At 49.2% G+C, this 53,827-nt stretch carries 46 protein-coding genes; 12 read left to right on the top strand and 34 right to left on the bottom strand.

Annotated features, from left to right (window positions below):
- Nucleotides 1-65: 65 nt before the first annotated feature.
- The 16 genes from DXA36_RS28325 to DXA36_RS28250 form a co-directional block, all read right to left on the bottom strand.
- Nucleotides 66-908: a carbohydrate ABC transporter permease gene (locus tag DXA36_RS28325; RefSeq protein WP_118682627.1), complete on the bottom strand. Its 843-nt coding sequence runs from the start codon at nt 906-908 to the stop codon at nt 66-68.
- Nucleotides 909-943: 35 nt separating this feature from the next.
- A complete protein-coding gene (locus tag DXA36_RS28320) occupies nt 944-1,828 on the bottom strand; it encodes a carbohydrate ABC transporter permease (RefSeq protein WP_118682626.1) in 885 nt (294 codons plus the stop codon).
- 23 nt (nt 1,829-1,851) lie between these two features.
- On the bottom strand, nt 1,852-3,252 hold the full coding sequence (locus tag DXA36_RS28315; RefSeq protein WP_118682625.1) for an ABC transporter substrate-binding protein: 1,401 nt from the start codon (nt 3,250-3,252) through the stop codon (nt 1,852-1,854).
- 223 nt (nt 3,253-3,475) lie between these two features.
- A complete protein-coding gene (locus DXA36_RS28310; RefSeq protein WP_118682624.1) occupies nt 3,476-5,185 on the bottom strand; it encodes an AAA family ATPase in 1,710 nt (569 codons plus the stop codon).
- Between the two features lie 197 nt (nt 5,186-5,382).
- Nucleotides 5,383-7,020 carry an amidohydrolase gene (locus DXA36_RS28305; protein WP_182479300.1) on the bottom strand — a complete coding sequence of 546 codons (1,638 nt, stop codon included), beginning with the start codon at nt 7,018-7,020 and terminating at the stop codon, nt 5,383-5,385.
- A 1-nt stretch (nt 7,021) separates the two neighbouring features.
- Nucleotides 7,022-8,161, bottom strand: a complete 1,140-nt coding sequence (locus tag DXA36_RS28300; RefSeq protein WP_118682622.1) for an aromatic amino acid transport family protein — start codon at nt 8,159-8,161, stop codon at nt 7,022-7,024.
- 376 nt (nt 8,162-8,537) lie between these two features.
- Nucleotides 8,538-9,608 carry an ABC transporter permease gene (locus tag DXA36_RS28295; RefSeq protein ID WP_118682621.1) on the bottom strand — a complete coding sequence of 357 codons (1,071 nt, stop codon included), beginning with the start codon at nt 9,606-9,608 and terminating at the stop codon, nt 8,538-8,540.
- 4 nt (nt 9,609-9,612) lie between these two features.
- Nucleotides 9,613-10,599, bottom strand: a complete 987-nt coding sequence (locus DXA36_RS28290; protein ID WP_118682620.1) for an ABC transporter permease — start codon at nt 10,597-10,599, stop codon at nt 9,613-9,615.
- A complete protein-coding gene (locus tag DXA36_RS28285) occupies nt 10,596-11,441 on the bottom strand; it encodes an ABC transporter ATP-binding protein (protein ID WP_118682619.1) in 846 nt (281 codons plus the stop codon). Before DXA36_RS28285 ends, DXA36_RS28290 begins: the two co-directional genes overlap by 4 nt.
- Nucleotides 11,428-11,586, bottom strand: coding sequence for a hypothetical protein (locus DXA36_RS33195; RefSeq protein WP_182479299.1), 159 nt, complete (start codon nt 11,584-11,586; stop codon nt 11,428-11,430). Before DXA36_RS33195 ends, DXA36_RS28285 begins: the two co-directional genes overlap by 14 nt.
- Before the next feature lie 250 nt (nt 11,587-11,836).
- Nucleotides 11,837-12,952, bottom strand: coding sequence for a sensor histidine kinase (locus tag DXA36_RS28275; RefSeq protein WP_118682617.1), 1,116 nt, complete (start codon nt 12,950-12,952; stop codon nt 11,837-11,839).
- Nucleotides 12,949-13,623: a response regulator transcription factor gene (locus tag DXA36_RS28270; protein ID WP_118682616.1), complete on the bottom strand. Its 675-nt coding sequence runs from the start codon at nt 13,621-13,623 to the stop codon at nt 12,949-12,951. Before DXA36_RS28270 ends, DXA36_RS28275 begins: the two co-directional genes overlap by 4 nt.
- A 30-nt stretch (nt 13,624-13,653) precedes the next feature.
- Nucleotides 13,654-14,862, bottom strand: coding sequence for a GGDEF domain-containing protein (locus DXA36_RS28265; protein WP_118682615.1), 1,209 nt, complete (start codon nt 14,860-14,862; stop codon nt 13,654-13,656).
- Nucleotides 14,863-15,093: 231 nt separating this feature from the next.
- Entirely contained in the window at nt 15,094-16,521 is a 1,428-nt protein-coding gene (locus tag DXA36_RS28260) for a glycoside hydrolase family 43 protein (protein ID WP_118682614.1), read from the bottom strand.
- Between the two features lie 69 nt (nt 16,522-16,590).
- Nucleotides 16,591-16,932, bottom strand: a complete 342-nt coding sequence (locus DXA36_RS28255; protein ID WP_118682613.1) for a helix-turn-helix domain-containing protein — start codon at nt 16,930-16,932, stop codon at nt 16,591-16,593.
- Between the two features lie 133 nt (nt 16,933-17,065).
- Entirely contained in the window at nt 17,066-17,404 is a 339-nt protein-coding gene (locus tag DXA36_RS28250; protein ID WP_118682612.1) for a helix-turn-helix domain-containing protein, read from the bottom strand.
- A gap of 196 nt (nt 17,405-17,600) precedes the next feature.
- Here DXA36_RS28250 and DXA36_RS28245 point away from each other — a divergent pair, with 196 nt between their 5' ends.
- The 5 genes from DXA36_RS28245 to DXA36_RS28230 all read left to right on the top strand — a co-directional run bounded on the left by DXA36_RS28245 (nt 17,601) and on the right by DXA36_RS28230 (nt 21,813).
- The gene (locus DXA36_RS28245; RefSeq protein ID WP_243114765.1) at nt 17,601-17,825 is read left to right on the top strand and encodes a DNA-binding protein; all 225 of its coding nucleotides are present in this window, start codon (nt 17,601-17,603) and stop codon (nt 17,823-17,825) included.
- 64 nt (nt 17,826-17,889) lie between these two features.
- Entirely contained in the window at nt 17,890-18,057 is a 168-nt protein-coding gene (locus DXA36_RS33190) for a hypothetical protein (protein WP_182479298.1), read from the top strand.
- Nucleotides 18,058-18,129: 72 nt separating this feature from the next.
- Nucleotides 18,130-19,872, top strand: a complete 1,743-nt coding sequence (locus DXA36_RS28240) for an extracellular solute-binding protein (RefSeq protein ID WP_118682610.1) — start codon at nt 18,130-18,132, stop codon at nt 19,870-19,872.
- Between the two features lie 46 nt (nt 19,873-19,918).
- A complete protein-coding gene (locus tag DXA36_RS28235; protein ID WP_118682609.1) occupies nt 19,919-20,875 on the top strand; it encodes an ABC transporter permease in 957 nt (318 codons plus the stop codon).
- A gap of 11 nt (nt 20,876-20,886) precedes the next feature.
- Nucleotides 20,887-21,813: a carbohydrate ABC transporter permease gene (locus DXA36_RS28230; RefSeq protein WP_118682608.1), complete on the top strand. Its 927-nt coding sequence runs from the start codon at nt 20,887-20,889 to the stop codon at nt 21,811-21,813.
- On the opposite strand, the gene hemL is transcribed toward DXA36_RS28230, so the two are convergent.
- The 7 genes from hemL to DXA36_RS28195 form a co-directional block, all read right to left on the bottom strand.
- Nucleotides 21,800-23,074 (bottom strand): glutamate-1-semialdehyde 2,1-aminomutase, encoded by a 1,275-nt coding sequence (gene hemL, locus DXA36_RS28225; protein WP_279221569.1) that lies wholly within the window; start codon nt 23,072-23,074, stop codon nt 21,800-21,802. The genes DXA36_RS28230 and hemL overlap by 14 nt on opposite strands.
- A gap of 39 nt (nt 23,075-23,113) precedes the next feature.
- Nucleotides 23,114-24,073 carry a porphobilinogen synthase gene (hemB, locus tag DXA36_RS28220; RefSeq protein ID WP_118682607.1) on the bottom strand — a complete coding sequence of 320 codons (960 nt, stop codon included), beginning with the start codon at nt 24,071-24,073 and terminating at the stop codon, nt 23,114-23,116.
- 18 nt (nt 24,074-24,091) lie between these two features.
- Nucleotides 24,092-25,732, bottom strand: a complete 1,641-nt coding sequence (gene cobA / locus DXA36_RS28215) for a uroporphyrinogen-III C-methyltransferase (protein ID WP_182479297.1) — start codon at nt 25,730-25,732, stop codon at nt 24,092-24,094.
- Nucleotides 25,732-26,655: a hydroxymethylbilane synthase gene (hemC, locus tag DXA36_RS28210; RefSeq protein WP_182479296.1), complete on the bottom strand. Its 924-nt coding sequence runs from the start codon at nt 26,653-26,655 to the stop codon at nt 25,732-25,734. Before hemC ends, cobA begins: the two co-directional genes overlap by 1 nt.
- A complete protein-coding gene (locus DXA36_RS28205; RefSeq protein WP_118682628.1) occupies nt 26,652-27,281 on the bottom strand; it encodes a precorrin-2 dehydrogenase/sirohydrochlorin ferrochelatase family protein in 630 nt (209 codons plus the stop codon). Before DXA36_RS28205 ends, hemC begins: the two co-directional genes overlap by 4 nt.
- An 81-nt stretch (nt 27,282-27,362) precedes the next feature.
- Entirely contained in the window at nt 27,363-28,502 is a 1,140-nt protein-coding gene (hemA, locus tag DXA36_RS28200) for a glutamyl-tRNA reductase (RefSeq protein WP_118682604.1), read from the bottom strand.
- 179 nt (nt 28,503-28,681) lie between these two features.
- Entirely contained in the window at nt 28,682-31,282 is a 2,601-nt protein-coding gene (locus DXA36_RS28195) for an FAD-dependent oxidoreductase (RefSeq protein ID WP_118682603.1), read from the bottom strand.
- A 272-nt stretch (nt 31,283-31,554) separates the two neighbouring features.
- Here DXA36_RS28195 and DXA36_RS28190 point away from each other — a divergent pair, with 272 nt between their 5' ends.
- Nucleotides 31,555-32,754, top strand: coding sequence for a MalY/PatB family protein (locus DXA36_RS28190; RefSeq protein ID WP_118682602.1), 1,200 nt, complete (start codon nt 31,555-31,557; stop codon nt 32,752-32,754).
- Between the two features lie 252 nt (nt 32,755-33,006).
- Entirely contained in the window at nt 33,007-33,816 is an 810-nt protein-coding gene (locus tag DXA36_RS28185; protein WP_118682601.1) for an Rpn family recombination-promoting nuclease/putative transposase, read from the top strand.
- A gap of 365 nt (nt 33,817-34,181) precedes the next feature.
- Here the strand turns inward: DXA36_RS28185 and DXA36_RS28180 are convergent, their stop codons facing one another.
- The 6 genes from DXA36_RS28180 to DXA36_RS28155 form a co-directional block, all read right to left on the bottom strand.
- Nucleotides 34,182-34,841, bottom strand: a complete 660-nt coding sequence (locus tag DXA36_RS28180) for a GntR family transcriptional regulator (protein ID WP_118682600.1) — start codon at nt 34,839-34,841, stop codon at nt 34,182-34,184.
- A 280-nt stretch (nt 34,842-35,121) separates the two neighbouring features.
- Nucleotides 35,122-35,913, bottom strand: coding sequence for a DNA-methyltransferase (locus DXA36_RS28175; protein ID WP_118682599.1), 792 nt, complete (start codon nt 35,911-35,913; stop codon nt 35,122-35,124).
- 65 nt (nt 35,914-35,978) lie between these two features.
- The gene (locus DXA36_RS28170) at nt 35,979-36,806 is read right to left on the bottom strand and encodes a DNA adenine methylase (RefSeq protein ID WP_118682598.1); all 828 of its coding nucleotides are present in this window, start codon (nt 36,804-36,806) and stop codon (nt 35,979-35,981) included.
- Nucleotides 36,807-37,084: 278 nt separating this feature from the next.
- Nucleotides 37,085-38,461, bottom strand: a complete 1,377-nt coding sequence (locus DXA36_RS28165; protein WP_118682597.1) for an MATE family efflux transporter — start codon at nt 38,459-38,461, stop codon at nt 37,085-37,087.
- Nucleotides 38,462-38,697: 236 nt separating this feature from the next.
- Nucleotides 38,698-39,201 (bottom strand): ribose 5-phosphate isomerase B, encoded by a 504-nt coding sequence (gene rpiB / locus DXA36_RS28160; protein ID WP_118682596.1) that lies wholly within the window; start codon nt 39,199-39,201, stop codon nt 38,698-38,700.
- A gap of 54 nt (nt 39,202-39,255) precedes the next feature.
- Nucleotides 39,256-41,247, bottom strand: coding sequence for an alpha/beta hydrolase family protein (locus DXA36_RS28155; protein ID WP_182479295.1), 1,992 nt, complete (start codon nt 41,245-41,247; stop codon nt 39,256-39,258).
- Nucleotides 41,248-41,946: 699 nt separating this feature from the next.
- On the opposite strand from DXA36_RS28155, the gene DXA36_RS33725 reads away from it, so the two are divergent.
- The 4 genes from DXA36_RS33725 to DXA36_RS28140 all read left to right on the top strand — a co-directional run bounded on the left by DXA36_RS33725 (nt 41,947) and on the right by DXA36_RS28140 (nt 45,211).
- Complete coding sequence (locus tag DXA36_RS33725) at nt 41,947-42,957, top strand: dihydroxyacetone kinase subunit DhaK (RefSeq protein WP_243114764.1); 1,011 nt, start codon at nt 41,947-41,949, stop codon at nt 42,955-42,957.
- Nucleotides 42,954-43,604, top strand: coding sequence for a dihydroxyacetone kinase subunit DhaL (gene dhaL / locus DXA36_RS33720; RefSeq protein ID WP_243114763.1), 651 nt, complete (start codon nt 42,954-42,956; stop codon nt 43,602-43,604). The genes DXA36_RS33725 and dhaL overlap by 4 nt, the downstream gene beginning before the upstream one ends.
- Nucleotides 43,605-43,607: 3 nt before the next feature.
- Nucleotides 43,608-44,405, top strand: a complete 798-nt coding sequence (locus tag DXA36_RS28145) for a triose-phosphate isomerase (RefSeq protein ID WP_118682594.1) — start codon at nt 43,608-43,610, stop codon at nt 44,403-44,405.
- Nucleotides 44,406-44,467: 62 nt separating this feature from the next.
- Nucleotides 44,468-45,211: a DeoR/GlpR family DNA-binding transcription regulator gene (locus DXA36_RS28140; protein ID WP_118682593.1), complete on the top strand. Its 744-nt coding sequence runs from the start codon at nt 44,468-44,470 to the stop codon at nt 45,209-45,211.
- A gap of 53 nt (nt 45,212-45,264) precedes the next feature.
- On the opposite strand, the gene DXA36_RS28135 is transcribed toward DXA36_RS28140, so the two are convergent.
- The 4 genes from DXA36_RS28135 to DXA36_RS28120 form a co-directional block, all read right to left on the bottom strand.
- Nucleotides 45,265-48,054: a glycoside hydrolase family 3 protein gene (locus DXA36_RS28135; protein ID WP_118682592.1), complete on the bottom strand. Its 2,790-nt coding sequence runs from the start codon at nt 48,052-48,054 to the stop codon at nt 45,265-45,267.
- 169 nt (nt 48,055-48,223) lie between these two features.
- A complete protein-coding gene (locus DXA36_RS28130; RefSeq protein WP_118682591.1) occupies nt 48,224-49,438 on the bottom strand; it encodes an FprA family A-type flavoprotein in 1,215 nt (404 codons plus the stop codon).
- Between the two features lie 26 nt (nt 49,439-49,464).
- Nucleotides 49,465-51,372: an acyl-CoA dehydrogenase family protein gene (locus DXA36_RS28125; RefSeq protein WP_118682590.1), complete on the bottom strand. Its 1,908-nt coding sequence runs from the start codon at nt 51,370-51,372 to the stop codon at nt 49,465-49,467.
- Between the two features lie 141 nt (nt 51,373-51,513).
- Nucleotides 51,514-51,927 carry an RrF2 family transcriptional regulator gene (locus DXA36_RS28120; protein ID WP_243114762.1) on the bottom strand — a complete coding sequence of 138 codons (414 nt, stop codon included), beginning with the start codon at nt 51,925-51,927 and terminating at the stop codon, nt 51,514-51,516.
- 196 nt (nt 51,928-52,123) lie between these two features.
- Here DXA36_RS28120 and DXA36_RS28115 point away from each other — a divergent pair, with 196 nt between their 5' ends.
- On the top strand, nt 52,124-52,333 hold the full coding sequence (locus DXA36_RS28115; protein ID WP_118682588.1) for a hypothetical protein: 210 nt from the start codon (nt 52,124-52,126) through the stop codon (nt 52,331-52,333).
- Here DXA36_RS28115 and DXA36_RS28110 read toward each other — a convergent pair.
- A complete protein-coding gene (locus DXA36_RS28110) occupies nt 52,327-53,565 on the bottom strand; it encodes a carboxypeptidase-like regulatory domain-containing protein (protein WP_330425116.1) in 1,239 nt (412 codons plus the stop codon). The two genes, DXA36_RS28115 and DXA36_RS28110, sit on opposite strands and share 7 nt — an antisense overlap.
- Nucleotides 53,566-53,827: the final 262 nt, after the last annotated feature.

The following is a 53,827-nucleotide window of genomic DNA, read 5'->3' as shown; positions in this document are numbered from 1 at the left end:
GCAGGGCAGCAGGCCGCACAGGGAAGCAGGGGCGGGGGACACCAAACTTTTTTTATCTGCCCCCATCAATTCTTCATGCCGGAATATACAAACGCATCGCTTACCTTGTTGCTGAAGAAGATATACAAAAGGATGACCGGAAAGCTGGCAATGACAAGGGACGCCCCCACTGGCCCCCAATCGGTGGAAAACTGTCCGTAAAATCCGGCAAGCCCCAGCGGCAGCGTTTTCAGTTCATTTTTGGTAATCAGAATCAGCGCAAGGCTGAATTCATTCCAATGGGACATAAACTGATAAATCACCAGCACCGAAATAGCCGACTTCATCAGCGGAAGGATAATGCTGAAATACGTTCTCATAAAACCTGCCCCCTCCAAATATGCGGATTCTTCCAGTTCCAGGGGAAGGGTGAGATAAAATCCATACAGTACCATCACACCGAACGGAAAACTCAGGGCCGTATACGGTAATATAAGCGACCATAAGGTATTGGTCAGATGAAGGTTCTTCACCATGACCACCAGAGGCGTCATAACGGCCTGTATGGGTATAAACATACCTGCCATAACCAGGGAATGCAGAGCTTTTGTCGTGCGCACCCGCACCCTGGCTACCACATAAGTAAAGGTAAGGCAGAAAAGGATCCCCAGAAACATAGCGGTGAGGGATACCACAATACTGTTCCTGAAATAAAGGGGGATATCAAACTGGGTCACCGCCTTCACATAATTGCTCCACTGGGGTACGATAGGCGGCCCGAAAGGGTTGGTGACAAAAATTTCTTCGTTATTTTTCAGGGAATAAAACCCCATCCAGATGACCGGATAGAGACAGACTACCGCATAGAGGATCATTAGCAAATAGACCGGGATCCACGCGGGCCTGAACCTTCTCTTTTTATGTTCCATTCTTACTTTCCTCCCTGCCAAACGCAGCCATCGATTCAGTATTGTCCGTCAAACCGTTCTGTGAGCTTATTGATCACCAGCATCATTCCCACGCAGATTATCACGATGACCACTGCGATTGCGCTGCCGTAGCCATATTTCTGCAGGCCGAAAAGGGCTTTATACATCATGATAGGCATAGTATAGCTGGAATTTCCGGGACCTCCGCCCGTCATCAGGAAAATCATTTCAAAAGCCCGGAAACCATAGGTGATGCACATAACCACACATACCTTTATTGTAGGAATGGTAAGCGGGAGCGTAATATGAAAAAACTGCTGCCGTTTATCCGCCCCATCAATATAGGAGGCTTCATAATAGACATCGGGCACGTTTTTCATAGCCGCATAAATAATGAGCATATGATACCCCATGCCTTTCCAGGACTCTGCCAGGACAATAGCTATCACTCCTTTTACCGGTTCATAAAGCCAGTTCTGTTCCCAGGCCAGCCCCAGATGCCTTGCCATCTGGTTGATAAGCCCGAAATCCCCGTGATACACGGAAATCCACAATTGTGCCACCACCGACACGGACAGCAGCACCGGGAAGAAGTAAACATCTTTAAAAAAACGTCTGCCCTTTATATTAAAATTCGCCAGAAAATAAGCGAATAAGGTTCCCAGCCCTATCTGGTATACGGTGAGCACCCCGGAATACAGCAGACTGTTACGGATGGAAACCTTCAGATCTCTCGATGTAAAAAGCCGTTTGAAATTATCCAGTCCCGTAAATACGGCCTCATTCACCCCATCCCATTCCGTAAAGCTCATTGCCGCCGATTCCGCCAGCGGTATAACGATAATCAGACAAAACAGGATAATTACCGGAGCCGTAAACAGGCACATCGCCGCTTTCTTTTTTCGAAATAACGGATTCATCTCTTCCCCCTTTCTTCCTTCTATTATTGGCCTAACGCTTCCGCGATCTGTTCCTCCAGATCCGCTATAAAATCCTCAGGGGTAATCAGTCCTGTTAAAAGAAGTTCGCAGGTATCCTCCAGTGCCACAATCAGCTCCTGATTGTTCAGCGACCATTCAAATTTTGTGGTTGACTGGATTTTATCCAGGTTATCCGCATAGTGCTGGTAGCTTTGCGCCCGTGCTTCCACAGGATCCACCTTTTCCTTCAGCACGCTTAAGGATCCGAGTTCCGCATTGGCAATGTCTCTCGCTTCCAGAAAGCTTAAAAGAACCTTTTTGGAGTATTCCGCATATTTTCCTTTGGCGCTTACCGCATAGCCGCCCATGGAACCGGTGCCGCCGGATTCCGTCCAGTGTGTATCCTCCTCTTTGCCGGCCACGGTAAACGGATTATATTCAAAGTATCCGATATTGTCACCGTAACCGCCTACCGCCGCGTCGTTAAAAAACCAGCTGCCGTTTATCAGCATGCCCGCCTGTCCGGTTTCCACCAGTTCAAAAGCCTGGCTGGCATTGGTATTCAGGGCGCCTTTGCCGATTAGACCCATAGAAGTCAGTTCACTCAGCTTTTTGGCTGCTTCCAGATATTCCGGATCCGTAATTTTGGTGCTTCCGTCCTCCAGCCCTGTAAGCCCCAGAGGCTGTCCTTCCCCTACCACAGCCATATCGAACATCTGCAGCCCCGGCCATTTCTGTTGGGCAAACAACGCCAGCGGGATAATACCGTCCGCATTCAACGCTTCCACCACGGCCTTGAATTCTTCATAATTTTGAGGTGCCGACAAGCCAAGCCTTTCAAACACTTCCTTATTGTAAAATACTTCACAGCACTCCGGTACCGTGGAGCTGATAGCATAGAAATGGCCGTCCGCCGATTTTTTTACATCAAAGTTCCCTTCCAGATATTTGTCAAAAAACCCCGTTTCTTCAATTACAGAATCCAGTTCCGCCAGATCCCCCGATTTAATCAGGATATCGGTCAGCTGTCCGGTACATTCAAAGATATCCGGCAGTTCCCCCACTGCCGCCCTTGTCTTAAGAACGCTGCCGTCGGAATCGGTCCTGTGTTCGATGTTGATCTTCAGATCCGGATATGTCTCCTTCATAATTTCCAGTGCCCTGTCCACCTGTGCAATGGCGCTGTCCGCATAATAAGTATAGATGGTCAGTTCCCCGGGAACCTCTCCCGTATCCGCCTGGGCTGTTGTCTTTGCCGGCCCGGATTCTGCACTATCGGTTTCCCCGCTCCGTGCTTCTTCTCCCGCCTCCTGGGACTGGGCCGCTTTGGATTCTCCGCCGTCCGCCGCCCCGCCGCAGCCTGCCAGTATTGTTGAAACAGCCAATGCTGCCGCCAGAATAGATGCTGTCAGTTTTCTTTTCATACCTTCTCCCTTCTGCACGCATGTACCGTGCCTGCCGGAGTGTAAAGCTGCTCCGGCGCGCTGTTCTGTATGGCTTTATTTTAGCAAAATACATAGATACAGGACATGGATTCAACGTGTCTGGAATGGAATATTTGCGCTTTTCCATTTCCTCTGATATTGACACAAAGAAGCCGGCCATATCCCTTTTCAGGCAAATGGCCGGCTTCTTTTCCAGACAGTATTAATTTGCTGCTTCCCCCAATTTTAATACAACACATTCTTTATTACAAAATGCAATCCCATAACAAATGACAGTTCGGTAACCTTTCACAAACTCTGCGGCATATCTTCTGTCATCAATCTGCTTTACCGCATCCCGGCAGCCGGCTTCCAGCAAATCCGGAGAATCAACCCGCTTCGCTTCTATCAGCATAACCCGCCTGTTACTCCTGTCTCTGATGACAATATCTGTCCGTCCTGTTCCATGCTCTCTGTTTGATTCCACGTAATAACCTGCGCCTGTAAAAACACCGGCTATAAACGCATGATAAAAATCTTCTTTATAATCATGGTAGCTTATGGTATCGAAAAGCAAATCCGAAAGAATAACAGTAGCTTTTTTGGCATTTCCTTCCCACATGGCCCGGAACAAATCACTGCGGTCTACTGTAGCTACCTTGTCCCGAAACCATTCCACCACTGTTTTTTTAAAAATCAGCTTCACTTCTTCATTAGGAATTTTCAGCAAATATCTGCTGTTTTCCACTCCCGGGCCTTCCTGCGGATCGGATTGTTCCGCCTGTGTTAAATACCCTGTTAAATATAAAAGGCTCCATAAATTTGATTCCGAAGAATGAAGGGTATCGTATGTCAAATTTTGTTCAATGATTTCCTCTATGCATCCGCCGTACAACAGGATTTCAAACTTATCATTGACTGCCAAATCCTGACGTCCATCGCTGTTCGCAAGTTCAATAAATGTCCGAAGAATCCCATTATGGCTGGTATCCTCCCAATAACTTTTCGGCTTGGTATTCGGATTATCCTGAAGTGCATTCACATGGTTCAGAACATCCCATGGACAATATATATCAATAGACCCAAAATGATATCCGTCATACCAATGTTTGATTTCCTCCGCATGATTCTCATATCCTGTAACCTGCAGCATTTTACGGACTTCGTCCTTTGTAAAACCAAAATATTCGTTAAAACGATCTCCTGTAATTGTATCAGATACAAAATTATTGGTACCTGTAAAAATACTTTCTTTCCCAATTCTTAAACATCCCGTAATTACTGCAAATTTCAGGAAAGGATTGGTTTTCAACGTTTTTCCAAGCAATCCCCGTATAAGGTTAAGCATATCATCATAATATCCACCTTCATTTGCTTTTGCAAGCGGCACATCATATTCATCGATAAATACAATTACCTGTTTACCAAAACAGGCCTGCATCATGCGCATAAGTATATATAAGGCATTCTGGATATCAACGGAATCTGCCTTCTGATATCGGATCTTATTAAAAAGTTCCACATCCGCCGGATCAACTTTATCGCTTTCCAGCAAATACGTATGTTCTTTATATAGATCGGAAATATTTACAGCTAATTTCTTTTCCGCCTGTTCAAACGTTTTGTCGTCTACTTCCTTCAGGGATAAAAAAAGAACCGGCCAATTGTTTTGCCACTTTTCACATAATTCTTTGTTCTTTTCAATGCACAGACCGGAAAACAGTTTCCCCGTATCCTTCCGGATATCAAAAAAAACGGCCATCATATCCATCGTCAGGGTTTTTCCAAACCTTCTCGGTCTGGTAATCAAATTAACTTCAAATGTTTTTCTCAGCAATTCTGCAATAACTTCTGTTTTATCTATATAATAATATCCTTCTGTACGGATTTTTTCAAAGCTGTCTATTCCCAATGGGAATACAATATTACTCATACTGTACTCACTCCCTTTCCGTACTATGTTTTCCAGATGCAGATACGCCAATAAGGTACGATCCGGGTAACTGTGAGGGTTGATCCGTTGTAACAGTCCGGATAGACCTTAACCGTTACGATTAGTTACCTATATGGTGATAATTCGAGTTTACCATGATATCGTCGTTTTATCAAGGAGCACCGATTATCGGGGTACTATATCTTCTTCTTTCTTCGCAGCAGCAGCTTAAGAAGTTCCCGCACCGTCCCCTTCATCGGCTCATATTTTCTGCCGTCCTTCACCATATATTCCGCATGGAGTTCCCCGAATTCTTCCGGCCCGGCCTTGAAAAAATCCTGTTTCAGCACGAAGAAATCCGCCTTTTTCCCAACCGTCAGCATTCCGCTGTCTCCTTCCTCCCCAAGCATCCTGGCCGGCTCCCTGGTATAGGTACACAGCGCCTGATAATTGGTGAGGGATTGCTGCGGCAGATAAAATTCCACCATGCCAAGCATTTGTTCAAAAGGGTTCATGGACTGCACAGGCGAATCACTGGATCCGCAGAGACATACCCCGGCTTCCAGCAGCTCCTTCAGGGGGATCTGCTGCTCTGCCTTTTCCTCCGGCAGGAACTGCTCATAGCTTTTCAGGTACCTCTTATCCAGCCAGGAAAAACCGGGCTGCACGGTCAGCGCCAAAGGCAGCTTCTTGATTTTCTCCACCGCCTGGCGGGAGGGGAATTCAAAATGATCAATGCGGGAGAGGGGGCTTTCTTTTTCTGCTATTCTTCCCTTTTCTTTTTGGACCGTCTCATAACAATCCAAAATCTGGTCGATAGCCGCTTCTCCGATAGCATGGCTGGAAAGCTGGATTCCTTTCTGTGCTGCTTCCCGGACTTTGCTTAGAATCAAGTCATTCTCATAATAGCAATGGCCCTTTTCTCCGGTATCGCGGAAAGGGGTATAGAAAGCGGCGCTGTGGGAGCCTACCGAACCGTCAAGCTCCCAGCTTCCGCAGCCGCCTGCCCGTGGATGCCTCTGCAGCCTTCGATAGGGCCTGGTGCGCTCCAAATCCATATATTGGGGGAACAGGCGGACATCGATCTCCATACGGGAAGCCAGAAATGCCAACAGCCGGGTGAGGAGATCCGTTTTTACATCTTCGTTTCCGTCCATGGCACACACACGGCTTATGCCGTAACGGGCGCATAAATTGGAGAAATTGGCAATTCCCCTGGCGAGAACCGCAGGGGTAACGTTTGCCGCAATGAGATTGGTCACCTTTCCCTGCATAAATTCATGCTCTTCCCCGGAAAAACGGCCGTCATGTCCTTCACAGGGCAGTCCCAGCTTTTTCATCAGAGCCGTGGAAATAGCGCTGCTGTGTCCGTCTATATTATAGATTATCATGCTTTTACCGCCGGTCCATTCATCCAGCTCATGGCGGTCGGGCAGCCGTTTCTCCTTCATAGCGGACAGAATATACTGGTTAGCCACGATAATTTTCTGCCCCGGATGGGAACGGCAGTAATCCCTGATTTTGGCTTCCACCCCCGCCATACAGTCCGGCGCGATCCCTCCGGCGGTCACCTCACACAGAGTAAAGCTGGAGGCCGCCAGGATCATGGTATAAAGCAGATGTACATGGGAATCGGTCAGCGCAGGATAAACATGCATGCCCTCCAGGCAGATGTAACGGTCATAACCCGGCAGGGTTTCCCGGTTCCCGCTGCCCACGAATACGATCCGGCCGCCTTCTGTTCCCAGTGCCGTAAAGGTTTCCTGCTCCCCGTTTTCCTGTTCCGTTCTTTTCTCCATGGTATGGATTGTTCCGCCATAATATAATGTTTTCATCTTATATTGCCACCACATTTCCCACCGCCATAAGAAGATAAGCGATAATAATCAGAACCTGCATCCAGCCGCCGCCCCATCTTCCCAGCAAAGAACCGCCCGGTTCCCGGGAAGCCTTGCCAAAGGCAGGCACCACCATAAGGGCGATGAGGATGGCAATAAGCCCTCCGGCCAGCCGCATAAATTCCATAAATCCTCCCAGTCCCGCAAAGGTAAGCGCCAGGGACGGCAGCGTGGCTATTACCCAGCATATCCTTTTGGAAAGCTTCAGCTGTTCCTCCACGATGTCCGCAAGCGCCAGGGAAATGGACCAGTAAGTGGTCAGCATGGCAAGAATGGTAAATAAGGATCCCACGATTTCCGCCCAGCTGCCGATCCCCCTGCTCCAGCCGATCATGGCAACCTCCGTCACCTGGGCAGAGGAAAGCAGGGCGCAGACCGTAATTACGGTAATCAGGATAACATTATTCAGAAGCCCCAGGAATACGGCCTTTCGTACTTTTTTTCCATCCCCGCCCAGGCCTGCCGCCGCCTGCGGCACAGAAAAAAACGCAGAAAAAGCAAACATCGCCATTCCGAAATAGGCCAGCCCTTCCGTCAGACTCCCTGCCTTTACAGGAAGCGGATTCCGGATATGCAGCAGGGAAAAACAGGCCAGCAGGCCGACCAGAAGGAAAATAATCCCCACAGCCAGTTTTTCGCTCACCCCCACAGCCTTCAGTCCAAAAAGGACTACACTAGCCGCCGCCACGTAAAACAACAGCCGGGAAAGCCACAGGGAAATGCCCAGCAGTTCACTGATAATTTCCGCCGCGCCGGATATGTATGCGGCCAGATTGGTAAAGAGCACCAACGCCATAATCACAAAAAAAGCCAGGGTCAGCAGCTTTTTATACTTTCCCCGGAATAAATACCGGGAAAACACCTCAATAATCTGGGAACCTCCGCCGCTTTTTACCACCAGTTCCGCTATCATCACATGAAGGACGAAGCTTGCGAGAAAAGCCGCCGCCAGAATAAAAAGGCTCACAAGGACGCCGTTTCTTTGGGCCAGATAGGGCATGGCCATGACGCCTCCTCCGATTCCATAGCCTGTAATGATACAGGCGCTTTCCGCAATTGTCAGTTGTTTATTTTTCATGATTATCTTATCCTTCTCCATTCTGTCCATATTGGGAAAAATCTTTGGGCCACAGCATAGGACTCAGCCCGATTTCATTCACTTTAATTCCCGCTTTTTTCAACTCATCAGGCGAGAGTAACGCCTTGTTTGTGTAAATGGGTTTTCATGAAACGGCTGCCATGCGGAATCTTCTATATATATCACTCTGTTACCTCCCCTGTTCTCTTTTTTAACACGAATGCCTGCCGATGGAAAGCCGGGACATCATGGGAAAAGCCCCATTGCTTTCTGTTATCAATGCATTATGTTATAAATTGTAACATTACGTGCATGGAAATAACAAGATCTATTATCCTGCGGATAACAAAGGATACAAGCGTATCGTAATTTACCGTCACTCATAAGGATCCCGCCCGGTTTGTACGCGGCCATGCCGCTTGCGGCCGGCCGCTCCTTTTCTCCTCTCCCTGTTCCCATCCGTCCGCAAATACAAAGCAAGCCAAACCCCGCAGTGGATCGCTAACAGCAGGATATATTCCCCCGGAAACACCCCGCCCTCAAGGAGTTCCATGATTCCCTGAAAGGCAGGGACCGAAGGGATAAGGCAGGTCAGCCCGATCCTTCCGCCTCCGGGAGCATCCAACAGCCAGAACAAAATGGGCGGAGCGATAAAACCGATCATCACCAGCTTTAAAAGACCGATTCCCGTCATCAGGCCCTCCGCGGCTCTCCCGATAAATGCACCGGCAAGGGAGGCCAGAAACGCAGACAAAAAAATGACAGCGGCCAGCCCCGGCAACCGGCTTAAACGGACAGGCCAGATACAGATAACTGTGGTAAGCCCCGCAGACAGGACACCTCCCAGCAGGCCAACCCCTATTTTCTGAAACAGATAGGCCAGCCTGGAACAGGGCAGGATATCATTCACCAGCAGGATTCCATCCTCCTTTTCTCCCAGAATGTTCATCGCACTGAAGGTTCCTCCCATAAACATGGCTGTAACTATACTGATGGAAAGTAACAGCTTTTTCATCCCCGTATCGGCCTCCCGTACATCCAGCGTCACCTGTACCGTCTTTATTGCCGCCCGTTCTTCATAAAGCAGGGGAAGGCGATCGGCAAGCCTCCGGTACAGTTCCTGCTCATCCCCTGCCCGTATGACGGAAATCCCATCTTCCCGGGGAAGGATTCCTATTATATTGGTGGATGGTTCCAATACCGCCTCCTCCAGCGCCTCCTCCGACGGATACACCCGTACCGTACCGATTTCTTCCAGCCAGCTTTGGATATCCGCAGCAAACAGGCTTTCCTTCACCACTCCGAATTCCGGTTCCGCCAGCTCCAGTAAATCCACCTCACCCAGGAAATGCAGGGCAATCCCGGCAGCCACCGGCAGCAAAAAAGACAGAACGCACATTTTATCCCGGAAACAGCTTTTCAGCTGATATAACAGTCCCTTTCCCACCTCTTTACTCCTCCTTTTTCATTTCTGCATTCCAGGCATACAGGGCCAGGGCAAACAAACCTCCCACGGCAGACGCACTTCCCAAAAGAGAAAGCCGGCTGCCCGCCGTTCCCTCAAAATATGCCTGCTTCATACCCATAAAAAGACGGTAAACCGGATTATACGCCATCCATTTCCATTCCACTCCCGTCTGCCCCGCCAGGAATACCGGCGTACAGATAAAAACAGCCAGCACAAGGTAAAATAGGGAAAACTGTTTGAAATCCTTCAGCCAAAGAGCACACAAAAATCCCACAAGGGCCATGATCCCCGAAAGGATTCCTGCCTGTACCAGCACAGCCGGAAGTACCTGCCAGGAGGTTTTTATACCCAGATTGATTAAGGTAAACAGTGCGGCAAATAAAAGATCCGCCGCCAGACATACCGTAAGCTTTGACAGCAAAAAGGAAATACGATTCACCGGAAGAACCGCAAACAGCTTTATCACTCCCATCTTTTTTTCTTTAAAAAGCAGGGCCGCCACTCCCAGAAAACCAACGGCTGTTAGTTCAAAATACAGGAATTCACAGGTAATTTCCCTTCTTTGTTTCATTTCCTTATTGTTTTTACCTATCACCTGTGCAGGACGCGGGCATTTCCCTGCAAGCAGGGAGAGCGCATAAGCCTTCCGCACTTCATCCAGCTTCCGGCTTCCGCTGCTTTCCATATAGACTGCGGGGGTTCCTCCCCGCATATAGATTCCCACCCCATAAGCATCCCCGCATTTTTGCTTCAGTTCCTCCAAAGAAGCGGTTTCTTCTGTTCCCGCAGGAACGGCGGCAGCAGCCGGATTATAAAAATAAACGGGAAATACAGCCTGATCCGTTTTTACATACACCATCTGGATATAACAGGTGTAAAAAAGCAGCGAGATAAGTGCCAGAAGGAAAAAATGACCGGAAGCCATAAGCCGGATATCCTTCCGAAGCAAAGCCGCATATTCTTTTTTCATCCGTCAAGCCCCCTTCCCGTTGTTTTCAGGAACACCTCCTCCAGGGTCGGCTCCTGTGAATGGATGCTCACCATGCAGTCCGCCGGAAACGGAAGTCCCAGCATATCCGGCATCAGCTCCTTTTCCGTGCGCTCCCCATCCTTCTGGTATATAACCTTCACCCGCTTTTTACTATACTGCACCTTCAGCCTTTCCGGGGTATCCAGAGCCGCAATCCGGCCCTCCGCCAGAAAAGCCACCCGGTCACAGAGCAGATCCGCATCCAGCATATTATGGGTGGTCAAAAAAATAGTTGTCCCTTTTATTCGCTCCTCTTCGATAATTTCCCGGAATAAAACGGCTCCGTTAGGATCCAGCCCGCTGGTGGGTTCATCCAGAAAAAGGATTCCCGGATTTCCCAGAAGTGCCCTTGCCATGCTCACCCGCTGACGCATCCCTTTGGAATAGGAAGCCACAGGTTTTTTCAGATAATCCATTTTGAATTCCAGCCGTTCCAGAAGCGGCAGGATCTCCCGCCTCCGGCCGGGAGAATAAAAGGAGGAAAAGAACTTCAGGTTATCCAGGGCGCTCAGATTGGAATACAGATAGGGGAATTCGAACAAAACACCGATTTCCTGATAAAACACCTTCCGTTCCGCCTTATCCGGAATTTTTCCCATCAGGCGGACTTCCCCCTGATATCCGCCCAGAATCCCCGTCAATATCTTCTGGGTTGTGGATTTCCCCGAACCATTAGGACCAAGAAAACCGAAAATTTCCCCTTTCCCCACCTGAAAATCCAGTCCCTGCAATGTCCTTTTCCCTTTTCCATAAGAAAAAAACAGTTCCTTAACCTCGATCATTTTTCCTCCCCCATTCCTTTTCTTTTTTATCTGCCCTTTTTCTTTTATCCCACCACCGCATGAACCATATTTTTCCTGCAACAATCGTAAGGACCGCCGCGGCTGTCCCTGCCCATTGGATCCATTCCCATCCCTTTCCTTCCATAGTTTCCACCTTTCTGTACGAAAAACCCTTTGTAAGCTTCCGCTGAAAGTATACCTCCCGCCCCAGAAATCCCTGTGAGGGCGATGTGAAATCCGTGTGAAACCCGGAACAACGCGGATCCAAAAAGGCTTACCCTGTTCTAAAACAAGGTAAGCCAATCTCTAATTTACGCAAACATTGCAGGAGCCAAATGGCCTCCCCCGCTGTCTGCGCCGCGCATCCGGGATGGAAAAGGATTTTCTTCAGACCATCAGATCGGACATTTCGACGAGCCGAGGGCATGATGCAAAGGCGCATAAAAATAAAACTCCACACCCTCCTCCCTATTCCGTGCTCCATATTGCCAGCCATGCAGCTTGAGTATTCCGGCAGCGATAGCAAGGCCAAGCCCGGCCCCTTGTGTCCGCTTTCCTCCGATACGGTAAAACTTATCCCAGATCCTGGACAGCTCCTCTTCCCCGATGCTTTCTCCCTGGTTATACACCCCGAAACGCAGATATTCCTCTTCCTTATCCAGTGTCACGCGGATGATTCCTCCCGGGCACACATGCTTTCCGGCATTTCCGATAAGATTGTCCAGAACCTGTTCCATTTTGCCTTTATCCGCCCATACCTGGTATTCTTCTGCGGGCAGACGGTATTCCAGCACAAATTCCTTTGAGGGAAGATCCATCAGGAGCCTTCCCGCCTCCGTTTCGGTGAACTCCACAAATCCAATCAGCCCGCATGTAAGCCGGGCCGCGCCGGCCTCCATGGCGGACAGCTCCAGAAGAGAGGTTATCATACGGTTCATCCGTTCCGTTTCCCCTATGATAACCTGTATATACCGATTTCTTTTTTCCTCTTCCCCCGTATCCTGCAGCCCTTCCGCATACGCGCGGATAATGCCCAGGGGCGTTTTCATTTCATGGGAAAGATGATCCGCCAGATCCTTGTGCTCCGCCACTCTTCTTTTTTCCTGATCCACCTCCGCTTCCAGACGGCCGTTTGCCTCCTCCAGCTGGGAAAGCGCTTTCTGCAGATTATCCGCCATCGTATTCAGGTTATGGGAAAGCATACCGAACTCATCGGTACCCTTCAGCCCGCAGGGCCTGGAAAAATCCAGCTCCGCCATATGGGCCGCCGCCTCATTAAGCTCGTCCACCGGCCTGGTAATAAAGCGTCCCAACAGATAATCCACCAGCAGAATCACTCCCAGCATCAGCAGGAACCAGATCAGAAAAGCGGCACCCTGCCCTACCGGCAGGCCCGAAGTCAACAGGTAAAAAAGGACAATAACACCGCCGCACAGTTTGGAGAGGAGAAATATCCTCTTACGGATAGTCTGAAGGCCAAAATTCTTTCTGCACCACATCCAAAGCTTCATCTGCGTACCTCGAATTTATATCCCGAACGGATCAGCGTCACAATCCACCGGCCTTCACTCCCCAGCTTCTGGCGGAGCGTTTTAATGTGGGTATCCACCGTACGGCTGTTCCCTGCAAAATCATATCCCCATATCCGATCCAGTAGCTGTTCTCTGGTAAAAACCAGTCCCGGATTGCTTAAAAAGAAGAAAAGGAGTTCATATTCCAGATGGGTCAGGACTGCCTCCTGCCCATCCACATAGACCTTGCGGGCGGCCGGCATCAGGGTGATTTTACCGGCACTCAAAGCCTCTGCCTCCAGGGCTGAGGCACTGGTCCGCCGGAGAAGGGCATTCACCTTTGCCAAAAGAACCCTGGGGCTGAACGGTTTTGTCATATAATCGTCCGCGCCGTATTCATATCCTTTCAGCTTATCCTCCTCCTCTGCTTTTGCCGTGAGCAGGATAATGGGGATACCGCTTCGTTCCCTCACCAGCCTGCATACCGTAAACCCGTCCAGATGAGGCATCATCACATCCAGGATCAGCAGATCCGCATTTTCCTGCTTCAGCAGCGCCAGCGCTTCCACTCCGTCCTCCGCAGTCACGCAGCTGTGGCCGCCCCGGCGCATGTATTCCGCAAGGATATCCTGCATCTGCTTTTCATCTTCCACCACCATAATCCTTGCCATACTGCTGACTATCCTGTCCTTTCTCCCCGGTTATTTCCCGCCGCTTTCCTCCTGTCCATACCGGTAAATACAATTTCTTCCTGCCGATTTTGCATGGTATAACGCCTTATCCGCATACCGGATTGCGCTTTCTACGGAATCCAGCTCTTTCATAAGACCCTTCCAGATACCCATGCTTACCGTTACTCGTTTCCAAACCGTGTCCTCTCTGGGAATATTAGCCTGTTTTATCTGTTCCATCAGTTCCTCTTCCGGCCGGTAAGCCCCCTCACGCTGTCCGGTTATCCGCACAACAAGAAATTCTTCCCCGCCATATCGGACAGCCGCAGTCCCTTCCTTCCGGTCATATTCCTCCAGAATAGATGCGATCTTTTTCAGGCATACATCCCCTTCCAGATGTCCGTAGGTATCATTGAACTGCTTAAAAAAATCGATATCCACCATTATCATTTCCAGAAAATAATCCTTGCTTCTGAATTCCTCAAATTGCCCGAATACCTGTTCCATTAAATAGCGCCGGTTATGAAGCCCGGTCAGCTGATCCGTAAAGGCAAGCTCATGCAGCTGATCATTTGCCTTCCGTATTTTCTCATACTGCATGGCAATGATTTCCCTGTCCCGGAATTCTGTTTCCACACTCCGGTTATAGCGGATGGAAATAAAAACAGACAGGAAGGTTACAAAGGTGCCGTTGATCACATTGCTGAACAGATTTTCCGGATTCACACCCGTGACTACCAGAATAAGGACCAAAATCCCCCAATTGGTACAAAAAACCACAATGCTTTCCACCGGCTCAAGCAGCAGCAGCGCCGCAATGGTAGGTATCAGATAACAGTAAACCCCAATTGTATTACCGCCGATCTGATCCAGCACAGTAATCCCCATCCCCCAAATACACATAATACCGATATATATCCGCCTCAATATAACGATGGAATGATAATTTTCTTTTTTAAAACAGGTAAGATAGGCTGCCAGAAAGCAAACCGTTGCTGCCATCAGAAACCCGTAAAGGGAAAAATAACCGGTTCTTCTGGCTGAAAGAAAGGGGCCTCCATCACGGAAGATGAAAATCAGCATCATACACGTCTGCATGATAATAATAGCCGCGGCCATGTTACGCTCTATCCGGAACGCCTTTTTGGTGTAATACTCCTCAAACCGGGACTTCTGTTCCGGTAGCAGTATAGGCTCCATGGCCTGTTTTACTCTTTCTCTGTATTTCCCTATATTCATGCACTATTCCTCATTCCGCTGTTTCCGCCTGTCTCTGATTCCTTAACGCACTGTTAACTACATAATTATTGTTTTATCTGCAATTTAACAGATAAATATACTGCAGCATGGTCTTCCCACTTGAAAATTGCCGTATTACGATGTATAATTTTACAAATGCATACTTCTGTTATTCCTAAAATTAAGAAATGAAGTATGTATTGCCATTCCATTTACATACTTCATTCTCCGTTACTCATTTTCCGCATCATCTGCGGTATCCTGTCTGTCTTCCTTTAGCACCGTTATCTCGGAAAGCCCTACGCTTTTTATGCCTTCCCGCACATGAATGACGATCTCCATTTCTCTTACTTCAATTGTCTGAAACGACAGAATGAGAGGGATCTGATGCGCCCTATTTAATTCATATATATCAGACAGCATTTCCCCATTCACCATAAGCTTCAAGGATACCATCCCCATAAATCCGTCTTTGCCAGGGAAAACAGCAATACCGTTCATCTCCACCGGTTCCGCCGCCTTAAGGATAACCGTCACTTTCCCCTCTTCTGCCGGTAATTCCAACCCGCTGCCATCATTTCCTTCATATACACATGCAATCCCATCTGTCAGGCCCGGCATCTTCCTTCCCCCTGCTTCGGCCGAAAACCTACGGGTAACGTTTACCATTCGGGATCCGGAAGGCGCCGGCTGTAAAGAGGTCAACGGACCGTTCACATATAATTTTCCTTCTTTTGAGAAACCTGCCCGATCCATATTCACCTTCCGGTCACCGCCCCCCTGTGCCGGATCCGTATGGGAGTGATATACCACCCAAAGTTCCGTGTCATCCGGTGACCAGGTAAAGCTGTGATGTCCCGTTCCCGAAACATCCGTTCTAAAGTAAGAGCTTAGGATCGGGTTTTCCTCCGCCTTCACAAATGGACCCAGAGGATTCGTTGCGACCGCATATCCCAGCGAGTACGAACCGTCGGCAAAGCAATTGGCCGAATAAGATAGATAATAATTCCCTTTATATGCTATCATCTCCGGCCCCTCATTCCACAGAGGGTTCCCGGATACAAGCTCCCAGTCCTGCTCCGGCGTAAGAAGCCTGCTTTCCCCGCCCTCTGTTGCAAGCAGATCATCACGCAGCCGAACGCCATATATTTCACTTCTGTGAATCCCATCCGATCCCACATTTTCCGAACAATCCCTGGAATAGTACAAATACTTGGAACCATCCTTATCTATCAGGACATTGGCATCAATGGCTGCATAGCCGAAATCAAATAACGGTTCCTTTGCCCTGTCCCGAAAAGGCCCTTCGGGCACATCCGATACCGCCAACCCGATACGCAGGCTCCCTTCCCTGTTTCCGGCCGTATAAAACATATAATAGTTTCCTTCATACAGCACCACCTCCGGGGCCCAGAATCTGTCTACGCCCCAGCTGTTATCATCACGGCTATAGCACTTTTTCTTATCCGTCCAATGCACCATATCCCGTGATTTCCAGCAGAAAAAGCCATCCGGTGCCGATGTACAATACAGATAATAACAATTTCTGTCTGTTTTCAGCACAAAAGGATCCCCTATACCGGTAATCCCCAGGCTATTGGTGAAACAGCCTCCGCCCGCATGGATAAATGAAAATCTTCTCTTTCCTCTCTCTTCCATCCCGTCCTCTTCCCAATCTGTACTGCGCCCTCTGTTTTAAGAAATATCCCCGGGAATACCTGTCCCATACTATTCCTCTTTGCCCTTTGCATCAAGAAGCTTCTGCTGGGTTATCAGAAGTTCCCTGGCCATCAGCATAAGGAACTGTTGTGTTTCCGGAGCCAGGCGGCCGAATATTTCCGCAAATTCCTTCTCATAAGGGGAAGCCAGGAACATATCCCCCTCCCCATTCAGAAACCACTTTTCATTCACATTAAAAACAGAACATATTATCTTTACATATTTATCAGCTAAAGGGCGGTTGCCGTTCTCAATCATGGAATAAGCCGTCTGAGTAATCCCCAAATGTTTGGCAAAATCTGTTTGGTTAAACCCCAGCCCCTTACGGATTTCCTTTAAACGGTGAATCATAAAATACCCCCTATGTATGTTGTAACATAAAACTATCACAAACAATATAAAAAGGCAAGATGTAATATTGATCCATGCGCCCGGGATAATTACGGTTGAAACAATACAGACAGATTTTGGCTGTTTCTAACGCTCACTCCCTGTTTCCTAAAAGCTGTTCCACCTCTTTCAGGGAGTTAAGGAAGGCAAGAACCGCTTGTGCCTCCTCCTCATTCAGCCTGTCTATCTGCATAACTGCCTTCTGTTTTACTTCTGATCGTACATCAGCCGGATCCCTGTCATTAATCCAGAAGTCAAGGGATACTCCGAAAAAGCACGACAGTCTGCGTAACGATGTGAGCTTCAGCCCCTCATACCCCTTTTTATACCAGCCGTCAATGGTAGTATAGGGGATATTACATGCCTTAGACAATGTATGTTTATTCAAATGATTTTCTTCCATTAAATAATTTAACTTATCTAAAAATTCCACTGCTTTTTACCTCCGTCCTTGATGCATTCTATCATGTCATGGTAAAAATAGCAAGAACAAATTACCCTTGGTCGTAATTTTAGCTTGTAAAATTATGTCCAAGGGTATATAATTAAATAAAAATTACCCTCATGGGTAGGAAGGAGCCTTTATGTTAACTAATCTGATAACTGTACTTCAGCAAAAGGGGATATCAATGCATCAATATGCAGACTTTCTTGAAGTCAATGAAGCGACAGTCAGGAATAAGCTTAATGGGATTACCGACTTTACCTATCCGGAATTGCAAAAAACCTGCACACTGCTGCTTCCCGGATACAATGCCGATTTTTTGTTTGCCGATATCTGTCCCGGCAGTCTCGGGATAAATATACCATTTCAAGAAAATGTCTGCGCAAATATCACAGAATTAATGAAATAACTTGACGAATTATAATTTTAGTGTTATTACTTTATCACATAATTAATAAATTGAGGTGATACATATGGACACAATGATTATCAATGAAGCCATCGATATTTTCAAACGATTGTCACCTGAAAATCAGGCGTATTTCATGACTTTGGTAAGAGTCGCGGAAGCCGCGGAAAAGGGAGCGAGAAATGCTGCCGGGACACCCCTGTGCGACCCAAACGTAACTTCTCACGGATAAGGATGGAAAGAGGGGAACCGCCCTCATGACTCCATATAACAAACATATCTATTCCATTAAGGAGGAAACACTATGAAAAAGAAACTCGTAAGTCTGCTTCTTGCAGTCGGATTTGTATGTTCCGTTCTGCCCGGATGTGCAAAAGCAGACACTGTTCCGGCAGAAACAGAACCCATCGGGACAAGCGCCGGCAGCAGTCCATCCGCGAATGGACAGGAAGAGGAGAGCCTTGGCACCCTGCGCGGAAATAAGGCGCCCACGGAAGAAGAAATCCGTATGGTGAACACCACATTGAATGATTCTTATCTGGGAGATGTTTTTGAAGAGACAATCCCCAGTGATTACGCCGCGTATCCCTATAAGGAAGACGTAACCCTGGATATCTGGATGCCCAGCAATTCTATTCTGTCTTCTGTCTGCCCCGATATCAATGATCAGCGTGTATTCAAGCAGGTGGAAGAACTGACCGGTATCAAGCTTAACTTCATTGTTCCAACATTGGGTGAAGAATCCACAGACTTTAATCTCATGATCGCCAGCGGCGACCTGCCGGACATTATCATCGATGCCGGACGGTATACCGGAGGAATTACAGCCGGAATAAGCGAAGGTGCTTATCTTGACTTAACAGATCTCGCAGATAAATATATGCCTAATTACTCTGCATGGAGAAATTCTGACGAAGAACGACGTAAAACAACGGTTTCCGATGAAGGCATTATCGGGGCGGTTTATGGGATTGCGCCATACAATGAATGGTGCTGGTTTGGCCTTCTTATCAAACAGGAAGCCCTGGACAAGACCGGTCTGCCTGTTCCGGAAACCGTGGACGAGCTGCACGATTTTCTGACTGCCTGCAAGGAAGCCGGCTATTCCCAGCCGCTCAATTACGGTTCTACCTACGGGCAGATTTTCACCGGTATTATTAACGGAGCCTACGGCGTATGGGACTGGACCTTTGTGGATGAAAACGGTAAGGTAGGCTGGGGTCCTGCGCAGGAAAATGCAAAGGAATACCTTTCTACCATGCAGCAATGGTATCAGGAAGGTTTGCTGAATACGGACTGGGCTACCGCGGATTTTAACCAGCGGATGGCGGAAGCGGTTTCCGATGACTGTGCGGTTATGATGGACTCCCCCGATACCATGTGGGGCTATTGGAAAGAAGATAACGGCATCGATTTCGTAGCCGCACTTAATCCTGTGTTAAACAAAGGCGACACCTCCCGTCAGACATACCGTAATTTCAAGCGTTCCGGCTCCAATGCCGCCATAACCACGCAATGCGAAAATGTGGAAGCAGCCATGGCTTTTCTGGATTTTGCCTATACGAAAAAAGGATGGGAAATCTATAACTTCGGCTCCTACGGAGATGTCCATCTGATCGATGAAAACGGTATGCCCTATTATAATCCGGATGGCCTGATGTACAATGATCCCGATAACCAGCCGGTAAGCAACCTGATTTGGAAATATCGTATTCACGATTTTGCAGACATACGAGACGAGCATCATTCTAACCCTCTGATTACCGCAGAAGGCAGTTACTCCGGTGAAATACGGCAGTATTGGACGGAAAATATGGATTCCTCCGTTACCATGCCGCCCGTAACGCTGACTCCGGAGGAAAGCGCACGGGAAGGCGAACTGGGGACCGTACTCTCCACCATGCGTAATGAATATTTCTCGAAGATCATTATGGGCCAGCTTCCGGTAGATGCCTATGACGAATTTCTGGAAAAGGCAAAACAGCAGGGAATGGATGAATTTATAAATATCTGGCAGAACGCATTGGATCGTTACAATGCAAGATAAGAACTGATTTTTCGAACCATTAATCTTATCATGAGTTGGAGGAAATATGAAAAAAACAAAGAAACAGTCCTCCGGTTCCATTCGGCCCTTTCCCTCCGGGGCCGAATGGAAAAAGGACTTTAAGAAAAATTACTTTGCCTATCTGCTGATTCTGCCCGTTCTTATCTGGTATCTCCTATTTTGCTATGCCCCCATGTGGGGTATCCTGATAGCCTTTAAAGACTATAAACCGCTTCTGGGATTTTCCGGCAGCAAATGGGTTGGTATGAAATATTTCACAGAATTTTTAACCGGCCCCTATTTCTTCCGTACCGTAAAAAATACCTTTATGCTTAATCTATGGGGAATTGGATTCGGTTTTACCGCACCGATCCTGCTCGCCCTGCTTTTAAATGAAGTGAAGAATATGAAATTTAAAAGGCTTGTGCAAACTATAACGTATATGCCCCACTTCATTTCTCTTATTGTTATCTGCGGGCTGATACATATTTTCACACAATCCGGCGGTATACTGACACAGCTTGTAAACGTTATTACCGGAACGGAACATGCGTCACTGCTGGGATATACCCATATGTTCCGGCCGCTGTATACCTTCTCCGGAATCTGGCAGAATATCGGCTGGGACAGTATCATCTATCTGTCTGCCATGAGTTCCATCGATCCTGGCCTTTATGAAGCTGCCGATATAGACGGAGCAGGCCGCTTTCGAAAAATGTGGCATATTACCCTGCCGCAGATCGGCCCTACCATCATTATCCTGTTCATTTTTGCCGTCGGCGGATTAATGGCATCCGGCCATGAAAAAATCATTTTGCTTTATAACCCGCTCACCTATGAAACAGCCGATGTGATTGCATCCTATATTTACAGACGGGGGCTGCAGGAAGCCAGCTACAGCTTTGCAACAGCCGTGGGGCTGATTAGCTCTGTCGTCAATTTCCTGCTTTTATGGACCACAAATAAAATATCCCGGAAATATTCCGAAATCAGTATTTTTTAGGAGGTAGGGGCTTGAAAAAGAAGAAACAAAGACGTTCCGCGGGCAGATGGAACCCGGCAAATGTGATTTTCCATTTTTTAAATTATTCCTTTCTAACCTTTCTGACTATAATCTGCCTGTATCCCATGCTGCATGTTCTGTTTGCATCCGTAAGCAATCCAACGGAACTGATCGCTCACAGAGGGCTGCTCCTGAGGCCGCTGGGATTTACCCTGAGCGGCTACCAGCTTGTATTCAGGGATAACAGTATACTGATTGGATTCCGTAATACTTTCGTTTATGTGGGGCTGGGGACGCTCCTGAATATGGCTTTTACGGTGATGGGCGCTTACACGTTGTCCAGAAGAAATCTTCTCCTGAAAAAACCGGTTATGATCTTTATTACCATCACCATGTTTTTCGGCGGCGGACTGATTCCCTGGTTTTTAATGATGAAAAATCTTGGGCTGTATAATAATATGCTGGCTATGATCCTTCCAACCGCCCTCAATACCTGGAACATGATTTTGCTGAGAACCGGTTTCCAGTCTCTTCCCTATGATTTGGAAGAAGCCGCCGTCATTGACGGCGCGTCGCAAGCCAAAATATTATTCCATGTGATTCTTCCTCTTTCCAAACCGGTGCTGGCCGTCATTTTTCTCTACTATATGGTGGGGAACTGGAACTCCTGGTTCAATGCGATGGTATTGCTGAAGGACAGGAATCTGTACCCTTTACAGCTTTTATTAAAAGAAATCCTCGTCATGAACGATTCCACCATGTCATCCGTGGGAAGTGCCGGCGGCGTATCCATTAACAGTGTCCAGGGAGCCGCCGCCTATCGGGAGCTGGTAAAATATTGTATTACCGTTATTGTAACCGCTCCTATATTATGCATTTATCCTTTTCTTCAGAAATATTTCGTCAAAGGGGTATTTGTCGGTTCTATAAAAGGATAGCGTGCCTTTTCCCATATTCCCGGATCAAATCACAGGTCATCCCGATCATTTCTTCCGTATGGGCTGCCGAAACAAACATAGCCTCGAACTGGGAAGGAGCCACATAGACACCCTTTTCCAGCATCCACCCGAAATACCGGGCAAACGCACCGGTATCCGCCGTCATAACGCTGCGGTAATCCCGTACTTTTTCCCCGGTAAAGAAAGGGGAAAGAAGGGAACCCACCCGGTTCACCATAAGGCCAATTTCCCGGTAGGCTGCTTCCAGACGGGCTGCTGCTTGATCGATCTGTTCATATATTTCCTGATGGGCAATCAGCAGCTTCAGCATTTCCGTACCCGCTGTCACGGCTACAGGGTTTCCGGACAGGGTCCCGGCCTGGTAAACGGCTCCGCAGGGAGCCACACAGGACATGATATCCCGGCGTCCGCCGTAGGCCGCAAGGGGCATCCCGCCTCCCACAATCTTTCCAAAGGTGGAAAGATCCGGTGTCACACCATAATACCCCTGCGCACCGCTAAGACCCAACCGGAAGCCGGTGATAACCTCATCGAAAACAAGCAGGGCGCCATGTGCGTCCGCGGCTTCGCGCAGGGAAGCGAGAAAGCCTTCTTCCGGGGGGACCACACCCATATTGGCAGCCACCGGTTCCACCACGATACAGGCTACCTGCTCTTTATTTTCTTCCAGCAGCCTGCGTACCGAAGCTATATCGTTATATTCTGCCAGAAGAGTCGCCGCCGCATAGCCTGCGGGAACGCCGGCACTGTCTGGCACGGAACCGGTCATCAGGCCGGAACCGGCTTTAACCAGAAGGCCGTCGGAATGACCGTGATAACAGCCGGTAAACTTGATAATTTTTTCCCGTCCGGTAAAGCCCCTGGCTGCGCGGACTGCGCTCATCACGGCTTCTGTGCCGGAGTTGACAAGACGCATCATTTCCATAGACGGCACACAGGACTGTATAAGCTGCGCAAGCTCCACCTCTTTTTCCGTAGGGGCACCGAAGGTCAGGCCGTTCTCACAAGCCTTCTGTACCGCTTCCACCACAGAAGGCACCGCATGGCCCAGGATTCCGGGTCCCCAGGAACATACATAATCCAGATACCGGTTGCCGTCCGCATCGAAAAGATAGGCACCTTTTGCCCTTTCCACAAAAAAGGGGGTTCTCCCCACGGCCCGGAACGCCCTTACCGGGCTGTTCACCCCGCCGGGCATCAGCTTTCCGGCGCGTTCAAATAATTCTTCCGATTTTGTCAATGTTTTTTCCTGCCTTTCTATCAAGGAACGTAACCGTTCCTAAGCCAGCCATTTTGCCATATCCAGCGCATGGTACGTGATGATAATCTTGGCCCCGGCCCGTTTCATTGCCGTCAGGTTTTCCGTAACGATCCGTCTCTCGTCAATCCAGCCGTTTTCCGCAGCCGCCTTTACCATGGAATATTCGCCGCTCACATTATAAACCGCCAGAGGAAGACTCACCGTCATAGCCGCTTCCTTCAGCACATCCAGATAGGCCAGCCCCGGTTTCACCATAACCACATCGGCGCCTTCCTGGATATCGGAATATATCTCCCGAAGGGCTTCCTGCCCGTTGGCAAAATCCATCTGGTAACTCTTCCTGTCCCCGAAGCCCGGCGCAGAATGCGCGGCATCACGGAACGGTCCATAATAGGCAGAGGCGAATTTCGCGCTGTAGGCCATAATGGGAATGTCTGTAAATCCGTTCTGATCGAGCGCTTCCCTGATAGCCGCCACCCGTCCGTCCATCATATCGGAAGGGGCGATCATATCCGCTCCGGCTTCCGCCAGGCTGACCGACATCTTTGCAAGCAGCGGGAGTGTCTCATCATTCAATACCCTGCCGTCCTTCACCACACCGCAGTGTCCGTGGGAGGTATATTCACAAAGGCAGACATCCACAATACAATAAATATCCGGATAGTTTTCCTTAATATACGCTACCGCTCTCTGGGTAATCCCGTCCCTGGCATAAGCCTGGGTTCCCAGCTCGTCCTTGCATGCGGGAATACCGAACAAAAGCACACCGGAGATACCGCTGTTCTTCACTTCCTCCATAATTTCGCCCAGCCGGTCAATCGAGTACTGGTAAATTCCCGGCATGGAGGCCACCGGATTTTTTATGTTATCTCCCTCCATTACAAATATGGGGTAGATAAAATCCGAAGGATGCAGCCTTGTTTCCCGCATCATAGAACGGATTGTTTCATTTTTCCGAAGTCGTCTGAATCTTTGCATCCTGCTCTCCTTTTCCTGTTAAGCTTCGCTTCCACTGCATTGATGGCCGTTCGCCCTGTCTGCCACGCACCTTATCAGGCCCTCCGTGGTGAACTCCTCCGCCACAAGGATATCGCCGGAAAGGGAATTCCGTTTTTGGACTTCCCGAAGCTTCCCCGCACATTGTTCTCCGATACAGGCCAGCCTGACATGCGCCGGCAGTTCCGCCTTTTCTTCCAGAAGTCCTTCCCAAAAGGTATCCACACCGGAAGCGCTCCCAAACAGAAGATAATCCGCTTCCATGGCATTTGTAACCGCTTCCCGGCGTTTCTCCCTGTCGGCCTCCAGCTCATACAGGGGGAAATCCGTATAAGGGATCCCCGCCTGTTCCAACCGCCCTGGCAGAGAGGGGCTTCCCTTTTTCGCCCTGCACAGCAGGATGTTATCTGTTTTTTCCGTACTTTCCGCAAGTTCCATTCCCAAATGATCCGCATCATAAACCAAAGGCATGAGATCCGCATAAAAACCATAATCCGCCAGACGGCTCTTCGTCCCCGGGCCGATCACTGCCATACGCATACCCATAAGGGTACGGAGATCCCTTTTTTCCTCCCGCATTTTATGGAAAAAATGATCCACGCCATTTGGGCTGGTAAAGCAAAGCCAGGAATATCCTTTCAGCTCCGGGAGGCTCTCCCGCGTGGGAACCGCCCGCAGGAAGCTGCAGTCTATGACCTGCGCTCCCTGTTTCTCCAGCTTTTCTGCAAGCCGGGAGGAAAACCCTTCCGTACCGGTCACCGCAATGCGCAGACCGGACAAACTCCCCTGCGTTTCCCCGCTACTGTGAAAGCTCCTCTTCCACAGTCTTGATGGCCATTCGGCCCGGCTGCTTTCATGCATGGTGTTGCCCGGCGGACCGGGCATGAAGGTTCCTGTAAGGCAAAGGGCGGCCACTTCCCCGATTACAATGACTGCAGGCGGCTTCAGGCCGGCTTTCTCCACCGCATCCGCCAGAGTGGCCAGGGTGGCACGGACACTGCGCTGCCTGTCGGTCGCGCCATCCATGATAACCGCAGCGGGCGTATCCCCGTTTTTCCCGGCATCTATCAATCTGCCAGCAAGGTCCCTGAGATGATGCATGCCCATCAGCACTACCAGCGTACCCTGAAGCGCCGCCAGCGCCTTATAATCCACCGGGGTGAGTGACTCCTGCTTTCCTTGGCCGGAAATGGAAGATGCCGTGAGAATCGTGACCATTCTGCTGCACTGCCTGTGGGTGACCGGAATCCCGGCGGAGGCCGGCGCTGCAATAGCGGAGGTGATGCCCGGGATTTCTTCACAGGGGATCCCCTCCTCCTGCAGCACCAGCATCTCTTCGCCGCCTCTTCCGAATACGTAAGGATCCCCGCCTTTCAGGCGAACCACATCTTTTCCCTCGTTGGCTTTTTCCACCAAAAGCCGGTTGATTTCCTCCTGGGGCATTGCTTTTCCGGCATAACGCTTCCCCACATTGATTTTTTCACAGGCCGGAGGAACCTGATCCAGCAGCTCCTTTGCCGCAAGGCTGTCATATAGTACCACATCGCACCGGCGCAGAAGTGCAAGGCCTTTGACCGTTATCAGATCCGCTCCCCCGCAGCCTGCACCTACCAGATATACATTTCCTTTTTTCTTCTCCATCAGGGTTCTCTCCGCACTTGTGAGGAAAGGGCGTCTGCCAGGGCATACCGCTCCTTCACTCCCCATTCTCCTTTTACCTGACACCCTCCGTACATCACCGTCAGCCGGAGTTTTTCCGTTTCTTTCGTTTTTTCAATCACACTGTATGCCGCAGCGGGCTGGCTGCAGTCTGCCTGGAGAGCCTCCAGCACACGCCGCTCCGCCTCAAAGGAAAGCAGGCTCTCTCTGTGGCTGATCCGGGAAATCTCCTCTAGGTACTCCCAGTCCTTACGGCCCTCCACGGCTATAATTCCCTGGCAGGCCGCCGGCAGAAAAAGGGAAGGCTCCAGCGGCGTAAAGTGAAAACGTCCCTTTTCCCTCTCCAGGATCCCCAGCCGGTCCAGTCCGGCCTTGGCAAGAATAATCCCGTCATACAGCCCTTCTTCCAGCCTGGAAAGCCTGGTTTCCACATTGCCCCGGATCAGCTTCACCTGTGCGCCCGGACAAAGCTCCTTTACATATAGCTCCCTGCGCTTGCTTCCCGTCCCGATAACCGGATTGGCAGGGAGGCTGGCAAAGCCTTCTTGTGCACCTTCCGGATCCGAATCCTTCTTTCTCACCTGCACCAGCACATCCCTGGCATCCGCCCTTTCCGGCACAGCCAGAATTTCCAGTCCCTCCGCCAGGCTCATAGGCAGATCCTTGGCGCTGTGCACCGCCAGATCCACTTTCCTTTCCAGAAGAGCGGTCTCCAGTTCGGACACAAACAGACCTTTATCCCCGATGTCTCCCAACGGTTTATCCAGGATTTTATCTCCTTTTGTTTTGATAATTACCGTTTCAATCTGTGCATCCGGCAGGCAGGCATGCAGGGCCTGTGCCACCATGCCGGTCTGTACCAGTGCCAGACGGCTTCCTCTCGTACCGATTCTGATCGCAGTCATTGCTCTCCCTCTCCTGTCAGATATTCCTCCAGCTCCTTCTCCCCGACCCGGAAATCCCGTTCCCTGCAGTAGAGAAACAGGCGCTCCAGACATACCGCCCGTTCTTTCTGACCCGGCAGCATCTTACGGACAACTTCCCGTAACCTTCCTAATATTTCTATGGTATTCCCCAGACCCTCCGGCAATTCCTGTTCTACCGTTTTTCTTACATAGGATGCGGCCGCCGGACTTTTCCCATCCGTAGATATTCCGATGGTCAGCGGCCCTTCCTGAATTAACGCGGGGAAAAAAAAGCCGCATTTTTCCCGGTCATCCACCACATTTACCGGTATGTTCCGCTCCCTGCACCATCCGGCCGCCCAGGCGTTTACCTCTTCCTTATCCGTAGCTGCGATTACGAAGCAGGCGCCAGCCAGATCTTCCTCGCAGGCTTCCCGGTACACCAGGGTAAGCTTCTTGTCCGAACGGGACAGCTCCTGAATTTCTTCCTCTATAGACGGTGCAATACAAGTCAGGAGAGGCCCGAAAGGAAGCAGCTTCTCCACCTTTCTGGCAGCCACCTGTCCGCCGCCGAGTATGACTCCCTTTTTTCCCCCGATATCCATAAAAAACGGAAAATATCCCATGGTTTCCTCCCTGTCCGCAAAAATGCCGCCTCATATGCCGGCCCGCTGCGGGGTATTTATCTCCTGTGTATGACTGCCCTGTCACATTTCCCCTAAAGCCTTGAGAACAGCTTCAAAGGAAGCGGCATCCAGTCTGTCTCTTAAGAAAAACAGGATTTTATCCGGGCCGCAGCCGGTAAATCTTTGCTTCCAGATATCGAGCATTCCGGCTGCTTCATGAAAAGCCAGGGTTTTATATAAGGTATCCAGTTCCTTTGCCAGCAGCTCACCGGCATCCAGGATGGCCTGCTGCTTGCGGATATTGTTCCTGCTTGCCAGCCGTTCGAAATCATCTATGGATATCACCCGGCAGCCGGGAAGGGCACCGATCTCCTTATCCATATCCGCCGGCACCGCAATATCTATAAAAAGACGTTCCCTTCCGTCCTTCAGATACCCGGCCGCCTCTCCTGCTGTCAGGGTATAATGAGGGCTTTCCGTAGCGGAAATGATCACATCGGCCTGCTCCAGATACGCATAACGCTCTGCATAATCCACCACAGTCAGCGTCCCTCTGGATTGTCCGGCCACCGCATGGTTCCTTTTCGTTGCCAGCACATGGATGCTTCCATGATCCAGCAGGTTCTTGAGGATAATGCTTCCCATTTTTCCGCTTCCGCCAATAAGAAGCACCTGTAATTTCCGTTCCTCCCCGCCATGTTCTCCCCGCGGTATCCTGTTCTCCGCCTTAAATACCTCATTGGAAACCAGCGTGGCAATGGATACGGAAGATTTGGAAATCTCTGTTTCCGTCTTGATCTTTTTTGCACAGGCCAGGGCGCCCTGGAAAGCCGTATTCAGCTCATAGCCGGGTTTGCTTTCCTTACAGGAAAATAAATAGGCCTGACGCATCTGCCCCAGGATCTCATCCTCCCCCAGGACCATGGAATCCATGCCGCAGGTAACCCGGTATAAATGCTCCAGCGCTTTTTTCCCCTGAAACCGTCTGGATATCCGGCGCAGCTGCGTCTCTTCCATCCCCGCCTTCTCCGCCAGCAGCTTCTCCAGCAGGTTAAAGCAGGTTTCTTCCCCCGCCGCGTAGATCTCCGTCCGGTTGCAGGTATTCAGGACCACCGCCTGCCCTGTCCGCTCCAGGATTTTCTTTTTTTCCTCTTCGGAAAAAACAAAACATTTTCGCACATCCTCCGGTGCGGATTTGAAGCTGATGCTAATACATTCCATCTTTCCTCCGTTATACCTCACAAACAGCACATGAACCAAGGTCAAGCAACCTGAAGTTGGCTTGACCCTGGCAGCTGCCTTTTCTCTTATTATCACTGTTTTGGTATGTTCACAGTCATTGGTAAAAAGCCATTTTCAAACGGCCTGCGGCAATGAAAGAATACCCGCCGGCTTCTTATTTAACAGGTCGCTCCGCCTTTCAGGTGCAGTTTTGCACCGACGATGTTCTCTTTTCTGGAAAGAAGCTCATCCCCCAGAAGCTGCTCCTGTACGTTTTCAAATCCGATTCTGTTTACCGTATCTGCAAAACGTTCTCCCGTATTACCCTGTTCCCGGAAAAGAAGAATCGCTTTTTCCAATACGGAAAGAACTTCTTCCTCGATGGTAAATATTTTGTCCAGCGCCTGGCCGTGGGCAGTTTTCTTTCCCCAGCGTCCGCCTATGTAAACCTTGTAGCCATAGGTCCCTTCATCCGCCGCATGGAACGGGCATTTTCCGATACAGCGTCCGCAGTTATTACACGTATCCCCGTCGATTACCAGCTTTCCGTCCGTAACCTGTGCCGCTCCCATGGGACAGATATCCGCAATCTGGCATTTGCCGCAGCCACGGCAGATATCTACATTATAAGAGGGAATCCGCTGTCCGACAATACCAAAATCATTTAAATCCGGTTTTACACAGTTATTCGGACATCCGCCAACCGCAATTTTGAACTTATGAGGAAGCTTTACCTCATAATAGCCGTGATAAAAACGTTCATGTATTTTTTCAGAGAGCGCATAAGAATCCAGCTGGCCGTACTGGCAGGTCGTACCCTTGCAGGCAACTACAGGACGCACCTTGGATCCCGTCCCTCCGGTTTCCAGTCCCGCTCCGGCCAGGAAATCCCGAAGCTCGTCTATTTTATCATAAGGGACTCCCACGATTTCCATGGTGAGCCTGGTGGTCATCACCACGTCACCGCTTCCGTAAAGAGCGGCGGCATCCGCAATACACCGGTTCTCTTCCGCTGTCACCTTACCGTTTCTGGTGATGACACGGACGTTGAAATTATTGGTACCCTTGTTGTGCAGGCAGCCCAGCGCTTTCACCCGTGTGATATCCTCAGGCGATACCGTCACCTTACCCGCCGCGCTTCCGGTGCGGATCACATTGAAGAAAGAGGAACCTTCCAGAACCTTTGTGTTGGTATAGCCATAATACTTCAGCCTGTTCTGCAGAAGGTAAGCGCGCTTTCCCTTCGCGCAGACAAGAAGCAGTTTTTCTTCCTTTCCCATTCCAAAGAATCCCTGTTCCGGCATTTCCCCCTGTACTTTGTTCAAATCCACATAGGTAACCCCGGGAATAGTAGGCCCTGCCGGATTCACATCAATCACCCGGTACCCGGCCGCTGCACCATCCATATATTCTGCAGGCGTAAAGCTGTCCATCACGCCGTCCAGCTTATTCAGCAGAATCTGCACTGCCGTTACAAAGGGATGGATCGCTGTGGAAAACGGCGGCGCGTATGCCAAATCCAGGGAGGTCATCTGATCCAGCGTGCCGCCGAAGGTCACGGCCATCACACCGATATCCGTCATCTTATCCACCGCGCCAGGCCCCAATACCTGGATACCCAGCAGACGGCGGCTTTTCCTGTCCGCAATCAGCTTTGTGGCGAAGAAAGAAGAATCGGGATAATAATGTGCCTTGTCGTCGGTAACCGCCAGAACGGTTTCCACATCATACCCGGCCGCTTTTGCCGCCTCCTCGGTCAGTCCGGTACGTCCGCCGTTCAGCCCGGGAAGCTTTACCACTCCTGTACCGAGTACACCGGGATAGCTCACCGCTTCCCCTCCCAGCGCCAGAGCCAGCGTACGTCCCTCCATATTGGCGGAAGAACCCATAGGGGACCATTGCCGTTCACCGGTCATGCGGTTCGTTACCATAGCGCAGTCTCCTGCGGCATAAACGTCCGGAAGATTGGTACGCATTTTCTCATCTACGAGAATAGTCCCCTTAAACATCTCCACACCCGCATCTTTACAGAAACCCGTATTAGGACGGATACCGATAGATAAAATCACCAGCTCTGCCGGCAAAAAGCCTTTATCGGTCTTTACTCCCTCGGCCTTTTGCGCACCGGTGATTCCCTCAAGTTTGGTAGAGGTCAGTACCCGGATTCCTTTTTTTTCCAGATGGCGCCGGGCATAATCGGCCATTTCCCGGTCAAACCCCGGCATTATCTGCGGCGCCATATCCATTACCGTAACGGAAATCCCCTGACCCAGAAGGTTTTCGGCTACTTCCAGGCCGATAAAACCTCCGCCAACAACCACCGCTTTTTTTACCTGGTTACTTTTAAGGTAATCCCTTGCTTCTATGGCATCGTCCGGTGTACGCATGGTAAATACCCCCGGCAGCCTGATGCCTTCCAGCGGCGGAACCACCGAAGAAGCACCCGAAGCTATCACACAGGTATCATATTCATAGATCTCCTCCGCTCCGGTACGGAGATTCCTGGCCACCGCCTTTTTCCCCGCGCTGTCAAGACCGGTAACCTCCCTTTCCGTCTGCACGAGAACCCCTGTCAATGCGGAAAACTTGGCCGGTGTATTGACAATGAGCTGCTCCTTTCCTTCTATTACTTCCCCAATGTAATAGGGCAGACCGCAGCCCGCATAAGAAATATCCCTGCCTTTGGTTACGATTGTAACCTCCGCTTCCGGCATCACTCTCTTGCATTTCGCCGCGACTTTGGTTCCGGCTGCGACCCCGCCGATCACTAATAATTTCATGCTGATTTCTCCCTGTTTTCTGCTTTTGTGCTGTTTCCCGCAGGCCCCGGTTACGATCAGGCCAGGCTTCAGGCCGTCCTGCCCTAACTAGACGCAGTTCTTTAATAATAATCTATTTTTCAAGTAAAGTGAAATAATATATTTATTGGTATGTATAAGATATATTTATTCCCGCGCCGCTGCACCCTGCCCAAAACTCCCCATTGAATATCCTCCCCGGGAATAGTAAACTGGTTGCATAGGAAAAAACCCCATACAAAGGAGACAATACCATGAAATACGACTTTACATCCATTATTGACAGACAGGGAAAGGATTCCATCGCCGTGGATGTCATCCCCTTTGACAATGCCCAGGTAGCGGATGGTTTTACCAAAATTCCCATGTGGGTAGCGGATATGAACTATGCTACGGTTCCCACCATACAGGACGCCATCATAGAACGGGCAAAACATCCCGCCTTTGGCTATTTTGATCCCAGGGAAGAATATTACGGGAAAATTATTGAATGGCAGAATAAGCGGAATGGTGTGGAGGGCCTGACAAAGGAGGCAATCGGTTATGAAAACGGTGTTCTGGGCTGCGTATCCTCCGCCGCCCAGGCTTTCAGTGCCCCGGGCGAAGCCGTGCTCCTTCATTCCCCTACCTATATCGGTTTCACTCATGCGCTGGAAAGCATCGGACGCAAAATCATCTTAAGTGATCTTGTGCGTGATGAAGAAGGGGTATGGCGCATGGATTATGAAGATATGGACAGGAAGCTGAAGGAAAACCACATCCACTTTGCCGTATTCTGTTCCCCCCATAACCCCTGCGGAAGAGTATGGAGCCGTGAGGAAATAGAAAAAGCAATGGATGTTTATGCCAGAAACAACTGTGTGGTGGTTTCCGATGAAATCTGGTCCGACCTCACGCTGGCAGGCCATAAACACATTCCCACACAAAGTATTTCAGCCGATGCAAAGAACAGGACTATTGCAGTATATGCACCCTCCAAAACCTTTAATCTGGCAGGCCTGATTGGATCCTATCATATTATTTATAATCCTTACCTGCGTGACCGGGTAAGAAAACAGGCGGAGCTGTCCCATTACAACAGCATGAATGTCCTGTCCATGCATGCATTAATCGGCGCATATCAGCCGGAGGGCTATCAATGGGTGGATGAACTGCGCCAGGTACTTACGGAAAATGTGGAATATGCTTACCAATATATTCTTACCCATTTCTCCGGCGTAGCGCTTGCCAAACCGGAAGGGACCTACATGCTGTACCTTGACTGTGAAAAATTCTGCCGGGAACATCAGTTGTCCATGGATGAGCTTATCCGCGCCGGTATCCGGGTAGGCGTTATCTGGCAGGACGGACGGCCGTTCCACAGGCCTTATGCCATCCGCCTGAACCTCGCCCTTCCCCATTCCCTGGTAGTGGAAGCTATGGAAAGACTTAATGAATATGTCTTTCATAAATAAGGTTCGCAACAAGTCAAATACCCCGCAGCAAGCCGCTAGGTATTTAATCCCCGCGGCGGCACCAAGTGGATAATAGAACCTTCGGTTCTATACAAGTGCGTCCGTTTGACTTGTTGCCCGCGGGAATAAACGGTTGATTCATAATATTTTATAGTTTATAATTGAATCAGGAAAAGAATATTTTAGTGATGCCCCTGCTGACATACAGGATATTTCATCGGAAATATCGCGCTATGCGCAGAAGGAGCAGTCATGAAAACAAAACAGAGCTTTAAAGATCTGAATCTAAGCAATGCCTTTCTTTTCGCCCTCGCCCTGAACGATCCGGAGCTGTGCCAGATCATACTGGAACTGATTATCGGGAAACCATTAGGGCCGGTAAAAGTGGAAACGGAAAAAAGTATTTTGTTCAGTTCCGATTTCAGAAGTATCCGTCTTGATGTCTATGCCGCCGACCAGTCCCATGTCGATTATGATTTGGAAATGCAGAATGAAGGGGACAAATACAGCCTTCCCAAACGAAGCCGTTTATATCAGGCGGAAATCGATGTAAAGTCCCTGAAACCTGGAGATGATTTCAAAAGCCTGGGAAGCAGTTATATTATTTTTATCTGTACCTTTGATCCTTTTGAAAATAACCTGTACCGCTATACCTTTGAAAACAACTGTCAGGAAACGGGGAGACCGCTGGGCGATGGTACCTGCAAGATTTTTTTGAATACTAAAGGAAGCAATGGTCCGGACGTACCTGCAGTATTAATTCATTTTCTGCAGTATATTGAGAATTCGACGGACGCCGCTGTGGAGAAAATGCAGGATACTACGCTTGTACGAATCCATCAGAGGATTGGTGAACTGAAAAAGAGCCGTGAATGGGAGGCGAAGTACATGAAATTCGAAGAACTGCTGCGACGTGAGCATGAAGACGGGGAATCGACTGGTGAAAAAAAGATGGCAGATTTGATTACATTTTTACTGCGTGACGGTCTGGAAACAGAGATTCCCAACATTGCCGCGGATGAAAACTTGCGGAAAAATTATTACCAAAAATATAATCTGTAAATTATCTGTATAACTTCTGCAGGCCGGAATCAAAACACCGGCCTGTCAATTCCATTACTTGATTCTATGTAACTGTTCCGTTCTTTCAAGGTTACTGCCTAAATCGCCTTCGGCGATGGATTTTGGCACTCCTGAATCACTTTCTTACAGTCTGTGCGGTCAATGCGCAGTCCTGACTGAATAGTTACAATTCTATTTCTTATACAAAATCCATAATTGGTGCCAATGGAATACTTTGTTTATTACGGCAGGTGTATCAGAAATATTCTTTTCCCATTCTGCGCGCTGTTATCACAGTTCATTATGCAATGCAATACTAATATATTGATTTCTTATCTTTTATCTCACTGAAAGTAACAATTCTTTTAAAGCACAGAAGTAATATCACACCGCAGAAGCTCCTGTGCCTTTTCCAGGTTCTTCTCACATAAAGCCTCATAAATCCCCACATGGGGCGCCTTATCGAGCTGGTCGTCCATACTCTGTTTTTTGTTCCAGGAAAACTGGGCATAAATACGCTTCTGGATCCGGAGGCTTTCCTTCAGGAATTTAATCAGAAGCTGGTTATCCGCATAAGAAGCCAGCAGCAGATGGAAGGCTTCGTTGTCCTCCCATACCTTCCAGACATCCACAGGTTCCTGCTGCATAAGTGCCGCATTATCGATATGCCTTTTGATGTCATCCAGGTGGTACTGGACTATTGTTTCAAAGCCGTCCTTCAAGGCCTCAAGCTCCAGTATGCAGCGGATCTTTAAAATATCCCTGGCATCCTTTTCCTTCATTTTAACCACCACATACCCGTAACGGGGAATATTCTTAAGCACGCCTTCGCTGCAAAGCTTGATTAAAGCCTCCCGTATAGGGGCTTTGCTAACCCCGAATAATTCCACAAGACGTTTTTCATTCAGGACCTGCTCTTCTTCCGTCGCATTTTTTATGATAAGCTCCAGGATCTCATCGTGGATTTTCTCTGAAAGCAATTCCTTCTTCTCCGTAGTAAAGTTTACTTCTTCCGCCATCTGCATAGTATTTTCTCCTTTAATCATACCAGTAATATATTAGTTATATCTTATCTTTTTTATTACATTATTTCAAGTCTTTTCCGCTTTTTTATGACTTTCTTCTTCCCGCGGCTGCTAACGGCCGCAGGAAAGAGGTATCCGTTTGTCTTGTTACCTCCGGAATAAACAACGATTGACTCGCTCTGCCGCCATACGATTCCCAAAAAAATCCCGGACCGCTTTCTATCCTCTTTCAGGATACAGCAGCCGGGATACGGATTTTCATTTTCTAATAGGGTATGCTTTACGCCCTCTTTTTTGTTTTTTCCAGCCGTTTGCGGCTGATTTCCAAATATTCCTCTTTCCTTTCCAGGCCGATGAATCTTCTTCCAAGCCGTTTGGCCGCCACTCCCGTAGTTCCTGAGCCGCAGAAGGGATCCATTACCAGCATCCCTTCTTCCGTGGATGCCAGGATAATCCGTTCCAGCAGGTATTCCGGCTTCTGGGTGGGATGCTTTCCCTCCTTCTTTTCCGTAGCTTTGGTCAGGCTCCCTGTCCACACATCCTTCATCTGCTTCCCGCCGTTTTCCGCCTTCATCAAATCATAGTTGAAATGGTGGCGGGACTTCCTGCCGTCCTTCTGCGCCCAGAGGATCGTCTCTGTGGAATGCGTAAAGCAGCGGCATGCCAGGTTCGGCGGCGGATTCGTTTTCTGCCAGGTTATATTGTTGATGATTTTATAGCCTTCCTGCTCCAGGGCAAGGCCGATGGAATAAATATTATGGAGGGTTCCCGATATCCAGATAGAGCCGTCGGGCTTCAGGACTTTTTTACACAGCCGCAGCCACTTCCGGTTAAAGGCGTGTTTGGAATTGCAGTCCATTCCCTGATCCCAATCCCCTTTATTAACGGATACCATCTTTCCGCCCTGGCAGGTCACCCCGTCATTGCTGAGAAAATAGGGGGGATCCGCAAAAATCATATCCACGCTCTCCGGCTCCATTTTAGGAAGAAGTCGAAAGCTGTCTCCCAGATAGAGCAGCTCCTTTTCGGTTTTATAATAAGGCTTACGCCTGGTGTGCAGTATTTTATCCATATTTCTACTCCGGCAGCCGCCCATACCGCCGCAGGGCGCTGCGGGAGTATGGGCGGCTGTCTCTCCTAATAATTCGTTATGATAATTTCTTCGCCCACCCGCTTGCTGGCGTCGGAATTAATGTTACGCTTTACCACGACCACTTCTTTGGAAAATCCTTCATACAGTTCATTTATAAAATCGGTATTATGATTGGTCAGCATACAGCAGCAGCCTCTCTGTGTGAGTTCCCGGAACAATTCCGCCAGCCTCCTGTGGCTTTCCACATCAAAGCCCTCCTTGGTATATGACTCAAAAGAAGAGGGATTCAGCGGGGCATAGGGACTGTCAAAGAACACAAAATCCCCCTCTGCCGCCCCCTTGCAGGCTTCCTGAAAATCCCCTTCCAGAATTGTCACCTTCTTAAGATATGCCGATACCGCACGGATATTCTCCGGACTGCAGGAACGGGCCTTGCTGTTATTATAAGGGACGTTAAAATACCCCTTTTCATTCACCCGGTACAGACCGTTAAAGCAGTGCTTGTTCATATATAAAAACAATGCCGCCAGTTCCACATCATATTCATTCTTCTTCATCTTGCCGTTGTATATTTCCCGGCGGGCATAGTAACAGGCTTTCCTGTCCGCAGCTGCTTCTTCATCCAGACGCTCCACCAGGGCAATCATCTCTTCCGGATTTGTTTTGATCTGTCTGTATACATTGACCAGAGCCGGGTTGATATCATTAATGACAGCACGCTCGGGGCAAAGGGCGAAAACCACCGCCCCTCCCCCTACAAAAGGTTCATAATAGGTATTGTATTTGTCCGGCAGCTTTGCGCATATCTGCCCAAGCAGCTGCCTTTTACCGCCCGCCCATTTAATAAAAGGCGCGATGGGTGTGTTATTCATGCTGTATTCCTTCGTTTCTTCTGATGCCGCATGATTAGATAGAGTAACGCAATAATGCTCCTCTTTCATAATATAGCTCGCATTTACCTCTGCTTCCTTCCCGCGGCCGGACGCAGCGGGGTTATTCCCTGACGCGCTTCATGCAGCGCCTTTTTATTATAGAAGAAAGCGGGAAAAATAACAACCCATATCCGTAAGTATGTTCGAAAATTGCTATCCGCAAGATATGCGTCTAGTCTACTGCATTCTGAAATGGAATCCTATTTTACGTTTCTGTATCATTCTTCCGTTTGGAGCGCGCCTCTTCCCTGCCCGGCTGCTGCCTTAACCCTTCTGATCCAGTAAAAATAACTGAATGCCAGCAGCAAATCAGCCCCCAGCCATGCGCATACCTCCCCATAGAAAACGCCGGATTCCCCGATCAGGGACGGGAGAAGCAGTGCGCAGCCGGTACGCATCAGCAGCTGTACCATACTGGATATCATGGGAAGAAGGGAATTTCCCATTCCCTGGATGCAGGAACGGGTAACATAAAGGATGTAGAGAAACGGGAAAAAAACAGCCAGCACCAACAGGAAATGATAACCTATCCCCATCGCCGCCTCCACCACATTTGTGTCCCCGGTAATAAAACAGGACAGTATCGGCTTTCCCAAAAGGACCATGACAGCCGACATGAGAAGCGCGGTGACCGCACCTATGATATTGGCGGCCCGCAAGCCTTTTCCAATTCTGTCATACCGTCCGGCCCCCAGATTCTGTCCGGCATAGGTGGACATGGCGTAGCCGTAGGAGGAGGCGGCGGTTTCCAGCAGTCCATACAGCTTATTCGCCGCCGTATAGCCTGCAATAAACAGAACGCCGAAGCCGTTAATCACGGACTGCACGATGAGGCCGCCCATAGCCGTGATCATATTTTGAATCCCCATGGGAAGGCCCAGCCTAAGCTGTTCCTCCAGCATGGTGCGATCCGGCCGGCAGCGTTTGTCTTTCAGGGATATAAGCCCGCTTCCTTTCAGCTTTATGAAGCAGAACAGGGCTGCCAGCACCTGGGAAAGCACCGTAGCCGCCGCGGCTCCCTGAATCCCCCAACGGAACACAAAGACGAAAAGAATATCCAGAAAGATATTGCAGAAGGAAGACACCGTCATAGCCTGGAGGGGCGTCCTGCTGTTTCCCAGAGAGCGCAGGATGGCCGCCAGCAGATTATAGGCAAAGGCCGCCGGAATCCCTCCATAAAGAATCCGCAGATAAATAAGCGTCATTCCTGCAATTTCATCCGGTGTGCCAAGAAGGAGCAAAAGGGGATGAAGTATTATCTGCCCCATCACCAGAAACAGGCAGGCGGCGGCAAGGGATAAACAGATACCTCCCCCCAAGGCTTTCTTAAGCCCGCTTTCGTCCCCGGCTCCGAACCGCTGTGCAATTACCACGGAAAATCCCTGGACCAGCCCCTGGACCAGTCCGAACATGAGGAAGGTCAGCCATTCCGCCGCTCCCAGTGCCGCAAGGGCCTTGACCCCCAGCGCCTGCCCCACCACCATCGTATCCACAAAGGTATAAAACTGCTGAAAAACATTTCCCAGCATCAGCGGCAGGGCAAACTGTAAAAGCAGCCTTGCCGGGGAACCGGTTGTCATATCTTTTGTCCGCATGTTTTCTCTCCGCATTTTATAATTATTCCAGTAACTGTTCCGTACTTATACAGTCACTTATATTTTTACCAGTTTACCATATGTGTATTTGAATAGACAGTATATTTTAAAAGAACTGCCGGATCTAAATCTCCGGACGTAAAGGGCCGTCCGAACTGTTACCTCCGGGCAATAGTAAGGGCGTGCGGGATTTCTCCGCACGCCCAAAGGGGACAGGATAAGTATAAGCTGCCTGCTTATCCGATTTTCTTTTCTGTATGAGCTAATTTATCCGGCTCCACCATGGTTTCTTTTTCTATTGCCATAATGGCGTTAACCTTAGGTGTGGAGCTTCCGTCTGCAAACTCAAGGCTGATCCATGTTTCCACCATTTTTTTTGCCAGTTCTTTTCCTATCACCCGTTCTCCCATACACATTACAGAACAATTATTGCTGAGAATGGAGCGTTCCGTGGAAAATATGTCATGGCATACGGCCGCCCTGATACCGGGGAACTTGTTTGCGGATATGGCCATTCCGATTCCGGTTCCGCAGATCAGGATTCCCCTGTCCTGATAGCCGCTTTCCATGATCCTTTCGCATACCCTTCGTGCTATTTCAGGATAAACGGTTGGATCCTTCGGCGAGTCACACCCCATGTCTTCGTAAGGGACCTTATTTTTATCCAGATATGCTTTCACAACTTCCTTCAATTCAACAGCCGCATTATCACAGCCTATGATAACTGTAAAGCTTTTCATGTACACAACCGCCTTTCTTCGTAACAGTTCAGACAGTTCTGAACTGTTACCTTATCAGAACCACCAGTTATTGCATACCAGCGTCATTGTATTGGCACAGGCTATGATGGCAAACATAATGGTATTAATCAATGCTCCTGTGTATACCTTGCCTGTTTTTATATAGAAAATTCTGCTTACTATCGTACAAATACACAGGTTAATAAACAGAGGCCAACTGAGCATAACCCTGGTCCCGTTCAGTTTCAGCACACCTGTACCAATAAATACGGAATACTGGATAATCCAGATAACTGCCAGACCGGCAATATTTGCCACACAGCAAATCAGGATGTTCAGCCATTCTTTGCGTCCGGCAATCATGTTGCTCAGGTTCTGGCACAGGGCATTCGCAAAAAAGAAGATTGCGAAAAGCGGCATAAACCGTAATGCAACAAGGAAATCATCACTGGAAGGCACCTTTACGACATAGCTCATCAGCCGGAAGTCCACCTGGAAAAAATACTTAGCAAACAGCGTGATCGCATATCCCATTCCTACTGCTGCCGCAGCCAGGAGTACGGTCTTGCCAGCTCCGCCCAGGCTGATTTTCAGATTCCACTGTTCTGGTTTCACCCCATTTTTCTTTCCGATAAGCCAATATCCCAAAAGGAACAATGCCAGTCCCACAAGACCTGCGCTGGCTGTCCACATCCCCTGCTCCAAGGTCAGGCCCTGAGGCCATATTTTGGTACCGAACAGACATCTTGAGATACCCATTTCACCCAAATGCCCGCCAATCCAGGATTCCAGTTTCAGCATAAAGGAGGCCGGAACAGCCGCACCCGCTGCCAAAAGAATCCAATATAATGCCGTATTTCCGGCTCCTTTGGGAGCTGCAGGCACATATATTTCTTCCTCCTTCTTTACGGTAAGTGTTCCGAAGTATTTAGTTGTAAGCAGAATACATCCGAAGGACACCACCGCCATGAAAAATCCCGCCACTCCAAGCGTATTAAACATCCATTTAAACTGTATTGTCAGATTGGAATTCGAAATCGGGTTGGGTGCCTCAAAAGCATTCTGGAAAAAATCTACCAGGTTTGCTGTGGTCGCCAGGGAATAATGGTTGAGTATGTGTGTCTCCGTGGGTGTGTATAGAACACGGATGAATTCTTCATCGCTCCCCTGAACGGTGCCTTTATATATTTTATCAACCTCTACCGCTTCCCCTTCTCCCAGATTATAGTTATCCAGCTCATTGATCATCGTGCGGGCATTATTGGATTTGTAGAAATTCTTGGGAGCGCCGGCGTCCGGTGTGGAATAATTGTTTTCATCGTATTTACCGGCGTTAACACCATAATCCACATCATAATACAGAGGGATTTCATCCCCGCTGTCCGGGGTGTCATCCGGGTCGTAATTCAGATGATCCAGCCATACCCCATCCACGGCCAACTGCTGATTTCCCATAAGGAATACCGCCGCCACCTGATTAACGCCGCCGTAGTATTCCTGGATTTTATTGTATGCCAGACAGGCATTTGCCATTTTAGCCCCCAGGGAATGGCCCGTTATTCCTATCTGGGAATTATCAACAAAGGCCAGACTGTTATACACATAATTGACCACATCACACATACCGGAACCGGGGCTGGTGGTTATATCCTCAAAATTGCTTCCCGGATTTGCCGTTACCATAAAAAATGCATCCATGGGATTTGTTTTGTAATTTGCCGAATCCCCATGACCGTCACAATCCATGGTAATCGCTACAATCCCTCTGCGCGCCAGTTCAAGGCAGGTATAATCCTGAGTTTCCTTGCTGTCGTAGCTGCCATGGAGGGTAACTACACAGGGGGCGGGGTTGTCAGCAGTTGCCGTTTTCGGCCGGTATATCGTACATGCTATGTTATTACCGTTGCTGTCATCAATATTCAAGTCCATAACTTCTATTGATCCGAAGTTTGTATTTACCACATTTGCCCCAATCATACTGATAAGGCAGATAAGAACTGCGATTGCAAATACGCGGACATAGAGCTTTTTGTTTAATTTTGCCATTCCTATTCCCTCTCTTTTGTAAAATGTGTGTAACTGTTCCTGATATGCTCCTGTTTTGAAAAATCCCCCTCTGCCCTCCTTATCTGAATAATTATACTTTCGCACACCGCTTCCTGCCGATGTGATACACATTTGTTAACACTCACATTTTTGTTCATTTTCCAGCGCCATGGCTTTGCCTTACCTGTAAACTACCACAAAACTGTTTCCTCCGCAACTTGTGGAAATCCGTTTTTTGTTACTATCGCTAACATTTTTGTTGCTTTTGTTATTTGTATCATTATTTTTGTTACCTTCTTTACCCTTTGTCTGTTTGGTAATTTTCTATAACCCCTGTATCTAAAAGCTTCCTAATTAGAAATTAAAAACACTATTTTTAAGCATAGTGCACAGTTTGTTAGTTTTTTTAACAAAAACAGTCTCACATTTTACTTTTTGTGTTTCTTGTAATAATGAACAATTTTGTCACATATTTTTGTTTGTTTCTAACAAAAAATAACAATTTTATGGACATTTTATGTTACTGTAGTATAATAAAAGTTGAACAGTTACTCAAACTTCGCGGGCGGAAGGCCATTTGCATCTGCGAAGTTTGAGCTGTTACATAAAATCACACATTATTTTACTTTCACGGTTCATTTTCCAAACGTTTGCTCCATAAGCAATTGCCACCAAAAACAGGTACGCAGGAGGTTACATATGAAAAAAATCATGAATGCGGAATCGGATGTTGTAGAGGAAATGCTTTCCGGTTATCTGTCCGCCTATTCCCGGTATTACGAAAGTCTGCCGGAAAACCATCACGGGATTTTGTACAAAAACCGCAGAAAGGATAAGGTTTCCCTGGTAATCGGCGGAGGAAGCGGCCACGAACCTCTCTTTGCAGGATTTGTGGGTGCCGGTCTGGCAGATGCAGCAGCCTGTGGAAATATTTTTGCATCCCCCAATCCTCAGCTTATTTATGAAACGGCGCAGGCTGTACATGAAGGAAAAGGGGTCCTCTTTATCTATGGCTGTTATGCAGGAGACAATATGAACTTTGACATGGCTGAAGAACTGTGTGAAATGGATGATATTCCCACTGCCCATGTCCGGGTGTGGGATGACTGTGCATCCGCCCCTGTAGAGCGGATCGAGGACCGCCGCGGTATCGCCGGAGATGTCTTCGTTATTAAAATAGCGGGAGCCGCCTGTGACGCGGGGCTGAATCTGCAGGAGGTAACCCGTATTGCTTCCAAAGCCAGAGAGCATATCAATTCCATAGGCCTGGCGCTCTCCCCCGGCTCCATCCCCGGGCTTGATAAACCAACTTTTGAACTGGGAGATACAGAGATTGAATTTGGTATGGGCCTTCATGGGGAGCCTGGTATTGAACGAACACAAATGCAGCCCGCCGGCCTGCTTGTTGACCGGCTGTATACGGAACTGAAATCGGAAATGGGTCTGGAAAAAGGGGAAGAAATTGCCGTGCTGGTTAACGGGCTCGGATCCACAACGCTTCTGGAGCTGCAAATCGCCTATTATGAGCTGGACAAACGGCTTAAGGCAGACGGCCTGCGGGTTTATGATGCTGAGGTAAAATCCTGGTGTACCTGTCAGGAAATGGGCGGGTTTTCCATATCAATCCTCCGTCTGGATCAGGAGTTGAAAAAATATTACAGTGCTCCTTGTTTTTCACCTTATTTTGCGAGAGGAGAAATAAAAGAATGAAAGAAATTACTATCGAACAGACTACAGATATGATTCTGGCCGCCTGTCAGGCAATCATTGACAATAAACCCTTTCTTACGGAGGTAGACAGCAAAACCGGCGACGGGGATCATGGGATCGGTATGGCGGGAGGAATGGAAAAGGCAGGAAAGGCACTGCGTGAAAAACGTCCGTTTCCTGACATTAATACTGTTTTTAAAACCACCGGTATGGCTATGTTGAATTCTATGGGGGGTGCATCCGGAGTCATTTTTGGTTCTATGTTCCTTGGCGGCATAAAAGGGCTTTCCCCTTTGTCTGTTTTGGATGGCGATGGCTTTACCTGTATTATGAGGGGTTCCCTGGAAGCGATAAAAGCCAGAGGCAAAGCCAACGTAGGAGACAAAACAATGGTTGATGCTCTTGAGCCTGCTGTTATTGCCATGGAAACCTCGGATCGATCCGATCTTACGGCGCTGCTGGGAACTGCGGCGAAAGCAGCGGAAGAAGGGGTGGAAAATACCAAAAATTACATCGCCCGGTTCGGACGGGCAAAATCCCTTATGGAACGCGCCATCGGCTATCAGGACGCAGGGGCCACTTCAGTCTCCATCCTGATTACATCCATGTACCGTTATTTACAGGAATTACAGAAAACCGAGGGATAAAAAATGCCTGGAAAAAAATTATATTTTGGTACCAATCTTAAAATGTACAAAGGGATTCGTGAAACCGTCTCCTATCTGAGCCAACTGGAGCAGCTTACAGCAGATATGGATCCGGAAACCGTGCAGCTTTTCGTCATCCCTTCTTATACTTCTTTGCCGGATGCCGTACGTTCCCTCCGGCATAAACGGCTCCTATTGGGCGCCCAGAATATGTGCTGGGAAGAAAAGGGGCAGTTTACAGGAGAAATTTCCCCTCTGATGCTGCAAGAGCTGGGTATTTCCATCGTGGAGCTTGGACACTCCGAACGCCGCCATGTCTTCGGCGAAACCAACGCCATGATCAACCAAAAGGTAATTGCCGGCCTGAAATCGGGGTTCACGGTACTTTTATGCGTAGGGGAAACGGAAGAGGAAAAAAACTGGGGAATCAGTGATGAAACGTTACGTATCCAGTTAAAAACCGGCCTCAAGGACATTCCTCCGGGCCTGACCGGCCGCCTCTGGATCGCTTATGAACCGGTATGGGCTATAGGTATAAACGGGCAGCCGGCTTCTGTGGAATATGCCCGGGATAAACATGAACTAATCCGTAATACCCTTTATGAAATAGCCGGTACCGATGGGAGGGAAATCCCTCTTCTGTACGGCGGCAGCGTCAACCCCTCCAATGCGGATGCACTGATTCTCCAGCCTTCTGTCGATGGACTGTTCGTGGGAAGAAGCGCCTGGAATGCAGCTGATTTCAATGCGCTGATCCGAAGTGCCATCCATTCGGCAGCGTACAAACAACAATGCACATAACTTTACACTTTTTTTCCCGTTTGGTATAATAAGGGAAATCCAGCAAATGAGGAAAATACAGCATGAATAAAAAAGAGCGCCGCCTGAATGAAATGGTCGGACTGCTGAATGAACAGCCGAATCTGTCTGTCAGAAATCTGGCCGGCATTCTCAATGTATCTGAAATGACAATCCGAAGAGATTTGAATTTCATAAAAAGCAGCAACCGCCTGGACAATATCAATAATATAGAACACGAATACAAGCTTTCCGAAGAAAGGGCCAAATATTCCGCGGAGAAAAACCGGATCGGGAAGTTTGCCGTATCCCTTATCTCTCCCGGTGATATTTTAATTATAGACAACGGTACCACCACCGGAGAAATGTCCAAATATATTCCCGAAAATATGGGACTTACCATTCTTTGCTATAATTATTATATCTTGTCCCAGCTTGTACAGAAAAATGATGTTTCCATTATTTTCCCGGGCGGTTATTACCATCCGAAGGATCAGATGTTTGAATCACCGGAAGCCAATAACCTGATAAAAAGCCACCGGGCCACAAAACTGTTTCTTTCCGCTTCCGGAGTTCACGAAAAACTGGGAATTACCTGTGCCCATAATTACGAAGTGCTTACGAAACGTGCCGTAATCAGCTCTTCCCTGACTAAAATACTCCTGGTGGATTCCAGTAAGCTTGGCCTGATCCGCACCGCTTTTTTTGCCTCTCTCCCGGAACTGGACATAATTGTCACAGATAATGGAATTTCCGAAGAGTGGATCCATCTTATCGAAGATGCAGGAATCCAATTACATATCGTATAAAAAATACCGCCTGAGTGGTTTAAAACCACCAGGCGGCATTTTTTTGCAGCCGGTTATTTATGGAATTCCAGCCATTCCACTTCGATACCCGGCATTTTAGTAGGGGTAAGGCACAGCTCATAGCTTCCTTTTTCCAGCCTGACCTCTCCCATTTCCCGCTCTACGGAAACACCATTGGTGCCATTTAGCTGGGGTGTCAGGAAACGCACGCCGTTCAGGCTGGCATTGCAGGCGGACTGGGCACGGAAATCCGGATTGTTTGTTTTCATACAGATACGTATCCGGTAGATACCGGGGGTTTTCACGCAGAAGCGGACGGGGGTATCCATGGGTGTGGAAAGCCTGCAGGCGGTTTCCAGGACGGCTCCCCGGTCTGCGCATCGTTTCGTTCCTTCCGTTTTATCTGCCGGTATCAGTTCCGGTTCCTCTTCCGGCAGGAGAGAGCGTTCCATAGCCGGCGCATGCATCAGGAAACGGCAGATATTGGCGGCGCTGCGCTGCAGTTCTCCCAGTGTCAGTTTCCCTGTTTGTAAAGCTTCCAGCGTGTTGTCTCCCATGGGGTTCTCTTCCGCAGCCAGGTTATCCACCACCATGTAGAGATCGTTCTGGGAACGCACCATGGCCGCTGTATTTTCCCGGCTTTCTTCCCCGCCCTCCGCACAGTCGTTCATCGTAGACCACCAGTCCGTCATGACAATCCCGGTAAAGCCCCATTCTTTCCGGAGAATGGTCGTATTCAGATCATAGTTGGAGGCGCTCCAATGGCCGTTGACCGGATTATAGGCCGTCATGACGCAGCTGCCTCTGCCTTCCTTCACCGCAATCTCAAAGGCCTTCAGGTATATCTCCCGGAGAGCCCGTTCGGAAACCACGGCATCCACTTTGCTTCTCACTTTTTCCTGGCTGTTGCAGGCGTAATGCTTCATGGTGGCATGGGATCCTCCTTTTCTGATGCCCCGGATATTGGCCGCCGCCATTTTGCCGGTCAGCAGGGGATCCTCGGAGAAGTATTCAAAATTCCTGCCGTTGAGCGGATTTCTGTGGATGTTGATCCCAGGCCCCAAAAGGGTATCGATTTCATTGCGCAGAAGTTCTTTCCCTTCCATCTCATAAAGGGCTTCCACCAGCGGTGTATCAAAGGTACACGCCAGCAGGGTTCCTATCGGCACCTGGGTAGCCTGGGCCCCCACATCCATACGGATACCGGAGGGGCCGTCCGCCGCCGCTGCCACAGGGATCCCATAGGTATCATGCAGGGATTTGCCCACGCCGCCGAAGCAGGAAGCAACACCGGGCGTCACCCGGGGACTGCACATGCCTTCTCCCCGTACCATCACAGCCAGCTCTTCCGGGGTCAGCTGTGCCAAAAACGCCTCCATTGTCTCTTTTCCTTCCCGGACATCCTTCAGCCGGATGTTCCTGTTTCCGGTCACGGCAAGGGCAGGAGGCATATTTTCGTGGATTCTGTCCGCTAAAGAAACGGTTCTTTGGGGAACGGCTTCCCCACTCTTTTCATAAACACCGCCGGCCCGGCATGCCCCGGGTTTTAAACGGATAAAATCCTTCTCCGGCGCACAGGCTTCCTCCAGCCGTTTTGTTACCACCGCGGTTTCCACCTGTAAGCCTTCTGCGCCGTCTACCGTCACCTGCTCCAAATCCCGGCTGCTTGTCCCGGCATAAATCCGGTAACAGCCTTCTTCCAATACATAGCAGGATTTATTTCCGGTATATCCGCCGTCATCATAAGCCGCCATGACATCGACAGGGAACGCAAGACACAGCTCTTCCTCTTCTCCCGGAGCGAGCAGGCCGGTTTTGGCGAATGCCGCCAGTTCCCTCGCCGGACGGCCCAGCTTTCCCTGGGGTGCGCCGTAATATACCTGCACCGCTTCCCTGCCGGAGAAGCGGGAACCGGTATTTCTGACCGTCACCTTTAAGCGGATTTCTCCGTCCTGTACCCCGGCGCCGGAAGCTTTTACCGCAAAAGTGGTATACGACAGGCCAAAACCAAACGGATACCGCACTTTTTCCGGGGCAAAGGTTTCAAAATAACGGTAACCCACGTAAATATCTTCCTGGTAGATGTTTTCCAGTTCTCCTCCATGGTTTGCCGTGGAAGGATAATCTTCCAGATGAAAAGCGATAGTGTCCGCCAGTTTCCCGCAGGGCGTTGCCCTGCCTGTGATTACATCCGCTGCGGCATTGCCGCCCTCCTGGCCGCCGTGCCATACATAAAGCACAGCCGTTATGGGATTTTCACAGGGTTCCTGCAGAAAGTCCATATCAATTACACAGGTCACGTTGAGGATCACTGCTGTTTTCTTAAAATACCGGGTTACCAGACGGAGCAGTTCTTTTTCCCGGCTGTTAAGACGGTAGCCGTCCTCCCGGTCTTCGTAATCCTTGGCTTCTCCTGCCGTTCTTCCGATAACCACCAGGGCTTTGTCGGAATGGGAAGCCGCGTTCTTTACCAGATCCTCCGTTACCGGCATTTCCTTCTGGTTCCAGGGCTCCGCCGCCCATCCGCCGCCGCCGTCATCAAACGGATTTTCCTGTATCCAGTTTTCGTAAATACCTGCCAGCTCTTCATTGACTTTCACCTGTTCACACTGTCTGAGGCTGTCCAGCAGATTTGTGGTGTAGGGTACGTTTACCGCTCCCCCTGAACCGGTTCCGCTTCGGTAATAGTCCTTTTGGATACGGCCGAAAACAGAAACGCATTCCCCGTCAGTTACCGGTAAGGTATTGTCATCATTTTTCAGCAGCACCGCACCCTGGGCCGCCGCTTCCCGGCACAGCTGCGCAAATCCCTCCAGCGGGATACCCGTCATTTTTTTACTCATATCGTATATACCTGCCTTTTTGAATTTTCAGATACGCTTAGTATAGCATAGGTGCGGCGGGATTGAATACGGAAAAAATCAGGGGAAGGATATATTAAAATTAAGGTGAGCACCAGTAAGGAATGCCCACCTTTTCTTTTTAAGGATCGGTATCTTTTTCCTGCCGGAATTATTCCTCTCCGTTTATGGAAGCGATAATCCCGTCTGCCAGCGCTTCCAGTTCGGAAACCTTATCGGGGTTCAGCGTGGATGCCATGGAGAGTCGTTCATTGAGAACCGTCATATTTTTCATCTCTTCATCAATGAATTTCTGCATCAGGTCTCCTGATTTGCAGGCCCAGGAACCGTTTTCGATAATGGCAAAGGTGCGATTCTGCAGGTTCAGCGCTTTCATATCGGAAAGGAAGCTGTGCATAACCGGATAAATTCCCAGATTGTAGGTCACAGAAGCCAGGACGATATGGCTTAAACGGAACGCTTCGGAAATCAGCTGGGAAACATGTGTATTGGAAACGTCATATACAGCCACATTGGTCATTCCCTTATCACACAGCCTGGCGGCAAGGGCCTGTGCAGCCGCTTCCGTATTGCCGTACATGGAGGCGTAGGCGATCATTACCCCTTTTTCCTCCGGCTCGTAACGGCTCCAGAGGTCGTACTTTTCGATAAAATAACCGATATTGGAACGCCATACGGGGCCGTGGAGGGGGCAGATCAATTTAATATCCAGCCCGGAGGCTTTTTTCAGGAGGGCCTGTACGGGAGCGCCGTATTTTCCAACAATATTGGTGAAATAACGTCTGGCATCGTCAATCCAGTCTCTCTCAAAATCCACTTCATCATTAAACAGTTTGCCGTCTAAGGCTCCGAAGGAACCGAAGGCGTCAGCGGAGAACAGGATGCCGTCCGTGGTATCAAAGGTCACCATTGCCTCGGGCCAGTGTACCATGGGGGCATTCACGAAAGTAACCGTGTGTCGGCCGAAGCTCTGGGTATCGCCTTCGTTTACTTCCAGCTGTGTATAGTTATCGATATCAAAGCCGAACTGGCGCATGAGCATAAAGGCTTTGGGGGTGCTTATGATGGTAACCTTGGGGAAACGCAGCAGGATCTCTTCAATGGAAGCCCCGTGATCCGGTTCCATATGGTTAATCACCAGATAGTCCAGTTCCCTTCCCTGCAGCAGATAATCCATATTTTCCAGAAGCTGTCTGCACGCAGACCAGTCCACAGTATCAAAAAGGACTGTCTTTTCATCAAGCAGCAGATATGCATTATAGGAAACTCCCCTGGGAATGGGATGAATATTTTCAAACAGGGTCAGCCTGTGATCATTGGCCCCCACCCAGTATAAATCTTCCGTTACATTTCTGACACAATACATTACTAATTCCTCCTTCCGGCCGCAGCCTACATAAACATATCTTTACTTTCCGCACATTCCGGGCATACCCAGTCCTGCGGCAGCTTTTCAAACAAGGTCCCCGGAGCGATATCCGCGTCCGCATCCCCTACAGCAGGATTGTATTCATAACCGCAGCCTCCGCAGGTATAAATCCTTCCAACCGGCGCGGGCTTGGGAGGCAGCGGCCGTTTCATTTTTACCATGGGCGGGGCCGGCTTTTTGGCTTCCCCATTATCCAGGGCAGCCGTAAGCAGCGGCAGGATCTCCATCAGATCTCCCACGATGCCATAGTCACAGTTTTTAAAAATAGGGGCGTTGGCATTTTTATTGATCGCCACAATGGTGGAGGCATCCCGGATACCCTTCAGATGCTGTACGGCTCCGGATATTCCGCAGGCAATATACAGGTTGCCGGTGAACTTCTGCCCGGACATTCCCACATACCGGTTCAGAGGCACATATTTCAGGGTTTCCGCAACGGGCCTGGAAGAACCTACCGCAGCGCCGGCCTGGAAAGCCAGGTCTTCAATCAGCTTCATGTTTTCCCGGCTGCCGATGCCTTTTCCTGCCGAAACCACTCTTTCCGCCTGGGGAATAGGCGTATCGGCCGGAATTCCCACCGTGAAATCATAGCCTTCCTTTTGCAGGGCTGCTACCAGGGCTTCCACCCGTTCTTTGGCGCTGCCTTCCTTAAGAATCATTTTCTTGCGGTAGCCTGTTACGGGAGCCGCTTTTTTCATAAGCTTCGGCGCACCGCCTGCATCCTTCGGCATTTTGCCGATGAGATGGGAGGCGATGACCACTCTCTGGATTTCATTGGTGCCTTCGTATATTGTGGTAATTTTGGCATCCCGGTATGCCCGCTCCACTTCCATTCCCTTCAAGTAACCGCTTCCACCGAAAATCTGAAGGGCATCGTTGGTGACCTCCAGGGCAATATCGGATGCATACTGCTTGGCCATAGCGGCTTCCATCCCATAAGGCTCGTGATTTTCCTTCAGTTCCGCGGCACTGTATATCAGGAACCGTGCACAGCGCAGTTTGGTCGCCATATCGGCAAGCTTAAAGGATACCGCCTGCTGCTGACAAATGGGTTTTCCAAATTGTACTCTCTCTTTGGAATATTCCAGCGCATGCTCAAACGCTCCCTGGGCGATTCCCAGCGCCTGGGAGGCAATGCCGATACGTCCGCCGTCCAGGGTTGCCATAGCGATTTTAAAGCCTTCCCCCTCTTTTCCAAGAAGATTCTCCCTGGGAACCCTGACATCATTGAACAGCAGTTCCGCGGTAGAGGATGACCGAATACCCATTTTATCATAATGATCACCAAATTCAAAGCCTTCCCAGCCTTTTTCCACAATAAATGCAGAAATCCCTCTGGTTCCGATATCCGGAGTGGTTACGGCGAACACCACATACGTATCTGCCTTCGGCGCATTCGTTATAAATATTTTGCCACCATTTAACAGATAATAATCACCCTTAAGCACGGCAGTAGTTTCCGTACCGCCGGCATCGGATCCGGCGTTAGGCTCCGTAAGGCCAAAAGCTCCTATTTTTTCCCCTCTGGCCAGCGGAACCAGATATTTTTCTTTCTGTTCCTGCGTGCCGAAAGCAAAAATCGGCCAGGATCCCAGGGAAACATGGGCGGAAAGGATAACTCCTGTTCCTCCGTCCACTCTGGAGAGTTCTTCCACCGCAATGGCATAACTGAGAACATCAAGCCCGGCACCGCCGTATTCTTTGGGGTAGGGTATCCCCATAAGCCCCATTTCTCCCAGCTTTTTGACAGCGTCTGCCGGAAATTCATTGTTCTGATCCAGCATAAAAGCGATTGGTTTTACTTCGCTTTCCGCAAATCCCCTCATTTTCTGTCTGAATGCTTCCTGTTCCTGTGTTGTTTGATAAAGCATATTTTGTACCCCCTTTTTATGAATTGGATTATCAGTGACTCTATATGTTTACTGCCTGATATACGGCAGATATGTGTCCGATTGTGCATACTGCAAAACTCGACTTTTTTTATCCACTTTTAAAAATAAGAAAATCCAATATCAATCCCCAAATAAGACCCAATACAGACTGCGCGAACTAAATTCCCGGTCAATCGCCAGCTGTACCTTGGCGAGCTGCCCGTGTACGTTGCAGGGCCCCCCGTTTTTATCTCTCCATTCACACTGGTAATCAGCATTCATACATGCCGCCAGCCTGGCGTTGGCTTCTACTGCATTCACCAGATCATACAAGCTTATCCCATGCAAATCCGCATCCAGCTGGCAGCCGCCGTTCACTCCGCGTATGATTCGTATGATTCCGGCTTTTTCCAGCTTTTTCATGATTTTATAGGTGAATTTATGAGGCAGTGATTCTTTTTCCGCAATCTCTCCCACCGTCAGGCAGACACCCTGGGATAATGCCCGCAAAATGCGGAGCGCATAATCGGTTTCACGAGTGATAAGCAATGGCACGCCTCCTTTTCCTGACGCAGGCTCCACATGCGCAACAGGCTGTCCTGCACATGAATTTTACGTTTCTAACTTAACTATAATAAAGTGGAGTGTTTTTGTCAAGTTTAGATTGCGGAAAAAGAGACAAAAAGGGAACCGTTCAGAATCGTCTGAACCGGTACAGGATAGCTATTTTATGTGGCATCATGTAAAATAGATGAATACGAATATTCGCCTTCTCGGTGCGAAGGTGACCCTTTTCGATATTTGCCAGCCGCTGGATGCTTCCACGAAATTTGTTGACAGTTTGTCGGCCCTGGCCCTGCTGCTTTCAGCTGCTTACTGCTTTGGGAAGGAATTTTTCCGGAGCCGGAAGCAGCAGCTGCTGCTTCCGCTGTTCCGCCTTAATTGTCAGCGTCCTTATTGATTTTCTCTTTTCTTCCTCTTCATGGCCTTACGTCTCATAACTGCTGCGATGAGGATGGTTAGGGCGGCGGCGGTCAATACGAGAATGGCGGCCTTAGCCACAAATGCATTGCCCGGCTCTTCAACCGGGACCGCTGCCGCTTCCGTTTCGGGCCCCTTCGTCTCGTTTCTTTCCGTGTCAGGGGATTGTGCTGTCTCCTGACCGTTACTTTCCGCCATACTCTCGTCATGATCCTCGGGTGTCTTTGCAACCAGCAAGGGAGTGTTGGCATCATTTACTTCCGGCTCCGCCGCGTCTTTCGGTACTTCAGCCCCTTCTTTGACAAGCTCCCCTCCGCCTTCTTCCGGTTCAACCGGCAAAGCATGCGCAATCCGAATAGTGATGTCCCTGTCTGTTTTTGGATTGAACATTTCCACATACTCCGCCTGATATTGACTGGCGACGGCGTCTGATAACATCACCTTTACCTCATAATCCTTTGGTTTCAGGTCAATTGTTAGGAAATAACCGGACCATGCAGTCAGATAATAGGAGCTTCCGTTTAGGCGTATTTCTATATCCTCTGCAAATCCTTCCGGCACATCGGCACGGAAATTGACAGCCGTTATTTCATCCTCAACTTCCTTTCTGCTTGGGGAAGGGGGATCGCCCGCTTCGTTGTTTCCAACGTCATAGACATTCCCATCCTCCTGCCGGTCCGGGATCGGGGGCGGGGTGGGAGCGGGGACGGGGGTGAGGGTGATATCGTAATTCAGAAGCCTATCGCTGGCCTCAAGTATGATCTGTGTGTCCGGCAAATACCCCGCCAGAGTAGTTGTAACCCGGACATCCTCCCGCTCTGAGGTCGAAACCCGGATGATTCCGAAGTTGTCTGTGACAGGAGTGCCAGTGTTGCTAGTGGAAAGGCCTTCCCATGATACATTTGCCCCTTTCAGATATTTGCCGGTATCTTTATCACTTACACGCAAAAAAATCGCATACGGATCCGTTAAGGACTCCATAACAAAAGTGTATTGCTTCCGTACGCCCGGGGAATTGAGCGTACCAAGCTGTACCTGTGGCCAATAACCATCTGCAGTACTTGTGATCTCATAATCGCCCATACTTAATCCCCCAAAATTAATCATCCCCGTCCCATCCGTCTTCCCGGACTGAGAAGTGCCGGAAGTAACGCCTCTCACTGTTACATCCGCGCCATCTATAGAGCTACTGTTCTCCGTTATAACTAGCACCTTGAGCGAACAGCTACCATTCGAAAACGTAGAATGAAGGAAAAACTGTTGCGCGCTTAGGGAAGGGATGATCCCGGAAGCGGACTTCTGGTCCACTGCTGAGACTGAAGAGGCTGACGCTGACGATACACTCCTTAAAGCTGCAGTCGCGGATGGCGCGGACGCAGACGACTCAGCTGCAGGCGATACGGTCTCGGTTATCTCAGATGCAGACGGCGCGGGCTCCGCGGGCTCTGACGCGGTCGGCGCGGGCTCCGCGGGC

The sequence above is a fragment of the Eisenbergiella sp. OF01-20 genome (genome assembly GCF_003478085.1).
Classification (GTDB): domain Bacteria; phylum Bacillota; class Clostridia; order Lachnospirales; family Lachnospiraceae; genus Eisenbergiella.
The sequence above is the reverse complement of the archived record's forward strand: the minus strand, read 5'-3'. Positions and strand labels throughout refer to the sequence as shown.

Excerpts from the sequence above, each read along its gene's own strand:
- DXA36_RS28325 (WP_118682627.1), bottom strand. The coding sequence starts at position 908 with ATGGAACATAAAAAGAGAAGGTTCAGGCCCGCGTGGATCCCGGTCTAT.
- DXA36_RS28320 (WP_118682626.1), bottom strand. The coding sequence starts at position 1,828 with ATGAATCCGTTATTTCGAAAAAAGAAAGCGGCGATGTGCCTGTTTACG.
- DXA36_RS28315 (WP_118682625.1), bottom strand. The coding sequence starts at position 3,252 with ATGAAAAGAAAACTGACAGCATCTATTCTGGCGGCAGCATTGGCTGTT.
- DXA36_RS28310 (WP_118682624.1), bottom strand. The coding sequence starts at position 5,185 with ATGAGTAATATTGTATTCCCATTGGGAATAGACAGCTTTGAAAAAATC.
- DXA36_RS28305 (WP_182479300.1), bottom strand. The coding sequence starts at position 7,020 with ATGAAAACATTATATTATGGCGGAACAATCCATACCATGGAGAAAAGA.
- DXA36_RS28300 (WP_118682622.1), bottom strand. The coding sequence starts at position 8,161 with ATGAAAAATAAACAACTGACAATTGCGGAAAGCGCCTGTATCATTACA.
- DXA36_RS28290 (WP_118682620.1), bottom strand. The coding sequence starts at position 10,599 with ATGAAAAAAGAATATGCGGCTTTGCTTCGGAAGGATATCCGGCTTATG.
- DXA36_RS28285 (WP_118682619.1), bottom strand. The coding sequence starts at position 11,441 with ATGATCGAGGTTAAGGAACTGTTTTTTTCTTATGGAAAAGGGAAAAGG.
- DXA36_RS33195 (WP_182479299.1), bottom strand. The coding sequence starts at position 11,586 with ATGGAAGGAAAGGGATGGGAATGGATCCAATGGGCAGGGACAGCCGCG.
- DXA36_RS28275 (WP_118682617.1), bottom strand. The coding sequence starts at position 12,952 with ATGAAGCTTTGGATGTGGTGCAGAAAGAATTTTGGCCTTCAGACTATC.
- DXA36_RS28270 (WP_118682616.1), bottom strand. The coding sequence starts at position 13,623 with ATGGCAAGGATTATGGTGGTGGAAGATGAAAAGCAGATGCAGGATATC.
- DXA36_RS28265 (WP_118682615.1), bottom strand. The coding sequence starts at position 14,862 with ATGAATATAGGGAAATACAGAGAAAGAGTAAAACAGGCCATGGAGCCT.
- DXA36_RS28260 (WP_118682614.1), bottom strand. The coding sequence starts at position 16,521 with ATGGAAGAGAGAGGAAAGAGAAGATTTTCATTTATCCATGCGGGCGGA.
- DXA36_RS28255 (WP_118682613.1), bottom strand. The coding sequence starts at position 16,932 with ATGATTCACCGTTTAAAGGAAATCCGTAAGGGGCTGGGGTTTAACCAA.
- DXA36_RS28245 (WP_243114765.1), top strand. The coding sequence starts at position 17,601 with ATGCATCAATATGCAGACTTTCTTGAAGTCAATGAAGCGACAGTCAGG.
- DXA36_RS33190 (WP_182479298.1), top strand. The coding sequence starts at position 17,890 with ATGGACACAATGATTATCAATGAAGCCATCGATATTTTCAAACGATTG.
- DXA36_RS28240 (WP_118682610.1), top strand. The coding sequence starts at position 18,130 with ATGAAAAAGAAACTCGTAAGTCTGCTTCTTGCAGTCGGATTTGTATGT.
- DXA36_RS28235 (WP_118682609.1), top strand. The coding sequence starts at position 19,919 with ATGAAAAAAACAAAGAAACAGTCCTCCGGTTCCATTCGGCCCTTTCCC.
- hemB (WP_118682607.1), bottom strand. The coding sequence starts at position 24,073 with ATGCAAAGATTCAGACGACTTCGGAAAAATGAAACAATCCGTTCTATG.
- cobA (WP_182479297.1), bottom strand. The coding sequence starts at position 25,732 with ATGGAGAAGAAAAAAGGAAATGTATATCTGGTAGGTGCAGGCTGCGGG.
- hemC (WP_182479296.1), bottom strand. The coding sequence starts at position 26,655 with ATGACTGCGATCAGAATCGGTACGAGAGGAAGCCGTCTGGCACTGGTA.
- DXA36_RS28205 (WP_118682628.1), bottom strand. The coding sequence starts at position 27,281 with ATGGGATATTTTCCGTTTTTTATGGATATCGGGGGAAAAAAGGGAGTC.
- hemA (WP_118682604.1), bottom strand. The coding sequence starts at position 28,502 with ATGGAATGTATTAGCATCAGCTTCAAATCCGCACCGGAGGATGTGCGA.
- DXA36_RS28195 (WP_118682603.1), bottom strand. The coding sequence starts at position 31,282 with ATGAAATTATTAGTGATCGGCGGGGTCGCAGCCGGAACCAAAGTCGCG.
- DXA36_RS28190 (WP_118682602.1), top strand. The coding sequence starts at position 31,555 with ATGAAATACGACTTTACATCCATTATTGACAGACAGGGAAAGGATTCC.
- DXA36_RS28185 (WP_118682601.1), top strand. The coding sequence starts at position 33,007 with ATGAAAACAAAACAGAGCTTTAAAGATCTGAATCTAAGCAATGCCTTT.
- DXA36_RS28180 (WP_118682600.1), bottom strand. The coding sequence starts at position 34,841 with ATGCAGATGGCGGAAGAAGTAAACTTTACTACGGAGAAGAAGGAATTG.
- DXA36_RS28175 (WP_118682599.1), bottom strand. The coding sequence starts at position 35,913 with ATGGATAAAATACTGCACACCAGGCGTAAGCCTTATTATAAAACCGAA.
- DXA36_RS28170 (WP_118682598.1), bottom strand. The coding sequence starts at position 36,806 with ATGAATAACACACCCATCGCGCCTTTTATTAAATGGGCGGGCGGTAAA.
- DXA36_RS28165 (WP_118682597.1), bottom strand. The coding sequence starts at position 38,461 with ATGCGGACAAAAGATATGACAACCGGTTCCCCGGCAAGGCTGCTTTTA.
- rpiB (WP_118682596.1), bottom strand. The coding sequence starts at position 39,201 with ATGAAAAGCTTTACAGTTATCATAGGCTGTGATAATGCGGCTGTTGAA.
- DXA36_RS28155 (WP_182479295.1), bottom strand. The coding sequence starts at position 41,247 with ATGGCAAAATTAAACAAAAAGCTCTATGTCCGCGTATTTGCAATCGCA.
- DXA36_RS33725 (WP_243114764.1), top strand. The coding sequence starts at position 41,947 with ATGAAAAAAATCATGAATGCGGAATCGGATGTTGTAGAGGAAATGCTT.
- dhaL (WP_243114763.1), top strand. The coding sequence starts at position 42,954 with ATGAAAGAAATTACTATCGAACAGACTACAGATATGATTCTGGCCGCC.
- DXA36_RS28145 (WP_118682594.1), top strand. The coding sequence starts at position 43,608 with ATGCCTGGAAAAAAATTATATTTTGGTACCAATCTTAAAATGTACAAA.
- DXA36_RS28140 (WP_118682593.1), top strand. The coding sequence starts at position 44,468 with ATGAATAAAAAAGAGCGCCGCCTGAATGAAATGGTCGGACTGCTGAAT.
- DXA36_RS28135 (WP_118682592.1), bottom strand. The coding sequence starts at position 48,054 with ATGAGTAAAAAAATGACGGGTATCCCGCTGGAGGGATTTGCGCAGCTG.
- DXA36_RS28130 (WP_118682591.1), bottom strand. The coding sequence starts at position 49,438 with ATGTATTGTGTCAGAAATGTAACGGAAGATTTATACTGGGTGGGGGCC.
- DXA36_RS28125 (WP_118682590.1), bottom strand. The coding sequence starts at position 51,372 with ATGCTTTATCAAACAACACAGGAACAGGAAGCATTCAGACAGAAAATG.
- DXA36_RS28115 (WP_118682588.1), top strand. The coding sequence starts at position 52,124 with ATGAATACGAATATTCGCCTTCTCGGTGCGAAGGTGACCCTTTTCGAT.